Origin of the sequence: Niveispirillum fermenti (assembly GCF_048066175.1) — a bacterium.
Taxonomy (GTDB): Bacteria; Pseudomonadota; Alphaproteobacteria; order Azospirillales; family Azospirillaceae; genus Niveispirillum; species Niveispirillum fermenti.
In genome coordinates, this window is the sequence record NZ_JBLTXA010000028.1 from 1 (window position 1) to 57671 (window position 57671).

Below are 57671 nucleotides of genomic sequence, written 5' to 3' on the forward strand. Positions count from 1 at the left end.
TGGCTACGCGCCACGTGGCGCGCGGCGGCGATTGCCACCGTTCCCCCCCTTGTCCTTCTTGCCTATCGGGTGGTAACGGTCATGCCGCGTGCGGCAGCACCACCTGGCGGATGACGCGGCCGGCGGCCAGTTCGTCCATCAGCCGGTTGATTTCCGACAATGGTGCCGTGCCCGACAGCAGGCGATGCACCGGCAGCCGGCCGGCACGCCACAGGGCGATATAGCGCGGCACGTCGCGCGCGGGGATGGAGGAGCCCATATAGCTGCCGATCAGCGCCTTGCCCTCCGCCACCAGCGACACGGCCGGGAAGCTCAGCATCTCCGCCGGGTTGGGCAGGCCGACCGTGACCGTGCGCCCGCCGCGCCGGGTGGATTTGTAGGCCGCGGCCAGCACGGCGGCCTTGCCCGCCGTCTCGATGGCCACGTCCGCGCCCCCACCGGTCAGATCGGCGATGGCCTGGGCGGCATCGGCCGGCGCCACGGCGGCGGCGGCACCCAGTTCCAGCGCCAGTCTGCGCTTCTCCTCGATCGGATCGACGGCGATCACGGGCTGGGCACCCGCTGCCACGGCCCCCAGCAGTGACGAAAGGCCGACGCCGCCCAGGCCGTACACGACCACGCTTTCACCCGGCCGCACGGCGGCCGTATTCATCACGGCACCCACACCCGTCAGCACGGCGCAGCCGAACAGGGCGGCGATTTCCGGGGCGATGTCGGACGGGATCTTCACGGCCGACCGCTGATCCACCACCGCATGGGTGGCGAAGGCCGACACCCCCAGGTGATGGTGGACATCCCGTCCCCCGTCGCGCAACCGGCGGCCGCCGCGCAGCAGCCGGCCCTCGCCATTGGCCGTGGCGCCCGGCTGGCACAGATAGCCCTCGCCCGATCCGCAGCAGGCGCATTGCCCGCAGGCGGGAAGGAAGGCCAGCACGATGCGGTCACCGGGCTTGAAATCGGACGCTGCAGGGTCCCCCACCTCCATCACGGTGGCCGATGCCTCGTGCCCCAGGGCCATGGGCATGGGGCGCGGGCGGTCGCCATTGATCACGGACAGGTCGGAATGGCACAGGCCTGCGGCGTCGATGCGCACCAGCAGTTCACCCGGCCGAGGCGGGGCCAGATCCACTTCCGCCAGCCGCAGCGGCCGGCTGTCGGCATAGGGGCCGGGCTGACCGATCTGGTCCAGGATGGCGGCGGTGATGCGCATGACGCTTCCTCTTGGTTGGGTTCTGCTTCCCGTTGGGTGGCGGCCGTGCGATCATGCCCCAGATTGCCGCGCCGGGGTAAGTCAACTCTGGAATGACGCCATGGCCGCACGGGCGGCCGCCATGCCGGCCAGCCGGCCCAGCGTGAAGGCGGTGCAAATGCCCATGGCTGGAAGGTATCCCCAGCAGGACGGGCCGGAAACCGACCGTGCGGCCCCACCGCAGGCGAAAAGATTGGGCAGCTTGCTGCCATCCTCCCGCAGTACGGCGCCATCGCCATTGATCCGCAGGCCGCCCTGGGTGTGGTAAAGCGCGCCGCGCAGCCGAAGGGCCCGCAGGGCGCCGGCCGGCGGCGGTGCTTCGGTCCAGGTGCGACCCTGCGCATCGGGCCGGCTCGCGCGGTGCGCGGCCCAGGCCTCCGTCAATGTCGCCTCCAGCCGGGCGGGATCGGCGCCGATGGCGGTGGCCAGGGCGGCGATGCTGTCGGCGGCGCGTGCGGCGTTCAATTCGCGCAACTGCGCGCTTTCATGGATATGGGCGCAGGCCTGTTCGATCCGCTCGTCAAAAATGGCCCAGGCCCGGCCACCGGGCTGGGCCAGCACGGGATGCACGATGGCGGAGATGTCGGCCGTCTCGTTGGCGAAACGGTCGCCGTCGGCATTGACCAGCAGGCCACCTTCCAGGATGAAGCCCGGCGGCAGCGTGATCCCCTGCGGATCGGTGAGCATGCCATAACCCTGATAGGCGCCCATGTCGGCCAGGGCGGCGCCCAGCCCGACCCCCAGCCGGATGCCCAGCCCGTCGCTGCCTTCATGGCCATGGTAATGGGCATCCGCGGCGTCGGGAATGTGCGTGCGCACCATCGCGTGATTGCCGGCGAAGCCGCCGGTCGCCAGCACCAGGCTGTCGCAGCCGAAGGATTCCCGGCTTCCGTCCGGCCGCTGGATGACCACGCCCGCCACGCGGCCGTCATCGCCATGCACCAGTTCGACCAGTCGGGCCTGGGGCAGGACGTCCACGCCTGTATCCGCCAGGCGCCGGTGCAGGAATTGCAGCATGTCGCCGCCGCTGTGGCCGGGCCAGCCATGCACGCGCAGCCGGCTGTGCCCGAAGGCGGGCTTGAAGCGGGTATCCAGGGTGTAGGGCAGCCCGTGGGCCGTCACCAGCCAGTCCAGCGCCGGGCCGGAACCATGGGCCAGGGCGCGGGCCAGCACCGGATCGGTCCGGCCGCCGGTCTTCGCCATGATGTCAGCGAACAGGGTCTCGCCGTCATCCTGCACCCCGTGCTGCTTCTGCGCCGCCGTGCCGGCCGCACAGAGCAGTCCCTGCGACATGGAGGTTGTGCCGAAGGGTGCGGCATCCTGTTCCAGAAGCAGGACATCGGCACCCGCATCACGGGCGGCCAGGGCGGCCACCGCCCCCGCCGCCCCGCCACCGGCGATCACGACCGGGATGGAATAATCGAACGCCACGGTACGCTCCTGCCTGTTGCGTGGATCGCGGAGGCGCCCCCGCGCCGGTGATCGACGGAACCGGAAACCGCCCTGGCCATCGGTGACCAGGGCGGACGGCAATCAATTGTTCGGGGCGCTGGTGTCGGTGAAGTTCCGCCAGTCCGGCGTTGCGAACTTCTCATCAATCAGCGTGCGCTGGAAGCAGCGGCCGGCCTTGTACCAATGCCAGGTGCGCGACCGGAACTTGCCGCAGTCGGAAAGCTGGATCATCTCATAGAGATAAAGATCCGGCTCGCCCTTGCGGGTCCAGTTCAGGCAGGTGGAGCGGTTGAAATCATCGGGCTTCATGGCGGCGGCCCAGCCCGTGATCAGGTCATTGTCCCACCAGATGCGGCCATCGGCATAGCTGGCGGGGAAGTCCCGCACTTCCACACGGCCATCTTCCCAGAAATAATGGTTGGTCTGGTGGTACGGGAACTCGCCATCCTCCTTCAGACGGCAGATCAGGCGGGACCGGTGCTGGTCGATCAGCTTGCCCGTCTCGGCGCTGTAATAGCGGTACCAGCCTTCCCAGACGCCCTCGTTGCGGGCCAGAAGGGGCATGTCACGGCGCAGATCGGCGACATTGTTGCTCATTTCCGGATATCCTCTTTCCCTTGGGTGTTATGACCGCAGATCGACGACGACCTTGCCCATCGACCGACCGGACAGGAGATGTTCGACGGCGTCCGGCACCTGGCCCAGGCCGGTGAAGGTGCCCTGGTCGAACGTGACCGTGATCTTGCCGTCGGCATGCAGGCCGAACAGCCTTTCGCGCGCCGCTGGCCACAGGTCGGTCAGCAGACCGTTCATGAAGCCGCGGACCGAAGCGCCCTTGTAATAGAGCTTGTGGGCGATGCGCGGGCCGGTGACGACTTCCGGCCGTCCGTCCAGGTCCTGGGCCGCGCCGGCCACCACGACGCGGCCCAGCGGGGCGACATTGTCCAGGAAGGCATCGAAAATGCCGCCGCTGACCGTATCGATGGCCAGGCTCAGCTTGTTGCGGTAATCGGCCGCCAGCACGGCGGCCACATCCTCCCGCTTGTAATCGATGATGCGGTCGGCGCCCAGGGCGCGCACGAAGGCCGCCTTGCTTTCCCCGCCGCAGACGGCAACGACATGCGCGCCGTGCAGCTTGGCAATCTGGACCAGCAGATGACCCAGCCCGCCCGCCGCGGCGGATATGGCCACCGTCTCACCCTGGCGGATGCCGCCGACATGCTCGATGGCCAGCAGGGCGGACACGCCGGTGGACGCCAGGGCCAGGCTGTCGCGGCTGGCATCGGGCACCCGGATGAACTGCCCGGCCGGACCGATATTGGCCTCCCGGTAACCACCCGTGAAGCGGATGGTGGCCGCCGCATCGCCGATCTTGAACGCCGTCACGCCCTCGCCCACGGCCTCAACGACGCCCACCGCCTCCACACCCGTATAGGTGGGCACAGGGATGCGGATGTAATCGACGGCATTGCGGGCGATCTGGGTGTCGAAGATGCCGTTCACGCCGGCCCAATGGTTGCGCACCCGGATTTCACCCGGACCGGGATCGCGCAGCGGTTCCGTCATGATGTCGGCAGCGGCGCGGAAGGTCTCGGCGAAACGGTTCAGGCGGATGGCGCGGTAGGTGGCGGTCATTCCCTGTTCTTTCCCTGGAAATCGAAGCCCAGGACGCCGGGGTTCAGCGCGCGGGCCGGATCGACAATGTCCTTGATGGCGTCCAGAAGTCTCCGGCTCGCCTCATCTCGGCTGTCACGATACGGATATGTCCGGCCAATTTGCAAGTGTCCGCATCCAAACTTCTTGAATGTTACAATCAAAAGTTTACGGACTTCCATGACAAGCGCCGTCGCTTCAGGATTGGGGGGGTGTGACGGCAACCGTTCCATGTGGCTGGGCTCAAGCGCTTCGTAATGTGCGGGCAGCCGTTCGGCTGGCCAATAGATCACGGGCTCCAGAATCAGGCCGTTGGTCGACATGGAGGTGAAGAGGTAGCCCGTGCGCAGGCCCAGCCGCTCCATCTCCGGTGCCAGCCCGGCGAAGACGGCCTGCAGCGCTTCGAACAGGGCGGGGGCCTGTGACAGGGATGTCAGGCCGTGGATCGGCAGCCACCGCTCTCCCCCCGGACCCATCGCGCTGTTCAGGGGCGGGAAGGGCAGGGCGCGGATCACCTTGGCGATGGTGTTCTCGATTTCGCGACCGCCGATCTCTGCGGCGATGCGCCGCGCCGTGGCCATGTCGTGGGCCACGCCCTCCTTTGACCGGCCCTCGGCAATGATATGCAGGGGATAGCTGTCCAGATCGACGAAATCACGCCCCGCCGCCGCCACGCGGAACCCTTCCCACAGGCCGCGCAGCAGCGATTTCTGGCGGGCCACCACGGCGCCCAGCGCCTTGACGTCACCTGTCAGGGAAGCGCGCTGCATGCGGACCTTCGTCAGGCCGGGGTCGAAGGCGCACATCTCGGCGGCGATGCCGGCACGCGCCATGGCCGCCATGGCGCGCAACAGGTCACCCCCCGTGGCAAAGGCGAAGGAGGCGTAATCCTCGTGCTGCGGGGCCTGGATCAGGCGCAGCGTGATCTGCGCCTTTACCCCCAGCGTGCCGCAATCGCCGCAGAACAAGCCCGTCAGGTCCGGACCGAAATGGCGGTAGAAGGGCGTGTCGCCGTCCGCGCCGCGCGCGCCGGTGCGCAGCACGCTGCCATCGGCCAGCACCATGGTCAGCGCGACCACGCTTTCGCTGGACGTGCCGTGATGGCCGGCCCCCAGCATGGCGTTCAATTGCGACAATCCGCCGCCGATGGTCGATGTAAGGCCCGACATGGGGCCCCAGAAGGGGGTGCGCAGCCCGTGTGGTGCCAGTGCCTGGTTCAGCGCCGCCCAGGTGCAGCCGGCTTCCACCGTCACCACCATGTCGTCGGGCCGCACCTCGACCACCCGGTCCATGCGCCGCATGTCCAGGGCAACGGTGCCGGCGACGACGGGGACGAAGCCGCTGGTATAGCTCATGCCGGCCCCGCGCGGCGCCACGGCCACGCCTGCCTTGTGCAGCAATGCCATGACCGCGGAAAGCTGCTCCACGCCGGCAGGTGCGACCACCAGGGCCACGGGCTCCCTGCTTTCGCTCCAGATGTCGCTGCTATGCAGTCGCCGGGCGGCCTCGTCGTCCTTCACGCCGTCGGGCCCGACGATGCTGGCCAGGGCTGCCTTCAGCCCGTCGTCCGTTGCTGTCCATTCGATATTGCCGTCCGGCATGGCTGCCCCCTTCGCTTGCGGTCTGGACCGGGGGCGGATGCTAGTCGGATTATGCCGGGCCGTTGCGCAAAGGGGCCGGGCTTGTCCGCAAGGCGGTCAGGGCGGCCGGGTTCCGCTTGGCAGGGCACCCGGCCCATGGTCTTTTGGCCCGCGACGGTGGCATTCTGCGGATACGGATTAGGGCGATGGCAGCAACCCTCTACGACAAGCTGTGGCACAGCCATGTGGTCGCCGATGAGGGCAAGGGCGTCAGCCTGCTCTATATCGATCGCCAGATGCTGCATGAGGTTTCCAGCCCCCAGGCCTTCGCCGGCCTGCGGGAAAAGGGGTTGCGGGTGCGCAACCCCCGTGCGCATCTGGCGGTGGCCGACCATTCGGTGCCCACCCGCGACCGCGACCGGCCTATCGCCGACCCGCAGGCCCGTGCGCAGGTGGAACTGCTGGCGGCCAATGCCCGGCAATTCGGGATCGACATGATCGGCCTGGATGATCCGCGTCAGGGTATCGTGCATGTGACGGGGCCGGAACAGGGATTTACCCTGCCGGGCCTGACGCTGGTCTGCGGCGACAGCCACACGGCCACGCACGGCGCCTTTGGGGCCCTGGCCTTCGGCATCGGGTCTGGCGAATGCGAAAGCGTGCTGGCGACGCAGACATTGCGCATGGCCAAGGCCAGGACGCTGCGCGTGAATGTGGTGGGCGACCTGCCCCCCGGCACGGGAGCCAAGGACATCATCCTGGCCGTGGTCGGCCGGCTGGGCAGCAATGGTGCCGTCGGCCATGCCATCGAGTATGCAGGGCCCGCCGTGCGCGCCCTGTCCATGGAAGGGCGCATGACCCTTTGCAACATGAGCATCGAGGCCGGATCGCGCACCGGCCTCGTCGCCCCGGACGACACGACCTTCGCCTGGCTGCGGGGCCGGCCGCTGGCCCCGCAGGGTGCCGATTGGGATGCCGCCCTGGACCATTGGCGCACGCTCGTGTCGGATGCGGATGCTGTCTTCGACAAGGAGATCACCATCGATGCGGCCCGGCTGGTGCCGCAGGTGAGCTGGGGCACCAGTCCCGACCAGGTGGCCGACATTACCGGCCGGGTGCCCGATCCGGCCGGGGCACCCGACGCCGGAACGGCGGCGAAGATCGAAAAGGCGCTGGCCTATATGGGCCTGTCGGGGGGCATGGCGCTGCGTGACATCATCATCGGCCATGTGTTCATCGGTTCCTGCACCAATGGCCGGATCGAGGATCTGCGCATCGCAGCCCGCGTGCTGAAAGGCCGGCGCGTGGCGGATGGGGTGTCGGCGCTGGTCGTCCCCGGCTCCCACGCGGTGAAGCGCCAGGCGGAGGCGGAGGGGCTGGACGCCATCTTCCGCCAGGCCGGCTTCGAATGGCGGGAGCCGGGCTGTTCGCTGTGCGTGGCGATGAATGACGACCGGCTTCCCCCCGGTGCGCGCTGTGCCAGCACGTCGAACCGCAATTTCGAGGGCCGGCAGGGCCAGGGTGCCCGCACCCACCTGATGGGGCCGGCCATGGCGGCGGCCTCGGCCGTGGCCGGTCATATCGCCGACCCGCGCGACTATCTGGGAGAGGCGTGAGACATGCAGCCCTTCATCCGCCTGCGCGCCGTCGCGGCCCCGTTGAACGAGGCCGACATCGACACCGACATCATCTATCCCGCCCGTTTTCTGACCATCACGGAAAAGAAGGGTCTTGGCCGCTATGCCTTCCACGACCGGCGTGTCGACGGACAGGGACGGGAGGTGCCCGGTTTCGTGCTGAACCGTGACCCCTGGCGGGGGGCCGGCATCCTGGTTGCCGGTGCCAATTTCGGGTGCGGCTCCTCGCGCGAGCAGGCGCCCTGGGCGCTGCTGGACCTGGGCATCCGCTGCATCATTGCCCCCAGCTTCGGGGAGATCTTCCGCGGCAACTGCTACCGCAACGGCATGCTGCCCGTGACGGTGGATGATGGCGCGCATGCCGCCCTGCTGGCCGATGCGCAGGCCGGGGCCGTTCTGGATATCGACCTGGAGGCCTGCGCCATCACCCGGCCCTGCGGCGCGCAGGTCGCCATCGCCATCGACCCTCAGAAGCGGGAGGCGCTGCTGAACGGCTGGGACGAGGTGATGGCCATCCTGAAGGCGCGCGGCGAGGCCATCGACCGGTACGAGGTGGAGCGTCGCCGCCGCCATCCCTGGCTTCCGCTTTAACCTGTTTCCCCAACCCCTATCCTTATACCATCAGGCAGAATTCCATGGCCAATCCCATCCTGCGCCAGAAGCTGGCGGCCCGTCAGTTCATCACCGCGCCCGGCATCCAGGACATGATCACCGCCGTCATCGCCAACAAGGTCGGCTTCGACATCGTCTATGGCAGCGGTTATTGGACCGTGGCGTCGGCCCACGGGCTGCCGGATGCGGGCATCGCTTCCGTCACCCAGATGATCGACCGTATGGCCACGCTGGTCCGGACCAGCAATGCCGCTGTCGTGGCCGATGCCGACACGGGTTTCGGCGGGCTTCTGAACGTGCATCACACGGTGCAGGCCTATGAGCAGGCCGGCATCACCGCCATCCAGATCGAAGATCAGGAATTTCCCAAGAAGTGCGGCCACACCCCCGGCAAGCGCGTGATCCCGGCTGCCGACATGGCCGACAAGATCCGCGTGGCTGTGGAGGCACGCCGGGATGAGAATTTCGTGATCATCGCCCGCACCGATGCACGCCAGAGCGAAGGGCTGGAAGGCGTGCTGCACCGCATGAAGCTCTATGCGGAGGCCGGAGCCGATATCCTGTTCCCCGAGGCGCTGGCCTCTGATGAGGAGGCGCGCATCGTCTGCCAGGCGGTGGACAAGCCCATGATGGCCAACATGGCCGATGGCGGCCTGACCCCCATCCGCGACGCCGCCACCCTGCAGGGGCTGGGTTATGCCATGGCCATCTTCCCGGCCATGACCAGCCTGGCCGCCGCTGCCGCCATGGAACAGGCCCTGCTTAACCTGAAGCGGACTGGGACCAGCCTGTCCCCCGACGTGCCCCTGTTCGACTTCAAGGAATTCTGTTCCCTGATCGGGTTCGAACAGGTCTGGGCCTTCGAGAAGAAGTGGGCCAAGTCGTAAAGCAGGCGTTCAGGCCGCGGCGGCCGGTGTCTGGCGGCCGCGGGCGAACCAGACCACCTGTTGGGCCAGGATGGCCAGGTTGGCGGCGGCACCGGCATCATTGCAGGTGCCGTCCGCCTCGAACCGCGTACCCATGGAATTGACGGCCACGCCCAGCGGTGTGGGCCAGCCCCGCAGCGCATGCGCGATGGAGCGCAGCGCTGCCAGGGTCGATCCCGTCGCCTGCCAGCCATAGGCGCAGGCGATGCATCCCACGGCGCGCCCGTCCAGATAGGGGACGGCATCGCGGGCCGTATCCTCCACATAATCCAGGGCGTTCTTCATCAGGCCCGAGATGGACCCGTGATAGCCGGGGGATGACAGGATTACCCCGTCGCACCGGCGCAGCAACGCCACCAGCCGGGCCGCGTCCGGCGTGCGGTCGGGGTTTTCCGGGGCATAAAGGGGCAGCACCAGTTCCGGTCCTGACAGAAGGACGGTTTCTGCCCCCAGCCTTTCGGCTTCCGCCAGCGCCATGCGCAGCGCCATCTCGGACGAGGAGAAGGCCCGGGTGGTGCCACCCAGGCCGAGGATGAGCGGACGCTGCGACATATCGACCTCATGTTCTGAAATGTGGGATATATTCCATATTACGCACAGGGGCGGTGTTGGCAACCTTATTCGCAGGCCATGGCGGTGCGGGCCACGGACAGGAAATTTCCGACCAGCGCACGGTCATCGCCAGCCCGCCGGCTGAGTGTGATGGACGACCGGGCCGGGCTGTCGACGGGGCGGAAAACCACACCGGGCAAGGTCAGGCTGGCCGTGCAGGCCGGCAGGATCGTGATGCCCACGCCGGCACCGACCAGGCTGATGGCCGTCTGCCATCCCGGTGCCTCCTGCACGCTGCGCGGCGCGAAACCCGCCTGCAGGCACAGTTCGCGCAGCCGGTCATGGTAACGCGAGACGCGGTTGCGCGGGAAAAGGATGAACCGTTCCCCTGCCAGCGCCGCCAGGGGCACGGGCCCGTGCCCCGCCGCCAGGGCATGGCCCGCCGGCAGCACGACGATGTAGGTTTCATGCAGCAGGTCGATCACGTCCACGCCCGGTTCCGGCAGCATGTCGCGCGACAGGGCGAAGTCGATACGGCCGCTGCGCAGGCTGTCCCAGAGCGGCTCTGGCAGAATCTCCACCAGTCGAAGATCCACGTCCGGATAATGCTGGCGGTTGGCCTGCACGATTGCCGGCAGGACATGCAGCGCCGTGGTGGAGGTGAAACCCACGGTCAGCACCCCCGCCTCCCCCCTTCCGACCCGTTGCACGCGGTCGATCCCCTCGGCCATGTCCAGCAGCAGGCGGTTGGCGAAGGCCTGCATGGCCCGGCCGGCATCGGTCAGTTGTACCTTGCGGGTGTCGCGCTCGAACAGCCGATGGCCGATGAAGGCTTCCAGCCGCTGGATCTGTTGGCTGAGCGGGGGCTGCGCGATGCCCAGCCGCGCGGCGGCACGGCCGAAATGCAGTTCCTCCGCCACCAGTGTGAAGGCGTGCAATTGCGACAGGCTGATTTCGCCGCGGAACATTGATATCCTCAATTGATATTTTGAAAGGTATTTATATCACCCAATATTATATTGGACGCTTCATAATTGCACGGCTTAACCTTCCCCTCGCAACCGGCCGGTGGACAGGTGCCGGACCCCAGGGACAAGGAAACCCAGAATGCAGCAGGAAACGGACCATGGCGTCCGAAGGGACGCGCATGCCATCGCCACGGGCGTCCAGGTGGACGCCCGCGCCATCATCACCGATGCCGAGGTGGCGGATTTCAGGACCAACGGCTTCGTCATTCCCAAGGTCGGCCTGCCCGCGGATGATGCGGCCTGGATGCGGGGCGTGATCGAGAAGGTGTTCCGCGACAATCCCGACTGGCACGGCATCGTGCGCATGCCGCACATCCCCTTGCGCGAGGGGCAGCAGGAAGGGGTGAAGGGCGGTGAGGAACTGTTCAAGATCGCCATCCATCCGACCCTGATCATGGCGGCCAGCCGGCTGGTCGGCCCCAACCTGATCATGTGGGGCGGGGAGATTTTCGCCAAGCCGGCCGGGACAGGCAAACGCACACCCTGGCACCAGGACTGCTACAACCCCGCCGTGAAGGCCGGGCCGGGCCGCCGTCTGCCGCAGAGCGCGCAGATATGGATCGCCGTCGATGATGTCGACCCGGACAATGGCAGCCTGAGCTTCATCGCCGGCAGTGGTCGTGAAGGACCCATCCGTCATGAACAGCACCAGGAACTGCGCGACCTGCTGAATTTCGAGGTCGACCGGTCGGGCCTGCAGGATGCGCGCATCGTCAACAGCGTCCTGCCCTCGGGCCATTTCTCCATCCACGACCTGTTCGTCGTGCATGGGGCCAACGCCAACACGTCCGGCCGGCGCCGGGCCGGCCTGACCTTTCACTACATGGCGGCGGAGGATGTTTACGATCGCAGCTTCGGCGCGGCCATCGGCACGGGCCGGGACCGCCCCGCCCCGCTGGCCCAGCGGCCCATATGGCTGGTGCTGGGGGAGAACAAGGTGCCGCAGAATGATTTCGTGACGGGGCATCAGAACCTGTCGGACCTGGACGCCATGGCCGAGGCGCGGCGGCGGGAACTGACCCCGCAAGCGGCGGCCTGAGTGCCGGCCAGCCGCCCCCGTCACCCTTAATCCGGCATATCTACCCGGACCGGCCGCTGCTGCCCGCGGCGGCCCCGGTCTATGCTGTCCGGGGTCCACAATGGCGGCGGGTGCGGCATGGAATGGAACGATCCGGGTGATATGGCGCTGATCACGCGCATTTTCCGGGCATGGGCGGAGGCCGTCCTTGCCAAGGATGGGGATCGGGTGGAGAGCTTTCACGACGAAGGCTTCAAGGTGCGCATCGGGGAGCGTCTCTTCGACAAGCGGGCACATATCGCCATCGAACTGGCCGTCGACAGCCGGGAGATGCGGCTGGTCGCCATCGATGCGGTGCGCCGTGTGGGCGACCTGCTGCTGGTCTGGTCCTCCCATTTCATCCGGGCGGAGAATGTGCCCGCGATCCCGGCGTTGGGCCTGCCGGATGGTTGGGCCGATGGCGATCTGGCGCGCGCCGGCTTCACACAGACGGAATTCACTGTGTGGCGGGTGGACGGTGATCACGCCCGCTGCCTGGCCTTCGATATTTCCGGCGCACAGCCGGGGCTTGCCGGCGGCGGGCCATAACGACCGGAGGGGCGACGCCTATTCCCCCTGCCAGCGGGGGCTGCGCTTTTCGATGAAGGCGCGCAACCCCTCGGCCCGGTCGCGGGCTGTCAGGGCCGGGGTGGCCAGCCGCCGCTGTTCCTGCCAGGCATCGTCGTCCATCCCCCCGCCGGCCCGGCGCAGGATGGCCAGTGTGGCGGCCAGGGCCGTCGGCCCGTTGGCCAGCATGTCGCCCGCCAGCACCCGCGCCGCCGCCAGCGCCCCGCCCGGCCCGGACAGCCGGTTGACCAGCCCGTGCCGGTGCAGGGGTGCCGCCGCCACCATGCCGCCCGTCAGCGCCATTTCAGCGGCCAGCGCATAAGGCAGGCGGCGGGGCAGGCGCAGCAGGCCGCCGCCCAGTGCCACCAGGTTGCGCCCGACCTCGGGCAGGGCGAACCGGGCATCCTCGGCGGCGACGATCAGGTCGCAGGCCAGCGCCATCTCGAACCCTCCACCCACGGCGTGCCCCTCCACGGCCGCGATCAGCGGCTTAAGGGGCGGGCGCCGGCACAGGCCGAAGGGCCCGCGGTCCGTCACCGCCCCGCTTTGCCCGTCGCGCGCCGCCGCCTTCAGGTCGGCCCCGGCGCAGAAGGTGCCGCCGGCCCCCGTCAGGATTGCGGCGAAGATGGACCGGTCCCCGTCGATCCGGTCCATGGCGGCGTGCAGGGCGGCGGCCGTCGGGCCGTCGACGGCGTTGCGGACCCGTGGCCGGTCGATCGTGACGATCAGCAGATGGCCGTGCAGATCACACCGCACGCCTTCATCCCCGGCCATGGTCAGCCGCCATTGGCCAACTGGCCGCCATCGGCCAGGATGGTCTGTCCCACCACCCAGCGCGCTGCATCGGAAGCCAGGAACATCACCACGCCGGCAATATCCTCCGGCGTGCCCATGCGTCCCGTGGGCTGGCTGGCCAGCGCGGCCTGATAGGCCGGGTCGCCCGACAGGCGCCTCTTCTCCCAGAAATGGCCCGGCGCCTCGGTGGAACCCGGCGCCACGCCGTTGACCCTTATGCCGCGCGGCAGCAGGGCCAGGGCCTGACTGCCCGTATAGTTCATCAGGGCGGCCTTCATCGCGGCATAGGCGGGGGCGCTGCGCGATCCGCGATAGGCGGTGATGGAGTTGATATGGACGATGGCCCCACCCCCATCGGCCCGTTCCAGCCAGGGCAATGCCGCACCGGACAGGCGCACGGCGCCCAGCAGATCCGTCTGTACGCCGGCCAGCCAGCTTTCCTCCCCGTCGCCGCGTGCGATGGCCGACACGTTGCTGACCAGCACGTCGATGCCGCCCAGTGTCGCCGCCGCTTCCTGCACATAGGCGGTTATCTGGGCGCCATCGGCCATGTCGCAGCGGGCGGCATGCACCGTGCCGCCCAGCGCGGCCAGGTCCGCCCGCGCGTCCTCCAGCCGGTCGGGCCGGCGGGCACAGATGGACAGGGCGGCACCGGCCCGGGCGAAGGCCTGCGCGATGCCCCGGCCGATCCCCCGGCTGGCGCCTGTGACCAGCACGCGCCGGCCTGTGAAGTCGAATGCCGTCCGTGTCATGCCGCCGCTCCTTCCCGCCGGACGCCGGCAACGGCGTCGACCAGGTCCCCGATGCGGGTGAAGACCCGGGCGCCGGCCGCCGTCAGGGCGCGGGTTTTGCTGGCCACCGTGCCCGTTTCCCCGTGGATCAGCGCGCCGGCATGACCCATGGTCACGCCCTCGCGCGAAGACTGGCCGGCGATCAGGGCGTAGACGGGCTTGGCCAGCCCCTGCGCCATGATGGCGGCGGCCAGTTCCTCCTCCTCGTCCCCGCCGATCTCCCCGATGACCACCAGGGCGCGCGTGCCGGGATCGGCCGCAAAGACCGGCAGCAGGTCGGCGAAGCGGGTACCCTTCACGGGATCGCCGCCCACGCCCACCCACAGGCTCTGTCCCATCCCCCGGACCACCAGCCGGTGGCAGACTTCATAGGACAGGGTGCCGCTTTTCGACATGACGCCCAGATCCCCCGGCGCCAGCGACACGTCGGGCAGGAAGCCCATCTTCAGCCGGCCGGGAATGGCAAGGCCGGGGGTGGACGCACCGATCCAGCGCGCGCCCGCCGACCGCACCGCGGCCTTTGCCTTCACGGCATCATGGATGGGCATGCCCTCCGTCAGGGTGACGATGGTGCGGATGCCGGCGTTCACCGCTTCCAGGATGGCGGGCAGCACGGACAGCGGCGGCACGATGGCAACGCTGGCCGCGGCCCCCGTCGCCGCCACGGCGGATGCGCAGTCGCGGAACAGCGGCACGCCCTCCACATCCTCCTCACGCGGGGAGACGCCGCCCACGATGCGGGTGCCATAGGCCAGCATGTGCCGTGTGTGGGTGCGCCCGGCGCGGCCCGTGATGCCCTGCACGATGACGGGTGTGCCGGCGGTGATGAAGGCGTCATGCATGGGCTGTCTCCGCGGCGTTGATGGCCAGCGCGATGGCGCGCTCCAGGTCCGTTTCGATCCGTACCGGCTCGCCGGCTTCCCGGATGATGGCGCGGGCCCGGTCCAGCCCGTTGCCGATCATCCGCGCTGTGACGGGCGCTTTCAGATGCGGCACGGCCTTCAGCGCGATGACCAGCAGCCGCGCGATTTCCCCCAGGTCCGTATGACCGGCGAAGAAGTTGATCAGCACCGCACGGATCGACGGCCCGGCCGCGATGCGCTCCAGCACTTCGATCAGCCGCGCCGGGTCGCCCCTGAACTGGCCCGTGCGTATGTCGCAGAAATTGAAGGGTCGCCGCCCGCGTGCCACCAGCTCGTCGACCAGTTGCATCGACAGGCCCGCTCCCGTGGTCACCAGCCCGATATCGCCGTCGGGATCCAGCAGGACATAATCGTATCCCTGTTCCAGCTTCAGGGCGGCCTCGGGATAAAGGTCGGGATTGTCGCGCACGATGGCGGCCAGTTCCGGCTGGCGGACAAAGGCGTTCTCGTCCACCGCCAGCTTGGCGTCGCCCGCCACCCATGACCCGTCGGCCCGGATGAACAGCGGGTTGATCTCCACCAGCAGCGCCTCCAGCCGGAAGAACAGCGGCACCAGGGCTCGCGCCGCCGCCATCAGCGGCGCGCGGGCGGCATCGGGCAGATGCGGTGCCAGGGTGTCGATGCCGGCCATCAGGCTGTCCGGGTCGGCAGGGACGGCGGCGGACAGCAGGTGCGGGCGCATGGACGGGTCTTCCACATCCATCCCGCCCCGGGCCGACATCAGCAGCCGCACATTGCCCGGCCCCGCATCCAGCGTGAAGGACAGATACGCCTCGCCCGTGAAATCCACGGCCTGTTCCAGGCGGCAGGCGCGAACCTTATGCCCCCGTATCTCCAGCCCCCCCACGGCGTGCAGGGTGTGGGCCAGGGCGTCGGCGTCGCGCACCATGCGGATGCCCCCGGCCTTGCCGCGCCCCCCGACGGGCACCTGTGCCTTGACGACCAGCGGCAGGGGAAGGGCCGGGGGCACGGACGCCAGTCCGGCAATGTCGGTGCTGCGGACCAGCCGGCCGGACGGTACAGGCAGGCCGGCATCCGCCAGCAGGCGCTTGGCATCATGTTCAAGCAGCATCATGGAAGGAAAACCTCTTGCGGGTTCCGGCCCGGCGGCATCACAGCCACCAGCGGCCGCCATTGACGATGATGGTCTGGCCCGTGACATAGCGGCCTTCATCGCTGGCCAGCAGGGCCACCATTCCGGCGATATCCTCGGGCTCGCCCAGGAAACCGACGGGAATGGCGGCAACGGCCTTGCGCGCCTCTTCCCCCGCACTGCGATCCAGCGCGCGGGTGCGGACGGGCCCCGGGCAGACGGCGTTGACGGTCACGCCATGGGGCGCCAGTTCACGGGCCACGGCGCGGGTGAAGCCGATGATGCCGGCCTTGGCGGCGGCATAATCATGGCTGCCGACGGGGCCGATCACGGCCGATTCCGACGACATGTTGATGATGCGTCCCCGTCCGCGCGCCACCATGCCCGGTGCGGCCAGATGCGAGAAACGCATGGTGGTGAAAAGATTGACCTCCATCACGAAGCGCCAGACCTCCTCCTGCGACTGGAGGAAGCTGGTCTTGCGCTCCCGCGCGCCCTGGCCGACATTGTTGACCAGGATGTCGGCTGGCCCCAGGGCGGCGTCCGCCGCCGCCATGAAATCGGCGGCCTGCGCCCGGTCGGTGCAGTCCGCAGCGCGGGTGAAGACCCGTGCTCCGGCGGTTCCCAGTTCCGTCTGCAAGGCCGTCAGCGGCCCTTGCTCCAGGTCGATGACGGCCAGCGCCGCCCCTTCCGCCGCCAGCCGCAGGGCGCAGCCCCGGCCGATGCCGTTGGCGCCCCCCGTGATGATGGCGACGCGGCCTTCCAGGCGTTTCATGGCGTCCGCTCCCTTGGTCCTTTTCGCTGTTCCAGCAGTGCCGCCGGGCGATCCGGCGCGCAAACGAGTTTTATGCATCGTCATGAGGGGTGGTCATGGGCCGGCCGGCGCGGCTGGGGGTGATCGCGCATGATCCCCCCTCATGCCGCGGGCCGATAATTCGGGCCGGCCCCTGGCGCCAGCGGGTGCTAGGCTGGTGGAAAGCAGGGAAAGCGTGGGAAGGGGGAGGACGCATGCATAATGGAAGGGCGGGTGGCGTTCCTGCCGGCACGCGGACCATGGCCGAACAGGATGCCTGGCTGTCGCAGATGCGGGAGGAGGTGATCGAGCCGGACCTGCCCATCATCGACGCCCACCACCACATGTGGGACCGGCCGCCGGAAAGCTACCAGTTGCCCGAACTGCTGGCCGACACCGGGTCGGGCCACGATATCCGGGCCACGATCTTCGTACAGTGCAACGCCATGTACCGCGCGGACGGCCCGGAGGTGATGCGGCCCGTGGGGGAGACCGAATATGTGAACGGCGTCGCGGCGGCCAGCGCCAGCGGCACCTATGGCGCACGGCGTCTGTGCGCCGGCATCGTCGGCTTCGCCGACCTGCGGCTGGGGGCAGGCGTGGGGCCGGTGCTGGATGCCCATATCGCAGCAGGTGGGGGACGGTTCCGCGGTATCCGGCAACAGGCCCAGCACGATCCCGTCCTGGGTTCCCTCAGCCGTCTGTCTCCGCCGCCCGGCCTGCTGGCCGACGCCGCCTTTCGGCGTGGCTTCGCGGCGCTGTCCCCGCGTGGCCTGTCCTTCGATGCCTGGCTCTATTTCACGCAATTGCACGAACTGGCCGATTTGGCGGCCTGCTTCCCCGATACGCTCATCATCCTGAACCATGTCGGCGCGCCGCTGGGCATCGGGCCCTACGCGGGGCGCCGGCATGCGGTGTTCCAGGAATGGGCGCAGGGCATGCGGGTGCTGTCGCGCCTTCCCAACCTCTGCGTGAAGCTGGGCGGGCTCGGCATGCCCTCCTACGGGTTCGGCTTCCATGAACGGACCGTGCCGGCCAGGTCACCCGAACTGGCGGCGGCCTGGCGTCCCTATGTAGAAACATGCATCGACCTGTTCGGGGTCGAACGCTGCCTGTTTGAAAGCAATTTTCCCGTGGACCGGCAATCCTGTGCCTACCGCACCCTGTGGAACGCCTTCAAGCGTATCGCCGCGGGCTGCACATCTGCGGAAAAGGCGCTGCTGTTCGCCGGCAGCGCTGCGCGGATCTATCGCCTGCCGCCGGTCTGAAGATCCCGGCCCAAAGGGGAGGCGAAGCCCTTTCCAATGACGATGAGCAATGCTCATCCCCTGCCGCACAAAACTCGATTCCGGTCACGCCCCTGCCGCCATACCTTTCAATGGCGCCGAAATGGGAATGCCATTGTATTCAACAGGCAGGCACGGCGCATTTTCCCAAAAAACAAGACGCCGCAAGCGAAGAACATCAGGGAGGAAAAGTGCCCATGCGCACCATCTGTCACTGCGCGCGCAGCGCGTTCCGGCGCTCCACCGCCATCGCCCTTCCCGTCATGCTGGGGTGGCTGGCCGTGCCTGCCGCGGCCCAGGCGCCGGTTGCCGGCGCCGCCACCGGCCTGCTGGAGGAAATCATCGTCACAGCGCAGAAGCGCAGCCAGAACCTGCAGGACGTGCCCATCGCTGTCACGGCCGTCACGGCCAACATGCTGGATGTGGCCGGCACCTATAATGTTCTGGACCTGGAAAAGATATCGCCGGGCCTGCAGGTCTATCAGACGGGTGCATCGGTTCTGCCCTTCATCCGCGGCATCGGGTCCAACCAGTCCAATCCCGGCTTTGAAAGCCCCGTGGCCGTCTATCTGGACGGCATCTATCAGGCCAACAAGGGCGGCAACAGCTTCGATCTGGCCAATATCGAGCGGATCGAGGTGCTGAAGGGCCCGCAGGGCACCCTGTTCGGGCGCAATGCCACGGGCGGCGCCATCAACATCATCACCAAGGATCCCGGTTCCCGCCCTCGGATCGAGGCGGAATTCGGCTATGGCCGCTTCAACGAGAAGCGGGCCCGCGCCTATGCCGACGGGCAGGTGACGGACACGCTGTCGGCCTCCCTGGCCTTCACGGGCCGCTGGGACGACGGCTATATCGACAATATCTATCTCGACAAGAAGGCCAACCCCTCCGAAAACATGGTGGGGATGGCCAAGCTGGTCCTGAAACCGAACGACAATTTCACGGCCCGGCTTTCCGGCTCCTATTATTACCATGACAGCGCAACCTTCCTGTCGCCGCATGTCCTGGCGGGCACGCTCCCGACGGCGGCCGGTGCCGGCTATGCGCCTGTCTACGGCAAGTACGAAACGGCGACCGCGCATGATACCGGGGTGACCAACAAGGGTTACCGCGGCACGTTGAACATGGATTATGATTTCCAGGACATGCGCCTAGTCTCCTACACCGGCTATGTCAAGGGATCGTCGCGGACCCTGTCCAGCAGCGACATATCGGAGGCGACGATCGGCTATTCCGGCAGCCGCAACCAGCCGGGCGAGCAGTTTTCCCAGGAGCTTCAATTCCAGTCGACGGGCAGCGACCGGTTCAACTGGATCGGCGGGCTTTACTACATGTGGTTCAGGGAAGGGTTCGACAACCTGATTTCCACGTCCAACGTGCCCTCGCCGATCCGGCCCATCGACCTGACCCGGCCGGGTGCCAGTGTCACGGCCTTCAACTCCTACATCACCACCAACGCCTATGCCGCCTTCGCGGAGGCCAACGCGCAACTGACAGACGATCTGCGCGTGACGGCGGGCCTGCGTTACAGCAGCGAGAAGAAGGCCGCCGACGGGGAGATGTTCCGTTTTGCCGCCGTGCCCTACACGGGCAGCCCCGGTGAGGATTTCTATAATACCGTGTTGGAGCCGGCCGGTGACAATCTGGCCTTCGGCAAGACGCCGCTGGCCGCCATGGACCTTGCCAAGACCTTCGACAAGCTGACCTGGCGCCTGGCGCTGGATTACAAGATCGATGACGATGTCATGGCCTATGCCAGCTATAATCGCGGCTTCAAGAGCGGCACCTATAATCCCAGCGTGGTCAGCCCCGCGCAGGTGCCCGTCAGCCCGGAAATCCTGGATGCCTATGAAATCGGTGTGAAGACGGAATTGCTCGACCGGCGCCTGCGCCTGAACACGGCCGCCTTCTACTACGACTATTCCAACATCCAGGTCGGCCTGATCTCGGCGGCCGGTGTCACGACGGTACAGAATGCGGCCTCGGCCCGTGTCTATGGCCTGGATGTCGACCTGACGGCCATGTTGTCGGATCGGCTGACCATGCGCGGCGCCGTCAACCTGCTGGACAGCAAATACAAGAACTACGCCAGCGCGCAGATATTCCTGCCGCGCACCGGTGCGGCCTGTTCGGCACCGCCGCCCGCCATTTCCTATGATCAGGCCAAGACGCTGGCGGCCGCCCCCAAGCAGCCGGGAAGCTGTTCCTATGCGTTGAACGCGACCGGGCTGGACCTGATCTTCGCACCGAAGATCAGCGCGAACATCGCGCTGGATTATGAGGTGCCGCTGGACCAGGCGCGGCTGGTGCTGACCGGGGCGCTTTACTACAATGGCGGCTATGACATCGTGCCGGGCGGCCTGTTCGGCCGTATCCCGTCCTATGAGGCGCTCAGCCTGTCGGCCACCTATCATGCGCCGGGCGACCGTTATTTCGTCCGGCTGTGGGGCGACAACCTGACCGACAGCGATCACCCGATCTACATTTCCCCGCAGGCGCTGGGCATCCAGGAGGTCAATGCCCGACCGCTGTCATTTGGCGTGACCGTGGGGTTCAAGTTCGGCGATTGACGGACGGCGCGCCCCGTTTTGCCTGAAAACAAGGCCGCGGCCCCGGTGTACGGGTTGCCGCCCGCCGGGGCCGTCATGTGCCTCCCGGACCCCGGCTGTGCCGGTGATCCCCCGGGAAGGACATGACGGCCCGGCGATGAGCCCGCCTCATGCGGGCGTCCCAAAAGTGGTTTGCCGGGCCTTGCCCCGCATCGGCACTTTCCGGGCGACCTTTTGAAACCAAACGAGATATCTGGAGTTGGACCATGGCCGCAGCACAGGTCGGTAAATCGGTGGAGGAGATGATCCTCGTCCGGCTGGAGGAACGGGCCGAAGGGGGCCGCGTGGCCTATGTGACGGTCGACAATGTCGAAAAGCACAATGCCCTGCCCGTGGAAGGGCGGGCGGCCCTGGCGCGGACCATGCGCGGGCTTGCCGTCGATCCGGAGCTGCGCTGTGTCGTGCTGACGGGTGCGGGCACCAAATCCTTCATCGGCGGGGCCAATATCTCCGAGATGTCGGAATTTCCCGACCATAACATTGCCGAGAACGGCAGTGCGACGACCCATGCCGCCTGTGACAGCGTGCGGCGCATGCCGGTCCCCGTCATCGCCCGTATCGCCGGCTATTGCCTGGGTGCCGGGATGGAGATCGCCACGGCCTGCGACATGCGGGTTGCGGCGGACAATGCGAAATTCGGCATGCCGGAGGTCCGCTACGGCGTGCCGTCGGGTATGGAGGCCTGCCTGATCCCCACCCTGGTCGGCTGGGGCAAGGCGCGGGAGCTGGTCTATACCGGCGATATCATCGATGCGCAGGAAGCGTACCATTTCGGCTATATGGAAAAGCTCGTCCCGCTGGAAAAGCTGGATGAGCAGGTGGAGAAATGGGTTCGGTCCATCTGCATTTCCGGCCCCCGCGCCATCCGCCTGCAAAAGGAACTGATCCGCGACTGGGAGCAGATGTCGGTGGCCGACGCGGTCCAGGCCGGCATCCGGTCCGTCGGCCGCGCCCACACGACCGACGAGCCGCGCCGTCTGATGACCGCGTGGCGTGAGCAGCAGCGGCTGAAGAAGCTGGCGCGGCAGCAGCGGGGGGAATGAGGGATGGCCCCCCCCGACCTGTCGGCCCTCTCCCTGCCGCCGGCCCGGCTGCTGGCTGATTGCCGTGCGGCCCTGCTGGCGGCCGGCCAGTATCTGGCCATGGCGCGCCATCGCCTGGGTCGCCGTGTGGCGCCGGAGGGACAGGTCGATGCCGGTCTGCTGACCGTCCATCAGCATGCCGCCCATGGCCTAGCCTGGATCGCCACCTATGTCGCCAGCTTGCGCGCCCTGCTGGACTGGGCGGTGGCGCTGGAGGCGCAGGGGGCGCTGACCCCGCCGGAACGGCTGATCCTGTCGGCCGGCTTTGCCGAATATCTTGCCCAGATGGCAGGCGGCATTCCCATGGGCCAGGGAGAGTTCGCCCGGCCTGCCGACCTGGATCTGGGGACCGAGGCCGCCATGCTGTGCGCCAACCCGGCCTGTGCCCGGCTGATGGCCGACGGCAACGGCCCGGCCGTGCGTACCGCGCTGGCCGCCCTGCTGGCCGATGGCCGGTTCGGCGATCCCCGGCATGATGACGAAGTGCTGGGCATGATGGCGGCGCAATTGCGCCGCTTCGTGGCCGACCGGGTGGCCCCGTTTGCCCATGGCTGGCACCGCGACAATGCCTATATCCCGCTGGACATCATTGCGGAAATGGCGGACCTGGGCGTCTTCGGCTTGACCGTGCCGGAGGAATGGGGTGGGTCCGGCCTGGGCAAGCTGGCCATGTGCGTCGCGTCGGAGGAATTGTCGCGCGGCTATATCGGGGTCGGTTCCCTGGGCACGCGGGCGGAAATCGCGGCCGAACTGATCCGGCTGGGCGGTACCCCGGCGCAGAAGGAATGCTATCTGCCGCCCATCGCCCGTGGGGCGTTGCTGCCTACCGCCGTCTTCACCGAGCCGGATACCGGTTCCGATCTTGCCAGCCTGCGCACGCGGGCCGAACGGGTGGAAAAGCCGGATGGCAGCCGCGTCTGGCAGGTGACGGGCAACAAGACCTGGATCACCCACGCCGCCCGCGCCGACATCATGACCCTGCTGGTCCGGACCGACCCGGCGCAGACGGGCTATAGGGGCCTGTCCATGCTGCTGGCGGAAAAGCCGCGCGGTGACGATGCCAACCCGTTTCCGGCCACGGGAATGAGCGGTGGTGAGATCGAGGTGCTGGGTTATCGCGGCATGAAGGAGTTCGAGATCCGGTTCGACCGGTTCGAGGTGCCGGAGGCGAACCTGCTGGGTGGTACGCCGGGCCAGGGCTTCAAGCAATTGATGGAAACCTTTGAAAGCGCGCGCATCCAGACGGCGGCCCGCGCCGTGGGCGTGGCACAGGATGCGCTGGAGGCGGGGCTGGGCTATGCCCTGGACCGTCGCCAGTTCGGCCAGCCCCTCATCCATTTCCCCCGCGTCTCGGGCAAGCTGGCCTGGATGGCGGTGGAAACCATGATGGCGCGCCAGCTTTCCTATGCCGCCGCACGGGCCAAGGATGGCGGCCGGCGCTGCGACATGGAAGCAGGGATGGCCAAGCTGCTGGCTGCCCGCGTCGCCTGGAGCAATGCCGACAATGCCTTGCAGATCCATGGCGGCAACGGTTTCGCCCTGGAATACCGGGTCAGCCGCCTCCTCTGCGACGCGCGCATCCTGTCGATCTTTGAAGGGGCGGCGGAAATCCAGGCGCAGGTGATCGCGCGCGGCCTGCTGGGGCGGGACGCGGCCTGACCGGGGGCGTTCCGTTCTCCGCTCGGCCAGATTGAAGGGGTGAAGCATCAATGACCGATGAAACGCCGGCGCCCGTCCGCATCGACCATGACGGCCCCGTCGCCACCGTCATGCTGGACAGGCCCGACCGGATGAATGCGCTCGACCTTGCCATGCGCCGGGCGCTGGCGGCGGCCTTTGCCGGGCTGGCCGCGGACCCGGCCGTCCGCGTCATCATCGTGACGGGCGGGGACAGGGTTTTCGCGGCGGGGGCCGATCTGCGGCTGCTGGCGGACAAGGGACCGGCGGCCGTGCGCGACCTTGGCCTGCCCGACCTTTGGCGGCCGCTGGCCGATTGTCCCAAGCCCGTTGTGGCTGCCGTCGCGGGCCCGGCGCTGGGTGCCGGGTGCGAACTGGCACTGATGTGCGACATGATCGTGGCCGACCGCACGGCCCGCTTCGGCCAGCCCGAGGCGCGGGTCGGCATCATGCCCGGGGCCGGCGGCACGCAACGGCTGGTCCGTGTGCTGGGCAAGCATGTGGCCAGCCATCTGCTGATGACGGGCGGGGTTCTGGACGGCGAGCGGGCCTGCACGCTGGGCCTTGTCTGCGAACTGGCCGATGATGGCGCCGTCCTGGTCGTGGCGCGCCGGCTGGCGGACAGGGTGGCTGCCATGCCGCCGCTGGCACTGGCCGCCATCAAGCGCACCCTGGCCACGGGCGCCGACCTGCCGCTGCCGGCGGCGATGGCGCTGGAGAACAGGGAATTCCTGCTGCTTTTCGATACGGGTGACCAGAAGGAGGGCATGGCCGCCTTCCTGGAAAAGCGGCCGCCCGATTTCAAGGGAAGGTGAGGAACCATGACCAGCGAGATCATCGGTGTCGTCGGCGCCGGTGTCATGGGCCGGGGCATCGCCCAGCTTTTCGTCAGGGCCGGCCATCAGGTTTGCCTGCATGACAGCCGGGAGGGTGCCGCCACGGTCGCGCGCGCGCATGTGCTTTCCATGCTGGACAGGCTGGCCGCCAAGGGGGCGATGACGCAGGCGGATGTGCGTGCCGCGGCCGGACGCCTGCTGCCGGTGCCGGACCTGTCCGGACTGGCCGGCTGCACCCTGGTGGTGGAAGCCATTGTGGAGGATCTGGAGGCCAAGCGTTCCTTGTTCGCGGCCCTGGAAGGGATTGTCGGCGAGGGGTGCCTGCTGGCCAGCAACACCTCATCGCTGACCGTCTCGGCCATCGCTGCCGGCTGCCGCCATCCGGCGCGGGTGGCGGGGCTGCATTTCTTCAACCCCGTGCCGCTGATGCGGATCGCCGAGGTGATCCCCGGCCTGCTGACCGACCCGGCCGTTGCGGACAGGCTGGCGGCGCTGGTGGCGGGGACCGGCCATCGTGCCGTCCTTGCCGCCGACCAGCCCGGTTTCCTGATCAACCATGCCGGCCGCGCGCTTTATACCGAGGGGTTGCGCCTGCTGGAGGAGGGGGTTGCCGGGGTGGCCGATATCGACCGCATCCTGCGGGACACGCTGGGCTTGCGCATGGGACCGTTCGAACTGCTGGACCTGACGGGCCTGGACGTGTCGGGCAAGGTCATGCAGTCCATCTATGAGCAGTTCCAGCATGATCCGCGCTATCGCCCGTCCTCGCTGGTGCCGCCGCGCCTGGCCGCCGGGCTGCATGGTCGCAAGACGGGACGGGGCTTCTACGCCTATGATGACGGGATGAAGCAGGAGCCACCGGAAATGCCGGTCCCGGCCGCCATTTCCGGCACGGCCTGGGTGCAGGATGGCGATGGTGCCGCGACGTTGCGCGCCCTGCTGGCCGCCGGGGGGGCCGCCCTGGCCGATGATCCGGCGGCGGCCGATATCCTGTTCACCCTGCCCTGGGGGATGGATGTGACGGGGGTGGCGGCCGCTGCCGGCCTGGAGGCCGCGCGGCTGGTCGGTGTCGATCCGCTGGGCGGGCTGTCGGGCCGGCTGGTGCTGATGGCGTCACCCGCGACGGACCCGGCCTTGCCGGTCCGGGCCCGGGGCTGGCTGGCTGCCGCGGGGCGGCAGGCAAGCCTGATCGCCGACAGCCCCGGCTTCGTCGCCCAGCGTGTGCTGGCCATGATCGTCAATACCGGTTGCGACATCGCACAAAGATCCATCGCCGCCCCGGCCGATATCGATGCCGCCGTGCGCCTGGGGCTGGGTTATCCCCTGGGGCCGCTGGAATGGGGCGACCGGGTTGGCGCGGCGCGGGTCCTGTCGATCCTGCAAGGGCTTCTGGCCGTCACGGGCGATCCCCGCTACCGGCCCAGCCCGTGGCTGCGCCGCCGCGCCCTGCTGGGCCTGCCGCTGACGGAGGCGTGATCCATGGAGACATTGTTGATCGACATGCCGCTCCCCGGTGTCCGTCGCCTGCGCATCGACCGGCCGGCGGCGCGCAATGCCATCGATGCCACCACGCGGGCGGCCCTGCGCGGGGCCGTGGCGGCTGCGGCGGGCGATCCTGCCGTGCGGGCGCTGGTCATCGCGGGCAATGGCGGCCTTTTCTGCGCGGGCGGCGACCTGGCCAGCCTGTCGGGGCTGGACTATGATGCCGCCCTGGCCCGCATGCGCGACGGGCATGGGCTGGTGGAACGGCTGTGGCATTTCCCCAAGCCGGTTGTGGCGGCCGTGGAACGCTATGCCATTGGTGCCGGCGCGGGGCTGGCGCTGCTGGCCGACCGGATCGTGATGGGAAGCGATGCCGTGCTGGGCCTTCCCTTCCTGAAGCTGGGCCTGGTGCCCGACTGGGGATTGATGGCGACCCTGCCGCGCCGTGCCGGCTGGCCCCTGGCCTGCCGGCTTCTCCAGGATGCGGGCAGCCTGTCGGCCGAAGCCGCCCTGGCGGCCGGTGCCGCCGACGCCGTGGCCGCCCCCGATGCCGTCATGCACGATGCATTGGCAGCGGCGGAACGGCTGGCGGCCCTGCCATCGGCGGCCTTTGCGCTGCTGAAGGCTCGGATGCGGGCAGGCGGGCTGGACCTGCCGGCGGAGGCGCAGGCGCAGGCCCTGTGTCTGGCCGGGCCGGAATTCGCGGAGGGTTACGCCGCCCTGCGTGAACGGCGCCCGCCCCGTTTCCATCCCGGCTGACGGATATCCGCCGTGCCGTACCATATCCCGGTGAGTGCAACTCACTGGGATCCGGTATCAATCCTCCGGCGCGATGGTGACGCGCATGCCGTCCAGCGCCGGGGTCAGCGACACCTGGCAGGACAGGCGGGAATTGTCCCGACGATGGTCGCTGCTGTCCAGCAGGTCGTTCTCGTCCGGTCCGACGGGCGGCAGCACCGGGGTGAAGGCCGGATCGACATAGACATGGCAGGTCGCGCAGGAACAGCAACCACCGCACAGGGCCAGCAGGTCGTCAAAGCCATTGTCGCGCAATATCTCCATGACCGACAGGCCCGCATCCCCTTCCACGGTCCTTTCTTCGCCCTGTCGGGTCGTGACGATCAACCTTGGCATCCTGTTCCCCTTCTTGTCGGCCGCTATCATGACCGGTTGTCAGCAGATCGTTACCAGCACGGCCCCATTGCTGGCAACAATATGCTGCGGTCCTGCGCCGGTCAGGCCGCAGGGGCGGGAAGGGCGGCGATGGTCCCGGCATGGCGGCTCACCGCCGCCCAGCCTTCCGGCGCATCGGCCAGCAAGGCATCGACCAGACCCGCGGCCTGATCATGATCACCCTGGATCAGGGCCTGTTCGATCCGTCCCGCCAGATGCTGCATCCGGCGCAGCCCCATGTTGCCGGCCAGGGAGATCATGCTGTGCGCTTCCCGCCGCAAATGGTCCCAGTTGCCTTCCCGGCGGAGGGTGTCCATCCGGGCGGTACGGTCTTGTGCGGCTTCCAGAAACTGTTCCAGCATCCGGGTCAGTTGAGGCGCGCTGGTGAAATCCAGCAACCTGTCCAGCACGCCGGTTTCCATTATGGATGGCAGGCCGGTATCGTCCCTGCTCTCCTCCTCGCCGCCTGCCCCTGGTTTGCCAGGTTGCGCCGTTGCGCGCGGATGCTGGCCGGCCCAGCGCGACACCGCCTGGCGCAGCGTCGCAGGGGCATAGGGCTTGGAGATATAATCGTCCATGCCGGCCTGCAGGTAGGATTCGCGCATGCCGACCATGGCGTTGGCGGTGACGGCGATGATGGGGGTCCGGTCCATGCCGGTCTGGCTTTCCTGGGTGCGGATCAGGCGGGTGGCTTCGATGCCGTCCATTCCCGGCATCTGGACATCCATCAGGATCAGGTCGTAGCGGCAGGCACCGGCAGCGACCGTCGCTTCCATGCCATCACCCACCAGATCGACGCTATAGCCGTCACGCTCAAGGATCAGGCGGGCCACGTTCTGGTTCACCGGATTGTCGTCGACCACCAGCACGCGCTGACGGCGGTCGGTGGGCGTTGACGGTGCGGCGGCAGGCGTCGGGATGGGTTCGCCGAACAGGCGGCCCAGTGTTTCGCGCAAGGACTGGATGCGGACGGGCTTGGGAATGACGGCGTCGAAGGCGTCGGCAGCGGGGTCGCCCGTATCCAGCCGCCCGGAGGAGGTGACCAGCACCAGCTTGATGCCCGCGAAACTGGGATGGTTGCGCAGCCAGCGGCCCAGCGTGTCCCCGCCCATGCCCGGCATCATATGATCGATCAGGATCACCTTGGGGCAGGTGCCTTCCCGCAGACCCCGTTCCAGTTCCGACATTGCCGTCGGGGCGCCATTCGCCGTCACGGGGAGCATACCCAACTGTTCAAGCTGCCGGCCCAGGATGCGGCGGTTGGTTTCCACATCATCGATCACCAGTGCGCGGTGTCCCTTCAACTGTTTCGGCAGTTCCTTGGTGTCGGGCGGTGCCGCGGCCGCTGGCGGCAGGGCCAGTGTGAAGCTGAAGCGGCTGCCTTCGCCCGCCTGGCTCTCGACCTGGATGTCCCCGCCCATCAGGTCCAGCAATTGCCTGCAGATTGTCAGGCCCAGGCCTGTGCCGCCATAACGGCGGGTGATGGAATTGTCGGCCTGACTGAATTTCTGGAAAAGCTGCTCCATCTGCCCGACCGTCATGCCGATGCCCGTATCGGTCACGGTGAAGCGCAAGGCCGTATGCCCCGCTGCGGTGCCGACTGCACTCTCATCGGTGCGCACATCGATGGTGACACTGCCGCTTTCCGTAAATTTCACGGCATTGCCGGCCAGGTTCAGCAGGATCTGGCGCAGCCGGGTCGGATCGCCGCGATAGGCCCTGTTGACGTCTGGCGCGATATCGGCATTCAGCGAGATGCCCTTCTGCCGCGAACGCGGCGCCAGCAGGGCCACGACCCCGTCCACCATGTCTGCCAGCAGGAAATCGATCGTCTCCAGTTGCAGCTTGCCCGCCTCCAGCTTGGAGACGTCCAGAATGTCGTTGATGATGTAGAGCAGCGCGTCGGCGCTGTCGCGAATCGTCTCCGCGTATCCCTGCTGCTCGGGTGTCAGCGCCGTATCCATCAGCAGGCCCGCCATGCCGATGATGCCGTTCATCGGCGTGCGCACCTCATGGCTCATATTGGCCAGGAACTCCGATTTGGCCTGATTGGCGCGTACTGCCTCGCCACGTGCAGTCTCGGCGGATGCCGCGGATGCCTCTGCCACGCGGCGGGCCCGGTCCAGGTCGGCGGCCAGGGCCTGCAGGTTCCGGGCCTGGTCGCCCAGCCGGTCGCGCGCCGCGCGCAGTTCCTGCTCCTGCGCCACGCGCTGCCCGACTTCACGGGTGGCCGACACGATGCGCTGTCCGGCCCGCGCATCGGCGGCCAGGGCGAATGCCGTTTCCACCCAAATCCAATGCCCGTCGCCATGGCGCATGCGATAGGTCACCGGCGGGCAGGGCATGCCGGCCAGCAGGATTGACAGGCCACGTTCCAGCGTTTGCAGATCATCTTCATGCACCCGGTCCTGCGGCGCGCTGCCCACCAGTTGCTCGGGTGGATGACCCATCATCCAGGTGGCGGTCGGCGACACGTAGAGATAGGTGCCGTCCAGGGCGTGCAGGGCCACCACGTCGCTGCTCTGTTCAGACAGCAGCCGGTATTGCGCATCGCGGGTTGCCAGTTCGGATGCCTGACGCTGCAGGTTGCCGGCCATTTCGTTCACGGCGTCGGCCAGGCGGCCGATCTCCCCGGGACCGGACGGCGCGCGCAGACCCAGTTCGCCTTCGCCCAGCCGCTGCACCGTGCGTGCAAGCTGGCGCAGCGGGTCCAGCACGGTGCGCGACAGACCCAGGTAAAGGGTCAGGATGGCCAGCACGGCCAGCAACAGAACCATGCCCATATGGCGCCGGAATTCCGTCGTGGCATTGGCCAATACCTGCGCGCGGGGATAAGAAATGATGATGTGCATGGCGCCGTTATCCACGGACGCGAACCCCATCAGCCGGTCCACCTCGTCCAGCCCCGGCCCGGTCCAGACACCGCTTTCATGGGTCATTGCCTCCCGGACGAAGGGCAGGTGATCCAGCCGGGTGCCGTCGAGCCCGCGCACCACGGGATAGCGCATCAACAGGGCCCCATCGGCATCCAGCGCCATCAAGGTGGCGCCGGGCGCGCTGGCCAGCGTCCGGGTGGCCAGATCCTCCAGCCCGTCCGTCAGGGCGCCGATGACGGCGACGCCCACCACATGCCGGTCCTGGTCCAGGATAGGCTGTGCATGCACCATGATAGGGCGCCCGCTGACGCGGGAGCGGAGATAGCCGCTGGTGACGGGCACGCCCGTTGCCAGAACCTTCTGGAAATAATCGCGGTCACCCAGATTGACCTTGCTGTCATCCTCCGCCGTGGAACAGACGATCGAACCGTCGGGACGGGCAATGAAGATATGTGACAGCCACGGCTGTATGCTGCGCAGGGTCAGCAGGCTGTGCTGGCAATCCTGGCGCGGCAGGCCGGCGATGCGGGTGGCGACGACATTCACCATCCTCTGCAATCCCAGGATCAGTTCCGTATGTTCACTGGCAGCAAAACGGGCCAGATCCAGGGCGTGGACCATCATCTGCCGTTCCGCGTCGTTGCGCCGTGACTGGTTCTCCACGATCAGAATGGCGGCAAGGGCGGCAATCACCGTTGCCACCAGCAATATCAGGCGCCCGCGCAAGGTGAGGAAATGTACCGCCATAGTGGGTTTGATCCAGGGGGAAGTCGGTCCGCCTGTAACGGCCGACTAACCGCATCATACGCCGATGCACTGACAAACAGAACGTCCCGCCGCGATCGCGGGTCGGTCCATTGGGATAGGCGCAAGAGGTGTGCCTATACGGAATGGGCGCTTGCTTCTGTAGCGTTCGGGGTTAACCTTTAGGCAGGATAATGATGTTAAGCGTCAGGTTGTGTCTGCTGATGTCTGCGTGTGTATGTGCGCCGGGGGCTCGTCTTGGAATTCAACATACTGGGTCTGTGCTTCACCGGTGCCGATGATGGACTGACGATCAGCCATGACCCATGGCTGGTCGCGCTTTCCTATGTGACGGCGGCTTTCGCGTCCTATGTCGCCCTGGACATGGCCGAACGACTGCGTCACGCCGAGGGGCGCTGGCGGGCGGCTTGGCACACCGCGGCCGCTGTGGCGCTGGGCGGTGGCATTTGGGTCATGCATTTCCTGGGCATGCTGGCCCTGCGCGTGGCTTTTCCATTCGGCTTCCACGAGGGGCTGACCCTGCTGTCACTGGCCGTGCCCATCGGTGTCGTGGCCCTGGGCCTGTGGCTGGTGGGGCAGGGAACGGGTCTGCTGCGCCTGTTGCTGGCCGGGGTCATTGTCGGCATGGGTGTCGTGGTCATGCATTACACCGGCATGGCGGCGATGCTGGTGCCTGGCACCATCGCCTATACGCCGGGTCTGTTCTCCCTGTCGGTGATGATCGCGGTGGCGGCGGCCATCGTGGCGCTTTGGCTGGCCCTGACCCCGCAACGCATGGGGTTGCGGGTGGTGGCGGCACTGGTGATGGGCATGGCCATATGCGGCATGCATTATACCGGCATGGAAGCGCTGGTGATCAATATCGACCCCACCCTTCCGGTCGACATGGATGGTCTGCCCCGGCCCCTGCTCGCGGCATTGATCGCTGTCATGGCGTATGGCCTGCTGATCCTGGCCCTGGTGGCCGGCATTGCCGACCGCCGCATCTCCGCCGCGTCCGCGCGTGAGGCCGAGCAGTTGCGCCGCGCCAACCACATCCTGGAAGAGGAGATGCGCGAGCGCCGGCGCGTGGAGGCGGAGCTGGAGCAGGCCCGTCAGGCGCTGGAATGCCGCGTCGCCGAGCGCACCCGCGATCTGGAGGAGGCGCGCCAGCGGGCCGAGGCGGCCAGCCAGGCCAAGTCGGACTTCCTGGCCTCCATGAGCCATGAGCTGCGGACCCCGCTGAATTCCGTCATGGGCTTTTCCCAGCTTTTGCTGTTCAACCGTGCGCGGGAACCGCTGACGCCCAAGCAGGAGCGCGCGGCCACCCAGATCGAAAAGGCGGGTGCCCATCTGCTGCGGCTGATTGATGAGGTGCTGGACCTGGCCAAGGTGGAGGCCGGGCACATGACCTTGTCGCTGGAGCCGGTGGATGCCGCCGCCGTGGCGCGTGACATGGTCACGACGCTGCAGCCCGCGGCGGATGGCGCCAATGTCGGCCTGTCGCTGGAACTGCCGGATGGCCCCGTCAGTGTGGTGGCGGATCAGACACGCCTGACCCAGGTGCTGACGAACCTGACCAGCAATGCCATCAAATACAATGTCCCGGCGGGTCGTGTCGTCCTGTCGCTATCGGAAGGGCCGGAGGGGCGCATCACCCTGGCGGTCAGTGATACGGGCATGGGCATTCCTGCCGACCGCCTGTCTGACCTGTTCCAGCCGTTCAACCGTCTGGGCCGGGAACATGGGGCGGTGGAAGGGACGGGCATTGGCCTGACCATCTGCCAGCGGCTGGTCGAGGCGATGGGGGGCGCCATCGAGGTGGAAAGCCAGGAAGGGAAGGGCAGCCGGTTCTCCTTCCACCTGCCGGCGGCCCGTCTGGCCAGCCTGGCATCTGTGGGACCTGTGGAGCGGGTACAGGCCGGTCCGGCACCGGGTGTGCAGACCATGCTCTATGTGGAAGACAATCCCGCCAACATCCAGCTCATGCGGGACCTGATCGACAGTCTTGGCGGCTTCCGCCTGCTGATCGCCGCCGATCCGGGATCGGGGCTGCATCTGGCCACCACCTACCGGCCCGACATCATGATCCTGGATATCAACCTGCCCGGGATGGACGGGTTCGAACTGTTATCCCGGCTGCGGGCGGACCCCGCCACGGCCGATATCCCGGCGCTCGCCCTGTCGGCCAATGCCCTTCCGCGTGAAGTGGAACGGGGGATTGCTGCCGGCTTCCGCAGCTACCTGACGAAGCCCCTGCGCGTCCCGGAGTTCATGGCCGCGGTGGAGGAGGCTTTGGCGGAGGCACGCAGATGACCCAATTCATCCTCCCGCCTTCGTCCGACATGGAGGATGCGCTTCTGTCGGCGCGCCTGCTCGTCGTTGACGACCTGCCGGCCAATGTCGAACTGCTGCTTGGCATGCTGGAAATGGCGGGCTTCACCGACGTGCAGTCCACCACCGATCCGTTCGAGGGGCTGGCCCTGGCCCAGCACGGGCAGCCCGACCTGGTCCTGCTGGATTACCGGATGCCGGGCCTGGACGGCCCGACCTTCATTTCCCGCCTGAAGGCGGGTTTGGGCACGGAAGCCCCACCTGTCCTGGTCGTGACAGCCCAGAATGACGAGGGCAGCCGGCGCAAGGCACTGGAAGCCGGCGCCCGGGACTATGTGACCAAGCCCTATGCCTTCTGGGAACTGATCGCGCGGTCACGCAATCTTCTGGAACTGCATCTGCTGCACCGGGCCCAGCGCCAGCATTCCGTGCGGCTGGAACAGCAGGTGCTGGAACGCACGGCCGAGCTGGAACGCACGCGGGCGGAAATCATCCGTCGCCTCTGTACAGCCGGGGAGTTCCGGGACGAGGACACGGGCCAGCATGTCACCCGCATCGGCCGGCTGTCGGCCGAACTGGCGGGGCTGGCGGGGCTGGACACCATCTATGTCAACAAGATCGGCAGTGCGGCCCCCCTGCACGATATCGGCAAGATCGGCATCCCCGACAATGTGCTGTTGAAGCCCGGCCGCCTGGACGAGGCCGAATGGGTCATCATGCGCACCCATGCGGAGATCGGTGCCCAGATCCTGGGCGGCAGCGGGTTGAAGCTGCTGGACCTGGCGTCGGAGATCGCCCTGTCCCATCACGAGAAATGGGACGGCAGCGGCTATCCGCGCGGGCTGGCGGGGGAGCACATTCCCCTATCCGGCCGCATCGTGGCCATCTGCGATGTGTTCGACGCCCTGCTGTCGCGCCGGCCCTACAAGGAACCCTGGCCGGTTGAGCGGGTCATCGACCATCTGGCGGCCAGTGCCGGCGCCCATCTCGATCCCGGACTGACACGGCTGTTCCTGGATAATATTGACCGGATGCTGGCCATCCGCGCCGAATTGGCGGACTGATCGCCCGTCACTCGGTCTGCCAGGCAAGGCCCTTGGCCGGCCCTGCCGGGTGGCGGGGCATACCCTGCCACGTGCCCAGATGCAGCAATGCCGTCTCGTAGGAGGTCGTGGCATTGTCCAGGGTGAAATCCTGTACCCGCCGGCGCAGGGCATCTGCGGACACCGGATGGCTCAGGGCGGCATCCATGGCATCGGCCAGCGCCGCCGTGTCGTCAACGGGCACCAGCGGTCCCAGCGCCCCCTGGCGCAGCAATTCGCGCGGGCCGCCAGGGCAATCGGTGGACACCACGGGGCAGCCCAGAGCCATCGCCTCCACCAGCACCCCGGGCATTCCTTCCCAGCGCGAGGACAGAACGAACAGGTCGGCCCCGGCGAACCGGTCGAACGGGTTGCTGACCAGACCGGGAAACTCGACAAGACCGGCGATGCCCAGACTGTCGGCCAGGACATGCAAGGCCGATCGGTCCGGCCCGTCGCCGGCCAGCACCAGCCGTGCCTTGCGCCGGGCCGACAGCAGGGCGAAGGCGTGCAGCAATGTGTCGAATCCCTTCTGCCGCACGAAGCGCCCCATGGCCAGGATGCGGACCGTCCCGTCGCCTGCCGGCAAGGGCCGCCGCGCGGCATGCAGCCGGTCGGGCAGAATGGGGCTGGCCACCGTCAGCACGCGGCCGGCAGGCAGACCGGTCACGCTGACCACGTCGCGCGCGACATCCCCGGATACGGCCAGCACCGCATCCGCCCGGCGCCAAAGCCAGGCTTCCGCTGCGCGGCGGGGGTTGATGGTCGCGTCGTGCCGCCGGGACAGATGATTGCTGGCCCGCAGCACCAGGCGGATGGCGGGCCGGCCGGCCAGCGTATGGGCAAGGACGGACGGAATCACGGCATGATTGGCCATGCCGACCAGCATGTCGGGGCGGTTATGGCGCAGGTAGCGGGAGAGCGGGCGGATGGCAGCGGCAAGATCGCCCGTGCGCACGCCGCCCGATGCAACATCGGGGGCAGGGGAAGGGGCCAGCGGCAGGCGCATCACCCTGGGGCCGACAAGACCGGTTTCCGGGCCGCCATCGACGGCTGTGACCAGATCGATGCGGTGGCCGCGTGCGGCCAGCCCATTCGCCAGCATGATGGTGCGCCGTTGGGCGCCGCCCGTGGAAAGCGAATGCACAAAGAAGGCGAGATGCATGGATAAGGGGCCCCCTCAGACCCTTCAGGCGGTTGTGCCTGCCGCCCGTCTCCATTCCTGTGGGGCGGTCGATATGGCGCCGCAGCATACCGCGTGTGCCTGACAATTTTCTGACGGGGCCATGACCGGACCGTGACGCGGATCGCGGAACAGCATTACAAAAAGTTTATGATCTTTTTGGCGCAGGGCTTTGCCGGGCCGGGCGTATAAGGTGTTGTGAAACCTTGCCCACCTGCCCAAAGACAGGATACGCAACCCGTGAGCACCCATCCGCCCAAGGCCACCCAAAGCCGGACTGGCCGCCGTAAGTCCCTTTCTTTTTTCCGACGCCGATCATTCATGGCCATAGTGGGTGTCGGGCTTGCCGCGGGTGCGGCCTGGTGGTTCCTCGGGCGTGACGACGGGGGCGGGGAGACCGCCCAGTTTCTGACCGCGCGGGTTGAGCGGGGCAATATCGAGGACAGCGTGACGGCGCTGGGCAATCTCCAGCCCCGTGATTATGTCGATGTCGGCACCCAGGTATCCGGCCAGTTGCGCATCGTCCATGTGGAGGTCGGGCAGGATGTGAAGCAGGGCGACCTGCTGGCGGAGATCGACCCCACGGTTTACGAGGCACGGGTGGAGGCCGACCGTGCGCAACTGGACAATCTGGCGGCACAGCTTATCCAGCGGGAAGCCGAGCTGGATCTGGCCCGCCTGCAATTCACGCGGCAGAAGAATCTGCTGGCTGAAAACGCGACCAGCCAGGACAGCTTCCAGAGCGCGGAGAAGACCCTGCGCGCTGCGGAGGGTGCCGTGAAGGCCGTGCAGGCCCAGATCCGTCAGACCAACTCCACCCTGCGCGGGGACGAGGCCAATCTGGGCTATACCAAGATCTATGCCCCCATGTCGGGCACGGTCGTTTCACAGAATTCCAAGCAGGGCCAGACCCTGAATGCCAACCAGTCGGCCCCCATCGTGGTCCGCATCGCCGATCTGTCGGTGATGACCGTGACGACGCAGGTTTCCGAAGCCGACGTGTCGCGACTGCGCATCGGCATGCCCGCCTATTTCACGACGCTGGGCCGGCCGGATCGCCGCTGGACGGGCACGCTCGCCAAGATCAACCCGACCCCCGAAATCGTGAACAATGTCATCCTCTACAACGCGCTGTTCGATGTGGAGAATCGGGGCGGCGATCTGATGACGCAGATGACGGCGCAGACCTTCTTCATCGCCGCCGCCGCCCAGGATGTGCTGCGCGTGCCTGTGGCCGCCTTGCAGCAGCGTGGCTCCGGCCCCGCCGGGGGTGCCGCCGACGGGGAGCGCCGCCGCCAGCGTCCGGCCGCCCCGGCCGGGGAGACTGCCCCCACCGGCGCCGCACCGCCCGAGGCCGCCCCCGCCGATGGCCAGCCGCGTGGCCGCCCGCGCATGGCGCAGGTGCTGAAGGCCGATGGCACGGTGGAGGAACGGCGCATCATGATCGGCGTCAGCGACCGCGTGAATGCGGAGGTGCTGTCCGGCCTGCAGGAAGGGGAGACCATCGTGGTCGGCCGCCGCCCGTCCGCCGGACAGTTGCAGGCGCAGCGTAACCAGCAGCAGCAGAACATGCAGCGCATGCGGCCGCCGGGGATGCTATGAGCACGCCACACGCCAACGGTGGGGTCACACCGCTGATCGAACTGGTGGACATCACCAAGACCTATTCCAACGGCGATCTTGCGGTGCAGGTGCTGAAAGGCGTCTCGCTGAAGATCCATCCGGGGGAATTCGTGGCCATCATGGGCGCGTCGGGTTCCGGCAAGTCGACCCTGATGAATATCCTGGGCTGTCTGGACCGGCCGACCACGGGGCAGTATCTGTTCGACGGGCGGGACGTATCCACCTTCGACCGCGACATGCTGGCCCTGCTGCGGCGCGAGGCGTTCGGCTTCGTGTTCCAGAGCTATAACCTGATCCCCATGGCCACGGCGGCGGAGAATGTCGAGGTCCCCGCCGTCTATGCCGGCATGGGGCGTCAGGCGCGACAGGAGCGGGCGGGCGAATTGCTGTCCGCCCTGGGGTTGGCCGACCGCATGGACCACAGGCCCAGCCAGCTTTCCGGCGGCCAGCAGCAGCGCGTGTCCATCGCGCGCGCGCTGGTCAATGGCGGTCAGGTGATCCTGGCCGACGAACCGACGGGCGCCCTGGACAGCCGCAGCGGCGAAGAGGTGATGCGCCTGTTGAGCGATCTGGCGTCGCGCGGCCACACCGTCATCCTGATCACCCACGACCGTGACGTGGCCGGCAATGCCCGCCGGCTGGTGGAGATAAAGGACGGGCAGATCGTGGCCGACGGCCCGACCCCGCATGCGCTGGAGGCCGCGGCCCCGCCGCCCGTGCCCGTGCATCCCGTGACCGTTCCGGAACCGGGACAGGATAGCGGCTGGACCGTGTGGGAACTGGCGGAGGCCTTCCGCATGGCCCGCCGCGCCCTGTCGGCCAATCTCTACCGCACGGTGCTGACGCTGCTGGGCATCGTCATCGGCGTGGCATCGGTGGTGACCATGCTGGCCGTGGGCAACGGGTCGGAAAGGGCCATGGTGGAGCGGATCAGCGCCATGGGCACGAACCTGCTGGTCATCCGCCCCGGCGCGCCGGGACAGCGCAATGCCAATGGCGTGGCCACCCTGGTGCCGGAGGATGCCGACGCCATCCACGGCATCCCCAACGTCATCGTGGCCGTGCCGGAATATAGCGGCAACATGACGGCCCGCGCCGGCAACATGGACTATCAGACCCAGGTGACGGCCACCAGTCCCGGCATGCAGCAGGCCCGGGCCTGGGAAATGGCGGCCGGCACCTTCTTCGACGATGCCGCGGAGGACAGCTATGCCCCCGTCGCCGTCATCGGTCAGACCGTGGCCAACAACCTGTTCGCCGGCGCCGATCCCGTGGGTCAGTACATCCTGCTGCGCAATGTGCCGTTCCAGGTGATCGGCGTCCTGGCACCGAAGGGTGCCAGTCCGGTCGGCCAGGATCAGGATGATGTCGTGTTCGTGCCGCTGACCACGGGCAGCTATCGCGTGTTCGGCCAGCGCAACCTGCGCTCCATCACGGTGCTGGTCGATGATCTCTCGATCATCGGGGAGACGGAGGCCCTGATCACCAGCCTTCTGACCGCCCGCCACCAGGCAGAGGATTTCCAGGTCCGCAACACGGCCTCCTTCATCGACACGCTGTCGGCCATGCGCCAGACCATGACCATCCTGCTGGGCTCCATCGCGGCGATCTCGCTGCTGGTGGGCGGCATCGGGGTCATGAACATCATGCTGGTGAACGTGACGGAACGGACACGGGAAATCGGTATCCGTATGGCCACCGGCGCCCGTGCCCGGCATGTCATGCAGCAATTCCTGCTTGAAGCGCTGCTGGTATCGGCGCTGGGCGGGGTGATCGGCGTGGCGCTGGGCATTTCCGTGTCGCTGCTGTTGACCTTCTTCGGGGTCGACATCCAGCTGACCCTGCCCCCCATGATGCTGGCCTTCGGCTGTGCCTTCGCCACGGGCCTGATCTTCGGCTACACGCCCGCCCGCCGGGCCGCCCTGCTGGACCCCGTCGTGGCCCTGGCGGCCGACTGACCCTTTTTCCGGATCATCTGCATGACCGCTCGCCCTTCCCGTCTTTTCCTTCCCCTGCTGCTGGCCGGAACGGCGTTGCTGACCGGCTGCGCACATGGCGATTACGGCACCACCACGTCCCCTGTCACGCCGCAGGCCGCCTGGCAGCGGGCCGATGCGTCCGTGGCGTCCACCCCCTGGCCGGCGGCTGACTGGTGGGGCGGCTTCGGGTCGGCGGAGTTGCTGACCCTGCTGGGGGATGCCCGCGCCGCCAATCCGGACCTGGCCGCCGCCGCGGCGCGGCTGGCGCAGGCCGATGCCCGGGCGCGGGCCGCGGGTGCCGCCCTGCTGCCCACCCTGGGGGCCAGTGCCGGCCTCAGCCGTCAGGAAAGCGATGCCTCGGGTCCCGGCGGGCGCAGTGGCCGGACCAGTTCCAGCCTGGGGCTTTCCGCCGCCTATGAGCTGGATTTCTGGGGGGCGAACCGCGCTGCGGCCGACAGTGCGGCGGCCGGCGTGGTCATCAGCCGGCTGGACCAGGAAACGGTGGCCCTGACCGTGACGGCGGGGGTCGCCAACGGCTATTTCCAGGTCCTGTCCCTGCGCGACCGTGTTCGCAGCGCAGAGGAAAGCCTGGCGCTGGCCGAGCGGGTGATGGCGGTGGTCGATGCCCGCTATCGCAACGGCGCCGCCACGGCGCTGGAGGTGGCCCAGCAGCGCAATGCCCTTGTCAGCCAGCAGGCTGCCCTGCCGGCCCTGCGCCAGCAGGAGGTGGCGGCGCTGAACAGTCTGGCCGTGCTGCTGGGGCGTGCCCCGGCCGACCTGTCGGTGTCGGGCACGGGCCTGGGCGGCTTGGGCCTGCCCGCCACGGGCGTCGGCGTGCCGGCCGATCTGCTGGAACGCCGGCCCGACCTGAAGGCTGCTGCCGTGCAACTGGAGGCGGCGGGTGCGGACATCGTGGCCGCCCGCGCCGCCCTGTACCCCGCCGCCACGCTGAACCTGTCCGGCACCCTGACCGGTGCCGGCCTGTCCAGTCTGGTCGATGCGCCCGGTGCGGTGGCCAGCCTGGGCCTTTCCCTGGCCCAGAGCCTTTTCGACGGCGGCCGCCGCCGTGCCCAGGTGGAGGTGGCCCAGGCCCGCCGCGTGGAACTGGTGGAAACCTATCGCAAGGCCATCCTGACCGGCTTCTCCGATGTGGAGACGGCGCTGGCCCAGGCCCGCAACACCGAAAGCCAGCGGCGTTTTCAGGAAGAGGCCGTGCGGCTGTCGCGGGAGCTTTTCCGGCTGGCTGAAACCCGTTACCGGGAAGGGGCCGTGGACCTGTTGACCCTACTGGACGCCCAGCGTTCGCTGTTGTCCGCCCAGGACCAGTTGACACAGGTGCGTCTGGCCGAAATGCAGACCGCCATCGCCCTTTTCCGCGCCCTGGGCGGCGGCTGGTCCGCGGCCTGAGGGCGGTGGGGCGCTTTCCGGCGCCCTTTGGATGTGTCCGGTATCCGCTGCTGCCGAGGCCGGGTGGGGGCTCGTCGGGTGATAACCGCCCGCAACGGGCAAAGATGAATATTTTGAGCAATGTTCATTTTTGTGACGCCCGTCACACCGGGCCTCTGCCTGCTTTGTCACAGTGCCGGCGCGGTGATGGCTGGGGCGAAGGGCCGGGGCCGCTTCCAAAGGATCGGAGAGAAATCGATGAACACCCGTTCGATCGGGCGGTTGCGCATGGCTGTCGCCATGTCCGCCCTGCTTTCATCCATCTCTGCCACCGCCGTCCATGCGCAGGCGGACCGGCCGGATGATGGCTGGTATGTGCGGCTGGGCGTGCTGGGGGGCGTCATGCCCGACTATGAAGGATCCGACAGCTATAGAATCCGTCCCCTGCCGGATGTCGAGATCACCTACGACAACCGCTTCTTCCTTTCCCGCCAGGGGCTTGGTGCCAATCTTGTCAGCAACGACAATCTGACCCTGGGCGCGGCCATCGCGTTTGACAGCGGGCGCTCGTCAAAGCGCGATGCGGCGCTGGCCGGTTACCGCAATGTCGGCGATACGGCCCTTGGCCGCATCTTTGCCGAGTATACGATCGACCGGCTGATGCTGTCGGTGGATGTCGCGACCGACCTGCTGGGTGATGGCCATAAGGGGACGGAAGCGACCCTCTCCGCCACCTGGATGTTCAATCCCGCCGGTCGCACCATGCTGCTGGTCGGCCCGTCGCTGACCTGGGCCAGTGATGATTACATGCATTCCTATTTCAGCACCACGGCCGACCGGCTGCGGCCGGCGGGCGGTTCGGCCGCGGTCCCGCCGGGATCGCGCACGGGATACAGGGCCGGGGCGGGGCTGAAGAATGCCGGCCTTACGGCCATCATGATCCATCCGCTGGGCGAGAACTGGTCGATCACGGGCTTCGCGGGCTATTCCCGCCTGCTGGGCGATGCTGCCGACAGCCCGTTCGTGAAGGATAATGGCAGCCGTGACCAGGTGATGGGCGCGCTGGGCCTGTCCTACACGTTCTGACGCCGCTTCAGGCGCTGCCCGTCGAACGCCAGAAGGGGGGGCGGAATTTTCCGCCCCCCCTTCTTTCCCATGTTCGTCGCTCCGCAGGGTCAGGCCGTGCGCTTGGCGCTGATCATCTCCATGATCTCCGCCGCGGCCTTCGGGATGTTGGTTCCCGGGCCATAGATGGCGGCCGCACCGGCCTTCAGCAGGAACTCGTAATCCTGGGGCGGGATGACGCCGCCGCAGACGATGAGGATGTCGCCCGCACCCTGTTCCTTCAGGGCGGCGGCCAGTTGCGGGACCAGTGTCTTGTGGCCGGCGGCGAGGCTGGAGACGCCGACGACATGGACGTCGTTTTCGATGGCCTGACGGGCGGCTTCTTCGGGCGTCTGGAACAGGGCACCGACATCGACGTCGAAGCCGATATCGGCGAAGGCGGTGGCGATGACCTTGGCGCCACGGTCATGGCCGTCCTGGCCCATCTTCACCACCAGCATGCGGGGGCGGCGGCCTTCCTGCTCGGCGAAGGCGGCCACGTCCTTCTGGATCTGCTGGAAGCCGGCATCCCCCTCATAGGCCGCGCCATAGACGCCGGAGACGGAGCGGATGGTGGCGCGGTGGCGCGTGAATACCTCTTCCATGGCGTCGGAAATCTCCCCGACCGTGGCGCGGGCACGGGCGGCATCCACCGCGAGCGCCAGCAGGTTACCGGATTTCTCGGCCGCCGCCTTGGTCAGGGCGGCCAGGGTCTCGCGCACCTTGGCTTCGTCACGGCTGGCGCGGATGCGCTGCAGCAGGGCCACCTGTGCCTCACGCACGGCGGTATTGTCGATGTCCAGCACGTCCACCTTTTCCGGATTCTGCGGACGGTACTTGTTGACGCCGACGATCACCTCCTCGCCCCGGTCGATGCGGGCCTGACGCCTTGCGGCTGCCTCCTCGATCATCAGCTTGGGCAGGCCGCTTTCCACGGCCTTGGTCATGCCGCCCATCTCCTCCACCTGATCGATCAGCTTTTCGGCGGCTTCGGCCAGCGAGGCCGTCAGATGCTCGACATAGTAGCTGCCGCCCAGCGGATCGACCACATGCGGGATGCGGGTTTCCTCGGCAATGATCAGCTGGGTATTGCGGGCGATGCGGGCGCTGAACGGCGTGGGCAGGCCCAGGGCCTCGTCGAAGCTGTTGGTGTGCAGGCTCTGCGTGCCGCCCATGATGGCGGCCATGGCCTCAATCGTGGTGCGGATGACATTGTTATAGGGGTCCTGCTCCGTCAAGGACACGCCCGAGGTCTGGCAATGGGTGCGCAGGGCCAGCGAGCGGGCATCCTTGGGCTGGAAATGCTTCTCCATCAGCTTGGCCCAGAGCAGGCGGGCGGCGCGCAGCTTCGCCACCTCCATGAAGAAATCCATGCCGATGGCGAAGAAGAAGGACAGGCGCGGGGCGAACTTGTCCACGTTCAGGCCCTTGGCCAGGGCGGCGCGGACATATTCCATGCCGTCGGCCAGCGTGAAGGCCAGTTCCTGCACCGCCGTGGCCCCGGCCTCCTGCATATGGTAGCCGGAAATGGAGATGGAGTTGAACTTGGGCATGAAATTCGCCGTGTATTCGATGATATCGGCGATGATCCGCATGCTGGGTTCGGGCGGATAGATATAGGTGTTGCGGACCATGAATTCCTTCAGAATGTCGTTCTGAATGGTCCCGGACAGCTTGGCCGTGTCGACACCCTGTTCCTCACCGGCCACGATATACATGGCCAGGATGGGCAGAACCGCCCCGTTCATGGTCATGGAGACGGACATCTTGTCGAGCGGGATACCGTCGAACAGGATCTTCATGTCCTCCACGCTGTCGATGGCCACGCCGGCCTTGCCGACATCGCCCACGACGCGGGGATGGTCGCTGTCATAGCCGCGATGGGTGGCCAGATCGAAGGCCACCGACAGGCCCATTTGCCCTGCGGCCAGGTTCGCGCGGTAGAACTTGTTGCTGGCCTCAGCGGTGGAGAAGCCCGCGTACTGGCGGATGGTCCAGGGCTTCACCGCGTACATGCTGGCGCGCGGGCCGCGCGTGAAGGGGGCGAAACCGGGCAGGGTGCCCACGCTTTCCAGCCCTTCCAGGTCCTCGGCGGTATAGAGCGGCTTGACCGCCAACCCCTCCGCCGTCGTGCGGGTCAGGTCTTCAAGCTTCGCGTCCTTGCCCACATCCTTGGCGGCGAGGGCTTCCCAGTCGGCGAGATTCTTGGGCGGGAACTGGGTCATCTCTTGGGGCTCCAGGCTTCTAAAATGTTTATTCGTCATCCTCGCGTATGCGGGGATCCAGCAAGAGCGGCGTCTGTCGCGATACGGTTCATATCGGCGCTGACCACGCCTTACGCTGGATCCCCGCTTTTACGGGGATGACGGTAGAGAGGTGGCAAATGTAGCCCGTTCACTCGAACTCGATGATCTTCTCATCCACCGCGAGCGAAGCGCCCTTGGCGGCATGGACCTTCTTTACCGTACCGTCGGCTTCGGCGCGCAGGATGTTTTCCATTTTCATGGCCTCCACCACGGCCAGTTCCTGGCCGGCCTTCACCGCCTCGCCTTCCTTCACCGACACCGACACCAGCAGGCCCGGCATGGGCGACAGCAGGTACTTGGACATGTCGGGCGGCAGCTTGACGGGCATCAGTTCCGCCAGTTCGGCTGCGCGCGGGGTCAGCACATCCACCTGGAAGGCGAAGCCGCCATGGGTCAGGATGAGCGAGGTGCCCTTGCGGTCCACCTGAACCGTCATGAAGACCCCGCCGACAGTGCCCTGCCACAGTGTCTGACCGATCTCCCAGTCCCCGATGACGGTCAGCGGGCCATTGGCCAGACCGACCGTGGTGGCCCCCCCCGTCACGGCCAGATGGGCCGGATGGTTCTGCCGTTCGGCGCGGGCCACCCAATCCTGGGACACGTGCAGGCCGTGGCCCGCCATCTGGCCGGACACCATGGCGTCACGGCTGGCGATGCGTGCATGCAGGACCGTGGCGAGCGCCAGCAGGCGGTCGCGCACGGCGGGGTCCGGCGTCAGGCCGTGGAACCCGTCGGGATATTCCTCGGCGATGAAATTGGTGGTCAGGCGGCCGTCGCGGAAGCGCTGCTTCTGCATCAGCGAGGTAAGGAAGGAGATGTTGTGTCCCACACCGCGGATCTGGAACCCGTCCAGCGCATCGGCCATGGCGTCCGTCGCCTGCTCGCGCGAAGGTGCCCAGGTGATCAGCTTGGCGATCATCGGATCGTAATACATGCTGATCTCACCCCCCTCATACACGCCGGTATCGACGCGGATGATGGAGCCGTCCTCGCGCTTGCCCTCCACGGGCGGGCGATAGCGGGTGACGCGGCCGGTGGACGGCAGGAAGCCGCGGGTCGGCTCCTCCGCATAGACGCGCGCTTCCAGCGACCAGCCATTGATGCCGATATCGGCCTGGGTGAGGGGCAATTCCTCCCCGGCGGCCACGCGGATCATCAGTTCGACCAGATCCAGGCCGGTGATCATCTCCGTCACGGGATGTTCCACCTGCAGGCGGGTGTTCATCTCCAGGAAGTAGAAATTGCGGTCCTTGTCCACGATGAACTCGACCGTGCCGGCGGAACGATATTGCACGGCCTTGGCCAGCGCCACCGACTGTTCGCCCATGGCCTTGCGCGTGGCCGCGTCCAGGAACGGGCTCGGCGCCTCCTCGATCACCTTCTGGTGACGGCGCTGGATGGAGCATTCACGCTCGTTCAGATAGACGACATTGCCATGCGCATCGGCCAGAAGCTGGATTTCGATGTGACGCGGCTCGGTGATGTATTTCTCCACGAACACGCGGTCATCGGCAAAGCTGGACCGCGCCTCGTTGGTGGCCGACCGGAAGCCCTCGCGCACCTCCGCATCGTTCCAGGCCACGCGCATGCCCTTGCCGCCGCCGCCGGCCGAGGCCTTGATCATGACGGGATAGCCGATGTCGCGGGCGATGCCGACGGCTTCCTCGTCATCCTTGATCACGCCCAGATAGCCCGGAACGGTGGACACGCCGGCCGCCTTGGCCAGCTTCTTGCTCTCGATCTTGTCGCCCATGGCGCCGATGGCATGCACATCGGGGCCGATGAAGACGATGCCGGCCTGCTTCAGCGCCTCGCAGAAGGGGGCTTTCTCCGACAGGAAGCCATAGCCGGGATGCACCGCCTCCGCCCCGGTCTGCTTGCACGCCTCGATGATCTTGTCGGCGATCAGATAGGATTGGGCCGACGGCGCCGGGCCGATATGCACGGCCTCGTCCGCCATTTCCACGTGCAGCGCGCCGGCATCGGCGTCGGAATAGACGGCCACCGTCTTGATGCCCATGCGGCGGGCGGTCTTGATGACGCGGCAGGCGATTTCGCCACGGTTGGCGATGAGGATTTTCTTGAACATGGGGGCCGGTGACCTTCGTGGCTGGTGCTTGCGCGGCGTGTTCGGGGCGTAGGAGAGACCAGAGGTTCCGCTTCATCTACCGCCACCCCCGGCTTGTCGCCGGGGTGACGGTTGAGAGGGGGCGATGGCGGAGCCCTTAAATCCTCCCTTACAGCGGCAGGTTGTCGTGCTTCTTCCAGGGGTTCTGGAGCTGCTTGTTCTTCAGCATCGACAGCGCCTTGCACAGGCGGCGGCGGGTATTGTGGGGCATGATCACGTCGTCGATATAGCCACGGCCCGCCGCCACGAAGGGATTGGCGAATTTCTGCCGGTATTCCTCTGTCCGCGCCTCGATCTTGGCAGCGTCGCCGATATCGCCACGGAAGATGATCTCCACAGCACCCTTCGGCCCCATCACGGCGATCTCCGCGCTGGGCCAGGCATAATTGACGTCGCCGCGCAGATGCTTGGACGCCATCACGTCATAGGCGCCGCCATAGGCCTTGCGGGTGATCAGCGTCACCTTGGGCACCGTGGCTTCCGCATAGGCGAACAGCAGCTTGGCGCCATGCTTGATGATGCCGTTATATTCCTGGCTGGTGCCGGGCAGGAAGCCCGGCACGTCGACCAGCGTCACGATGGGGATGTTGAAGGCATCGCAGAACCGCACGAACCGCGCGGCCTTGATGGCGCTGTCGATGTCGAGACACCCGGCCAGCACCATCGGCTGGTTCGCCACGAAACCGACCGTGGAACCCTGCATGCGGCCAAAGCCGGTGATGATGTTCTTGGCGTATTCCGGCTGGATTTCGAAGAAGTCGCCCTCGTCCACGATCTTCAGGATCAGTTCCTTCATGTCGTAGGGCTTGTTGGGATTGGCGGGGATCAGGGTGTCCAGGCTCATTTCCGGCCGGTCGGCCGTGTCCGGCGTGGGGCGCGACGGCGGCTTCTCGCGGTTGGACAGCGGCAGGAAATCCACCAGGCGGCGGGTTTCCAGCAGGGCCTGCACATCATTCTCGAACGCCAGGTCGGCGACGCCGGACTTGGAGGTGTGGGTCACGGCCCCGCCCAGTTCCTCCGCCGTCACCACCTCATGCGTCACCGTCTTCACCACGTCGGGGCCGGTGACGAACATGTATGATGAATCCTTCACCATGAAGATGAAGTCGGTCATGGCCGGCGAATAGACGGCGCCACCGGCGCACGGTCCCATGATCAGGCTGATCTGCGGGACGACGCCCGACGCCAGCACGTTGCGCTGGAACACTTCGGCATAGCCGCCCAGGCTGGCCACGCCCTCCTGGATGCGCGCACCGCCGCTGTCATTCAGACCGATGACGGGGGCGCCCACCTTCATCGCCTGGTCCATGATCTTGCAGATCTTCTCCGCATGCGCTTCCGACAGGGACCCGCCGAAGACGGTGAAATCCTGGCTGAACACGAAGACCAGACGGCCATTGATGGTGCCATGGCCGGTGACGACGCCGTCGCCCGGCACCTTCTGCGTCTGCATGCCGAAATCGGCGCAGCGATGTTCGACGAACATGTCCCATTCTTCGAACGAGCCCTCGTCGAGCAGGATCTCGATCCGCTCCCGCGCCGTCAGCTTGCCCTTGGCATGCTGGCCCGCGATGCGCTTCTCACCGCCGCCCTGACGGGCACCGGCCCGCATCTCCTCCAACCGCACCAGCACATCCTGCATGGGAAATCCGCCCCTTGGGAAAGGTTCATGGGAATTTAGGCGGAGTTTGCAAATTCCAGGGCGTCGTGAAAAGGCGTGGATGGGTGTGGAATTGCGAAGGCGGTGATGGTGAATTGCAAATTTTGCGAATTTGCAATTCACCATCAAATCCGCGTTGCCGGCCCAGATGGGGCGACGGGCAGGGGCGGGGTGCCCCTTAGCGGTGCGTCCTGCCGAACAGCCTGTCGACCAGTCCCTGGACCCGTGCGAAGGCCGCGCGGGCGCCGTCGGCCGCGTGGGCGTCCTGCGTGCTGGACAGGGGGATGGCATCCAGGGCTGACGTGAAGGTCCGCCAGTGCAGGCCGCGTCCCGCCGCTGCCCCTGCCAGATGGCGGGCGCCGAAGCGTTCCGACAGGCCTAGCTTCGCGGCTTCCTTCAAAAGGTATGCGGCGCCCAGGTTGGACCCTTCCGCGACGTACAGCCAGCCCAGCGCCGTGGGCAGGTCCATCGGCGCACCGGGTGCAAAGACCGGTTCGGTGTCCGGTATGGCGAAGTCGGCCGGCCCGTGCCCCAGGTCCTGCTGATCCTGTGTGATCAGGTCCAGCCGGCGACCCGCCGCCAGACCCGGCAGAAGGGTATTCAGCGCCGGGCTGACGTAAAGCGCATCGACATCGCGATGAAAGGCATGCTGCACGGCCAGGAACAGGGCATAGCGCTCGCGGCTGGCAAACGGGTCCCGCCGCATGATGGCCTGGTCCAGCCGGGTATGCGCGGGGCCGGTTGCGGCCTTCAGATGCTGCGCGCGGCCGGCATCCGCCGGTGCCGGCCGGCCATGTTCCGTCGTGCGGAAGGTGTTTTCTGCGGATCGAGGTTGCACGATGTGTCAGGCGTAGTGGCGTTTCGCGGGGGAGTTTTCCGGGGCGGGGAAGTCCGGGCCGGCGGCACCGCCGGGTCCCGACAGCATCTCGCGCACCCGGGTCACCAGAATGCGGGTTTCAAATGGCTTCTGCAGAACCTGGCATCCCGGTTCCAGAATACCCGTGCCCAGCGTGACATCGAAGGCATAGCCTGTCATGAACAGGACCCCCAGGCCGGGACGCCGCTCGCGCGCCGCCTCGGCAAGCTGGCGCCCGTTCATGCCGGGCAGGCCCACGTCGGAGACCAGCAGGTCCAAACGCAGCCCGTCATCCAGCAGGGCCAGGGCCTGCGCGCCGTCAGATGCCTCCACCACCTGCAGGCCGGCATCCTGCAGGGCCTGCACGGCGACCATGCGGACCAGCACTTCGTCCTCCACGATCAGCACGGTGCCGCTGGTCGCGTTGCGGGCCTCGATGGTGGCGGCCACCACCGGTTCCCCGGCCTGTTCCAGCCGGCCCTTCTCGCTGCGCGGCAGAAACAGATGCACGGTCGTGCCCCGGCCGGGTAGGCTTTCGATGCGCACCACCCCGTTGGACTGGCTGACGAAGCCATAGACCTGGCTCAGCCCCAGTCCGGTGCCCTGCCCGATGGGTTTGGTGGTGAAGAAAGGGTCGAAGGCCCGGGCGATGATGTCCGGGGCCATGCCGGAGCCCGTGTCGCTGACCGACAGGCGCACATAATCGCCGGGCTGGCCCCCGTGCGTCAATTCCGCCTCCGTCAACCGGGCATTGGCGGCGGTGATGGTGATGCGGCCGCCATCCGGCATGGCGTCGCGCGCGTTGACCACCAGGTTCAGCAACGCGATCTCCAACTGGTTGGCATCGCACCAGGCGGGCCAGATGCCGGGCGGGGCCTCGGTCCGGATGCTGACCTGCTCGCCCACCGTGCGGCCCAGCAATTCCTCCATGCCCCGGATCAGCGTGCCGGGCTCGGTCTCGTCGGGGCGCAGGGGCTGGCGCCGTGCAAAGGCCAGCAGCCGCTGGGTCAGCGCCGCCGCGCGTGCTGCGGCGGCCTTGGCATTGGTCGTATGCGCACGAAGCCCGTCGCGGTCATCACCGTCGATGCGGGCATTCAGCAGTTCCAGGTTGCCCGTGATGGCGGTCAACAGATTGTTGAAATCATGGGCGATTCCGCCGGTGAGCTGGCCCAGCGCATCCATCTTCTGGGCATGGCGCAGCGCTTCTTCCGCCCGTTCCCGCTCCGCTTCGGCGCGCAGGCGGGCGGTGACATCGACGATGGCGTCCATGGTGCGCAGGAAGCGGCCCTGTTCGTCCCGGTCGATACGGGCCGATACCAGGATGTCGGCCACTTCCCCCGACCGTTTGATGATCTGATAGGGCAGGTCGCGGACCACGCCTTCACGCATCAGTTCCGGCCAGCGGCTTTGCAGGTGCAGCCGGGCATAGTCGGGGGGCATGAATTCCGTGATGTGGCGGCCGATCACCTGGGACCGGTCATCGTAACCCATGAATTCCAGCCAGCGGTCGCTGACACTCAAAAGCCGCCCCTCGCTGTCCAGCGAATGCAGCGGCACGGGCGTCTTGGCATAAAGGGCGCTGAGGTCGGCCTGGGCGCGCTTGCGCTCGGCCACCTCCGCCCGCAGCTTGGCATTGGCGGAGATCAGCTCCCCGGTGCGCGCATCCACCAGCCGCTCCAGTTCCTCCCGGCTTTCCGACAGGGCCGTGCGGAACTTGATGGCGTCATCGATGTCGGTGCAGGTACCGAACCAGCGGATGATCTGGCCATCCTTGTCATAAAGCGGCAGGGCGCGGCCCAGGAACCAGCGGAAAACGCCGTCATGGCGCCGCAGCCGGTACTCGATCTCATATTCCTCGCCAGTGGCCACGGCGGTGCTCCAGCGATCCTGCGTGCGCCGCCGGTCGTCGGGATGCAGCACCGCCAGCCAGCCGTCACCGATATTCTCGCCGTTTTCCGCCCCGGTATAGTCGTGCCAGTTGCCGTTCAGATAATCGACCGCGCCCTGGGGCTGTGCCGACCAGACAAGTTGCGGCATGCTTTCCGCCAGGGCGCGGAACTTTGCTTCCGCCTGCTGGCGTTCGACCAGGATGCGCGCCTCGTCGATGGCACGGTTGACGGCCGCGGCCAGGCGGACAAGCCGTTCCTTCAGCACATAATCGCGCGCGCCGTGGCGCAGCGCCTCGACGGCCAGTTCCTCCCCCATCTTGCCGGACAGGAAGATGAAGGGTGTGTCGGGCGCCCTGTCCTGGGCGATCTGCAAGGCGGACAATCCGTCGAAGCCGGGCAGCACGAAATCGGCCAGGACCAGATCGAACCGTGTCGTTCCCAGTGCGTCGGTGAAGGCCTCGCGGGTTTCAACACGGGTGATTTCGCATTCCAGTCCGGCTTTGCGCAGGTGCGCCCCGACCAGTTCGCAATCAAGCGGGCTGTCTTCCAGATGCAGAATATGGATGGCGTCGGGCATTTGGTCAGGCGCCCTTGCCCGTTTCGCTTTCCATCGGCGCGCCTGCCGGCTGTGGCCGGCGGGCGCAGCCCACGGGGGGCTCGTTCACGATGGCCCAGAAGACACCCAGGTCGCGGATGGCCTGGAAGAAATCCTTGAAATTCACCGGTTTCACGACAAAGGCGTTGACCCCGTGGCGGTAGGAGCGCAGCAGGTCGGTCTCCTCGCGCGATGCGGTCAGCATCACGATGGGCACGTGGCGGGTGTCCGGGTCGCTCTTGACCCTTTCCAGCACTTCCAGCCCGTCCACCTTCGGCAATTTCAGGTCCAGCAGCACGACGGCAGGCAGCCAGGCCGGCTGGCCGCTCTCCGGGTCGCGGCGGGTCAGCAGCGCCAGCGCCTCCTCCCCGTCACGGGCTACGACCACGTCATTGGCAAGCTGGCACTTGTCCAGCGCCGCCAGGGTCAGTTCAAGGTCCCGCGGGTTGTCCTCCACCAGCAGGATGGGTTTCAGGTCACGCATTCATTTCCCTTTTGTCCGGTGCCGCCGCCTCGGCCTTTGGCAGCGTGAAGTAGAAGGTGGCACCGTCATTGATGCGCCCCTCGGCCCAGGTCCGACCACCATGCCGGTCGATGGCACGCCTTACATTGGCAAGACCGATCCCGATCCCCTCGAACTCCTCGTTCCGGTGAAGCCGCTGGAACACCCCGAACAATTTCTTGTCATATGCCTGATTGAACCCAACGCCGTTGTCCCGCACCCAGAAAACCGTTTCGTCCGCCTTATATTCATAACCCACGGCGATGCGCGCGGGTTCCCGGCCTCTTGTATACTTGATGGCGTTGGACAGCAGGTTTTGCAAGACAAGCCGGATCATGGTGGGATCGCCCCGCACCACGGGCAGCCGGGCCAGATCCCATTCAATGGCCCGTCCGGCGGCCTCCGGCGCCAGCACCTCCCGAACATCGCGGACCAGATTGTCCATGTCGATGGCGACCGATGTCAGGGCGCTGCGGCCCATCTGCGAAAAATGCAGCAGGTTGTCGACCAGGGACCCGGCGGTATTGGCCGCATCCACGATCGTGTCCAGATAGCGCCGCCCGGTTTCGCTGAAGCGTTCCGCCTCCAGTTCCTGCAAAAGCTCGGCGAACCCGACGATATGCCGGAACGGCGCCCGCAGGTCGTGAGAGATCGAGTAGGAAAAGGACTCCAGTTCCTTGTTGGACCGGGTCAGTTCCCGCGACAGGGCGGCGAGTTCCTCGGCCTTGCGCAGCACGATGCCGATGATGGCGTGGCGCAGGTCGGCCGCGGTCTCCCGCTCCGCCTCGCTCCAGGGCAGCGAGCGGTGGCGCACGATCTCCTTCCATTCCTCGAAGGACCGGCGGGGGTCCAGTCGGGTCGGGTTGCCGGTGGAAGCCGCCGGCTTGCGCGGATCGCCGCCCCAGCGGACGGTGCGCACCACTTCCGGCCGAAACCACAGGATATAGCTGGCATGCAGCTTGGACACCGCGATGGCCAGCAGGCCGGCCGCCTTGCCCCGGAACGCGGCGGCCGGTGGATAAAGATCGGGCAGGGTGTCGGTGGCGAAAATCTCCGGCTCCCCCTGCTCGGACAGCCATCCGACCAGGGATCTGACAGCCGCCGTCCCGGGCGTGTCACCCACCAGCGCACAGGTTTTTTCGAACACGATCGCGGCACCGGTCGCACCGGCGAAGCGCAGCAGTTCATCCGGCACATCCTGCAAGCCGGCAATGAAAGGGTCGGCCTGGGCCATGGCGGCCAGCAGGCGGGCCTGGATGGCCTTCAGGGCGATGCGGCTCTCCGCGTCACGGCGTTCCTCCACGGCGGCGATGCGGACTGACAGGATCTGGGCGATCAGGTCACAGGCCGCCCGCACGGCGTAGGATACGGCCCGCGGCTGCCGGTGGTGGCAGGAGATCAACCCCCACAGCCGCCCGCGCAACAGGATCGATACGGACATGGACGAGGCCGTCTCCATGTTCCGCATATATTCGACATGCACGGGGGATACGCTGCGCAACACGGAAAAGCTGAGATCGAGAGGCTCTCCCGTCGCGGGGTTCAACGCGGGCAGGACGGGGACGGGCACATAGCCGGCATCGGGGATCTGCCGCTGCCGGTTCAACCGGTAAAGATCGCGGGCCTGTGCCGGAATGTCGGAAGCGGGGAAGCGCAGGTCCATGTAGGAGGGAAGGCGGCCATTGCCATCTTCCCCCACCACGGTGCCATGCCAGTCCGCATCGAAGCGGTAGATCAGGACGCGGTCGAACCCTGACAGCCCCCTGACCTCCTGCGCGGCGCAGGCCAGTATTTCCGCCGGGGTCTCCAGCGCCTCCATCCGTTCCAGCGCGTCGCGCATCCGTGGATAGACGCGGTCGATCAGGCCATTGCCGTCGGACAGCCATTCCAGTTCCACGATGGCGGCCCCGTCCGGGCCGCCATGGGCCAGAACCTGGACCGTGCCGGAACCGGGCAGATCGACGATGGCCAGGGGCGTGGAGCGGTTGGACAGGCGCGGCTCGGTCAGGAAGTCGGCCACGGGACCCGACAGCAGGGGATGCAGTGCCTCCACCGGTGTCAGGCCCAAGGCCCTGTCGATGCCCGTCACAAGGGCGGGGGCGGCATTGGTGCTGGCCTGCGTCAGCCGCCAGGCACCCTCTCCACCCGGGGGGCCTTCCCGCGTGAAGGCCAGCAACATGCCGTGGGGCTGGATGCTGCCGGGAATGTGGATCGGTTCCCGGCTGCACAGGTCTAAATCGATATCAGCGTTCGTCATCGCATCCCGCAATATCTGTTCCTGTCCGGTTCAAGCCATCTCCATTGCCAACCCGGCCTGCGGTGCCACCGGTCGGGTCGCGTCATATATTCGGGCCGCACCGGCGGCGGCCGGGGGGAACCCAGCCTAGCCGGTTTCAGCCCGGCCTTAAAGAGACGATGGTATGTCGCACCCACGAACGGGACCATGGTCACAGCCTCGCCTGTCCGTTCAACGGGTGCGGGCATGATCGGTCTCCGCCTGTTCGGCCATGCATGCCGGCCCGACTTCGGCGGGCCAGTCGCCGTCCGCCAGCGGTTCTATGCGCTCGAAGGCGGCACGCGGCATCAGCAGGCACAGCCCGTCGGCATCGAAACGGACCTGTTCGCGCGCGACGGCCCGCAGGCATTCGTCGACGCCCCCGACACCCCCGCTGGCCACCACCACATAGCTGATTTCGCCAGACGCGCATTCGACCAGCGCTTCCACGCTCTTGCCCAGCGTGCTGCCCCCGTTGTCCCGTACCGGCATGCCGGAAAATGCCGTGGCCGTGAACAGGGTCGGGGCGGCCGACCGGCGGCTGGCAAGGGCGGCGGCGCGGCCCCCATCCTCATAGGCGCGCTGGCGGCCCAGCCAGCGCCAGATACCCACCATGTTGACGCCGGTCAGGAACAGGTTCGTGGCCAGCAGCCCCGATTGGTCGGTGGCCCACCCGACGACGGACCAGCTTATCGAGCCCAGCGTGAAGACGACGAAGCCCCAGCCGGTCACGCGCGCACCCAGGTTGGATGCGGTCATCATGGCGGCGATCATGGTGGCGGCCGGTGCGACCCAGCCGGCGATGGTATCAGGTTCCATGGGCTTCCTTCCCGTTGCGGGGCTGGTTTCAGGGGGGCAATGCGAGGGCGGCAGCCACGGCCGGTGCGCAACTGCTGATCCCCAGCACGGGAAACAGCGTCAACAGGGTGGCACCCAGCCCCGTCCAGGCGCCGATCCGGACGATCTCCGCTGCCCGGCCGTTCCCCTGCTTCCGGCCCAGCCACAGGGCAAGCGCCAGCCCGCCTGCCAGGAAAAGCACCCAGAGCAGGATCAGGATCACATGGTGCAGGCTGCCGAGGGGGGTGGCAACGGCCGGCCAGCCCCAGGCACAACCGGCCCCGTGTACAGCATAGAGCAGGGAAAACCCGACGGCCCACAGCAGCGGGCCCAGCAGCGCACGCAGGGGCCAGGTCATGAGAGCACCTCCTGACCGGCGATCACCAGGACAAGAATGGCGGTGGTTGCACCCGTATAATCCTGCCAAAGGCGCCAGAGCGGGCCGGCCCCGACCCGGCCGGGAGCGATACGACCGTCGCGGCGCTGTACCTGACAGAGCAGGGCCAGCATCAGGCCCACCACGACATGGAACAGGCCATGGGCCAGGGCGGCGGCGCGCAGGGCATCACGGGCATGCCGGGTCGGATCGTCCAGCAGCGGTGCCAGCAGGCCCAGTGCCGCCAGGGCCAGCAGCAGCGCCGCCATCGCCGGCACCGCCCCCGCCGCCTGTTCCCGCCGGGACCAGACCGACGCGGCACCCAGTGCCGCCAGGGCGACCGCCGCCAGTCCGGCTGCCAGGGTGCCGGTGGGGCCGCCCGCCAGCCCGCTGGGCGGCGGGGGCCAGTTCGGTGCGACCACCGACAGAAAGCCGATGGCGAACAGGAAGCAGGCGAACAGCGTGCCGTTGGCGATCAGCGTACAGACCATGCCCGTCCTTGCCAGCCCGTCCGGCACATGCCAGTGCAGCGGCAGGGCCAGGCCCGGCGCCACCGGCACGGGTGGATGATCATGAACCGCGCCGGTACCGCGATGCCATTGCCAGACGGTGACGGCGATGGCCAGCAGCCCCAGCGGGGCCAGCCCGTAAAGGCCGAACAGCAGCATGAGCACGAAAAGCCCGATCACGGCCGCTGTGGTGATGGGCAGCAATGTGTTGCCGGGCAGGACCGCGACATGGCGCGGCTGTCCATCGGTAACGGATACCACCAGCGTCTCGCGCCGGCCGCGCGGCGCGCCGGGCAGCAATCCCTCGCCCCGGGCCAGCGACAGTGCCGACCCGCCATCGGCGGACCGCGGCAGGGAGGCGATATTGTAGCTGGGGGCCGGCATCGGCATCTGCCATTCCATGGTCCCGGCCCCCCAGGGGTCGCGGCGGGCCCGCCGCCCCAGCAGGCATTGCAGCAGGATATCCAGTGCGAACAGCGCGAACCCCGCCCCCATGACGAAGCTGAAGATGGAACTGACCAGGTTGGGCACGATCCATTCCGGATTGCCGGCATAGACATCGATGCGCCGCGGCATGCCCAGCAGGCCGGTCAGATGCATGATCAGGAAGGTGCCGTGAAAGCCGATCAGCACCATCCAGAAGGCAGGATGGCCCAGCCCCCTTATATGGAGCCGCCCCGTGATCAGGGGCAGCCAGTAGGTCACGGCCGCCATCATGGGAAAGACGAAGCCGCCGATCAGCACGTAATGCAGGTGTGCGGTGACGAAGGCGGTGTCATGGGCCTGCCAGTTGAAGGGCACGATGGCCAGCATCACGCCCGTCAGCCCGCCCATGACGAAGGTGGCGAAGAAGCCCATCAGGTAAAGCATGGGCAGGCGCATCTCCGGCCGGCCCTTCCATAGGGTGCCGATCCAGGCGAAGACCTGCACGGCCGTCGGTACCGCCACCAGGGCCGACGCGGCGGAGAAGAAGGCCAGCGCCATGTGTGGGATGCCCACGGTGAACATGTGGTGGACCCAGAGCCCGAAGCTGAGGAACACCAGACCCAGGATGGCCCCCACGATGGCGCCATAGCCGACGATGGTGGTCCGTGACATCACCGGCAGGATGGTGGAGATGGCACCGGCCGCCGGCAGGAAGATGATATAGACCTCGGGATGGCCGAACAGCCAGAACAGGTGCTGCCAAAGCAGCGGATCGCCGCCGCGCTCCACGTCGAAGAAGGGCCAGCCAATGGCCCGTTCCACCTCCAGCAGCACCGACCCCAGGATCAGCGGGGGGAAACCCACCAGCATCATCACCGACGTGCCCAGCAGGTACCAGGCCATCAGCGGCATGTCGGTCAGCCGCATGCCCGGTGCGCGCATGCGCAGGATGGTGACGGTGATCTCCACCGCTGCCGACACGGCGGAGATTTCCACGAACGTGACACCCAGCAGCCAGACATCGGCATTGATGCCGGGGCTGTATTCCTTGCCAGACAGGGGCGTGTACATGAACCAGCCGCCATCCGGCGCCACCCCCGCCAGCAGGGCCAGCAGCAGGATCGTGCCGCCGAACAGGTAACACCACCAGCCCAGTGCCGACAGCCGGGGAAAGGCCAGGTCGCGTGCGCCCAGGATCTTGGGCAGCAGATACATGCCCAGCCCTTCCAGCATGGGAATGGCGAACAGGAACATCATGATGCTGCCATGCATCGTGAAGATCTGGCTGTAATGCGATGGCCCCAGGAACGCGCCTTCCGGCGTGGCAAGCTGCGCCCGGATCAGCATGGACAACAGCCCGGCCACGGCGAAGAAGAAGAAGGACGTGACCATGAACCGCAGGCCGATCTCGCTGTGGTTCACCGAGGATAACAGCCCGCGCAGCCCGGCGGGCCGGCCCCACACCGCCGACAATTCACGATGCAGCGGCAGGGCGCGGCGGGGGGTGTTGGGGGGGATCGGCGTCATGGTCCGTCCTCCGCGGCCAGGGGTGAGAAGACGGGCGGTGCCGCGGGCGGATAGGCCAGCACCTCGAACTGCATGCCGGCATAGCCCGGTCCGGAGAATTCCGCCGACCGGCCCCGGTAGATGCCGGGCTGGTTGGCCTCCAGCCGCAGCAGGTTGGGGCGGCCGGGGATGGCATCCATCTTCCCGGCCAGTTTCGGCACCCAGAAGCTGTGGATCACATCCTGCGTGGTGATCACGACATCCACGGGCCGGCCGGCCGGGATATGCAGGCGGTCCCGCGTTTCCACCATGCGTCCCTCTGCGTCGGGCTGGCGGAACCGCCATTCCCATTGCCGGGCAATGGCCTCCACGCGCATCACTGGCGGGCCCTGACCGGGCGTCACGGGGTGGGGTTGCTGGCGTTCACCGGCCCACAGCCCGGCCCCGACCAGCGCCACCAGCACCGTCAGGGTGAAGCCCACGCCCAGCCCGTGCGTCCAGAAGCGGCCGCCGGGCTGACGTGCGACGGGGCGGCGGAAGCCGATGGCCACCATTGCCATGACCATTATGGTCAGCATCGTGGCGCCCGCCAGCATGACCCACCACAGGATGGCGACCCGTTCCGCGGCGGGCCCCTGC

General features: G+C 67.4%; 44 protein-coding genes (1 of these 44 running past the window's edge). 18 read left to right on the forward strand and 26 right to left on the reverse strand.

From position 1 onward, the window contains the following. Window positions 1–79 precede the first annotated feature (79 nt). The 5 genes from ACM9LZ_RS20100 to ACM9LZ_RS20120 all read right to left on the reverse strand — a co-directional run bounded on the left by ACM9LZ_RS20100 (window position 80) and on the right by ACM9LZ_RS20120 (window position 5955). Window positions 80–1210, reverse strand: a complete 1131-nt coding sequence (locus tag ACM9LZ_RS20100; protein ID WP_416621304.1) for a zinc-binding dehydrogenase — start codon at window positions 1208–1210, stop codon at window positions 80–82. Between the two features lie 81 nt (window positions 1211–1291). Continuing rightward, window positions 1292–2680, reverse strand: a complete 1389-nt coding sequence (locus tag ACM9LZ_RS20105; protein ID WP_416621305.1) for an FAD-dependent oxidoreductase — start codon at window positions 2678–2680, stop codon at window positions 1292–1294. Window positions 2681–2782: 102 nt separating this feature from the next. Then, entirely contained in the window at window positions 2783–3298 is a 516-nt protein-coding gene (locus tag ACM9LZ_RS20110; RefSeq protein ID WP_416621306.1) for a hypothetical protein, read from the reverse strand. Window positions 3299–3325: 27 nt separating this feature from the next. Beyond that, entirely contained in the window at window positions 3326–4336 is a 1011-nt protein-coding gene (locus ACM9LZ_RS20115; RefSeq protein ID WP_416621307.1) for a zinc-binding dehydrogenase, read from the reverse strand. Next, on the reverse strand, window positions 4333–5955 hold the full coding sequence (locus tag ACM9LZ_RS20120; RefSeq protein WP_416621308.1) for an FAD-binding oxidoreductase: 1623 nt from the start codon (window positions 5953–5955) through the stop codon (window positions 4333–4335). The genes ACM9LZ_RS20115 and ACM9LZ_RS20120 overlap by 4 nt, the downstream gene beginning before the upstream one ends. Window positions 5956–6140: 185 nt before the next feature. Here ACM9LZ_RS20120 and leuC point away from each other — a divergent pair, with 185 nt between their 5' ends. Genes leuC through ACM9LZ_RS20135 form a run of 3 tightly spaced genes read left to right on the forward strand, consistent with a single transcriptional unit; the run spans window position 6141 to window position 9070 of the window. Further along, a complete protein-coding gene (leuC, locus tag ACM9LZ_RS20125; RefSeq protein ID WP_416621309.1) occupies window positions 6141–7550 on the forward strand; it encodes a 3-isopropylmalate dehydratase large subunit in 1410 nt (469 codons plus the stop codon). Window positions 7551–7553: 3 nt separating this feature from the next. Continuing rightward, complete coding sequence (leuD, locus tag ACM9LZ_RS20130) at window positions 7554–8162, forward strand: 3-isopropylmalate dehydratase small subunit (RefSeq protein ID WP_416621310.1); 609 nt, start codon at window positions 7554–7556, stop codon at window positions 8160–8162. A 44-nt stretch (window positions 8163–8206) separates the two neighbouring features. After that, window positions 8207–9070, forward strand: a complete 864-nt coding sequence (locus tag ACM9LZ_RS20135; RefSeq protein WP_416621311.1) for an isocitrate lyase/PEP mutase family protein — start codon at window positions 8207–8209, stop codon at window positions 9068–9070. Window positions 9071–9079: 9 nt separating this feature from the next. On the opposite strand, the gene ACM9LZ_RS20140 is transcribed toward ACM9LZ_RS20135, so the two are convergent. After that, window positions 9080–9661, reverse strand: coding sequence for an NADPH-dependent FMN reductase (locus tag ACM9LZ_RS20140; RefSeq protein ID WP_416621312.1), 582 nt, complete (start codon window positions 9659–9661; stop codon window positions 9080–9082). Window positions 9662–9726: 65 nt separating this feature from the next. After that, on the reverse strand, window positions 9727–10629 hold the full coding sequence (locus ACM9LZ_RS20145; RefSeq protein ID WP_416621313.1) for a LysR substrate-binding domain-containing protein: 903 nt from the start codon (window positions 10627–10629) through the stop codon (window positions 9727–9729). Window positions 10630–10768: 139 nt separating this feature from the next. On the opposite strand from ACM9LZ_RS20145, the gene ACM9LZ_RS20150 reads away from it, so the two are divergent. Beyond that, complete coding sequence (locus ACM9LZ_RS20150; RefSeq protein ID WP_416621314.1) at window positions 10769–11728, forward strand: phytanoyl-CoA dioxygenase family protein; 960 nt, start codon at window positions 10769–10771, stop codon at window positions 11726–11728. An 81-nt stretch (window positions 11729–11809) separates the two neighbouring features. Then, window positions 11810–12295 (forward strand): hypothetical protein, encoded by a 486-nt coding sequence (locus tag ACM9LZ_RS20155; protein ID WP_416621315.1) that lies wholly within the window; start codon window positions 11810–11812, stop codon window positions 12293–12295. 18 nt (window positions 12296–12313) lie between these two features. Here the strand turns inward: ACM9LZ_RS20155 and ACM9LZ_RS20160 are convergent, their stop codons facing one another. Genes ACM9LZ_RS20160 through ACM9LZ_RS20180 form a run of 5 tightly spaced genes read right to left on the reverse strand, consistent with a single transcriptional unit; the run spans window position 12314 to window position 16690 of the window. Continuing rightward, window positions 12314–13087 carry a crotonase/enoyl-CoA hydratase family protein gene (locus tag ACM9LZ_RS20160; protein ID WP_416621316.1) on the reverse strand — a complete coding sequence of 258 codons (774 nt, stop codon included), beginning with the start codon at window positions 13085–13087 and terminating at the stop codon, window positions 12314–12316. 2 nt (window positions 13088–13089) lie between these two features. Then, window positions 13090–13860: an SDR family NAD(P)-dependent oxidoreductase gene (locus ACM9LZ_RS20165; protein WP_416621317.1), complete on the reverse strand. Its 771-nt coding sequence runs from the start codon at window positions 13858–13860 to the stop codon at window positions 13090–13092. Beyond that, window positions 13857–14741: a succinate--CoA ligase subunit alpha gene (locus ACM9LZ_RS20170; protein WP_416621318.1), complete on the reverse strand. Its 885-nt coding sequence runs from the start codon at window positions 14739–14741 to the stop codon at window positions 13857–13859. The genes ACM9LZ_RS20165 and ACM9LZ_RS20170 overlap by 4 nt, the downstream gene beginning before the upstream one ends. Continuing rightward, complete coding sequence (locus ACM9LZ_RS20175) at window positions 14734–15897, reverse strand: ATP-grasp domain-containing protein (RefSeq protein ID WP_416621319.1); 1164 nt, start codon at window positions 15895–15897, stop codon at window positions 14734–14736. Before ACM9LZ_RS20175 ends, ACM9LZ_RS20170 begins: the two co-directional genes overlap by 8 nt. Before the next feature lie 37 nt (window positions 15898–15934). Further along, window positions 15935–16690 carry an SDR family NAD(P)-dependent oxidoreductase gene (locus tag ACM9LZ_RS20180; RefSeq protein WP_416621320.1) on the reverse strand — a complete coding sequence of 252 codons (756 nt, stop codon included), beginning with the start codon at window positions 16688–16690 and terminating at the stop codon, window positions 15935–15937. A gap of 233 nt (window positions 16691–16923) precedes the next feature. On the opposite strand from ACM9LZ_RS20180, the gene ACM9LZ_RS20185 reads away from it, so the two are divergent. The 7 genes from ACM9LZ_RS20185 (at window position 16924) to ACM9LZ_RS20215 (ending at window position 26442) form a co-directional block, all read left to right on the forward strand. After that, window positions 16924–17976, forward strand: coding sequence for an amidohydrolase family protein (locus ACM9LZ_RS20185; protein WP_416621321.1), 1053 nt, complete (start codon window positions 16924–16926; stop codon window positions 17974–17976). A 215-nt stretch (window positions 17977–18191) separates the two neighbouring features. After that, window positions 18192–20567 carry a TonB-dependent receptor gene (locus tag ACM9LZ_RS20190; RefSeq protein ID WP_416621322.1) on the forward strand — a complete coding sequence of 792 codons (2376 nt, stop codon included), beginning with the start codon at window positions 18192–18194 and terminating at the stop codon, window positions 20565–20567. Window positions 20568–20812: 245 nt separating this feature from the next. Continuing rightward, window positions 20813–21649: an enoyl-CoA hydratase-related protein gene (locus ACM9LZ_RS20195; RefSeq protein WP_416621323.1), complete on the forward strand. Its 837-nt coding sequence runs from the start codon at window positions 20813–20815 to the stop codon at window positions 21647–21649. Between the two features lie 3 nt (window positions 21650–21652). Continuing rightward, window positions 21653–23347 carry an acyl-CoA dehydrogenase family protein gene (locus ACM9LZ_RS20200; RefSeq protein ID WP_416621324.1) on the forward strand — a complete coding sequence of 565 codons (1695 nt, stop codon included), beginning with the start codon at window positions 21653–21655 and terminating at the stop codon, window positions 23345–23347. 50 nt (window positions 23348–23397) lie between these two features. Then, window positions 23398–24180: an enoyl-CoA hydratase-related protein gene (locus ACM9LZ_RS20205; RefSeq protein WP_416621325.1), complete on the forward strand. Its 783-nt coding sequence runs from the start codon at window positions 23398–23400 to the stop codon at window positions 24178–24180. A gap of 6 nt (window positions 24181–24186) precedes the next feature. Beyond that, entirely contained in the window at window positions 24187–25677 is a 1491-nt protein-coding gene (locus ACM9LZ_RS20210) for a 3-hydroxyacyl-CoA dehydrogenase (RefSeq protein ID WP_416621326.1), read from the forward strand. A gap of 3 nt (window positions 25678–25680) precedes the next feature. Continuing rightward, a complete protein-coding gene (locus ACM9LZ_RS20215; protein WP_416621327.1) occupies window positions 25681–26442 on the forward strand; it encodes an enoyl-CoA hydratase/isomerase family protein in 762 nt (253 codons plus the stop codon). 57 nt (window positions 26443–26499) lie between these two features. Here ACM9LZ_RS20215 and ACM9LZ_RS20220 read toward each other — a convergent pair whose 3' ends face one another. Together ACM9LZ_RS20220 and ACM9LZ_RS20225 are read right to left on the reverse strand one after the other, a co-directional pair. Continuing rightward, complete coding sequence (locus ACM9LZ_RS20220; protein ID WP_416621328.1) at window positions 26500–26808, reverse strand: 2Fe-2S iron-sulfur cluster-binding protein; 309 nt, start codon at window positions 26806–26808, stop codon at window positions 26500–26502. A 110-nt stretch (window positions 26809–26918) separates the two neighbouring features. Next, complete coding sequence (locus ACM9LZ_RS20225; protein ID WP_416621329.1) at window positions 26919–30479, reverse strand: response regulator; 3561 nt, start codon at window positions 30477–30479, stop codon at window positions 26919–26921. Window positions 30480–30734: 255 nt separating this feature from the next. On the opposite strand from ACM9LZ_RS20225, the gene ACM9LZ_RS20230 reads away from it, so the two are divergent. Both ACM9LZ_RS20230 and ACM9LZ_RS20235 read left to right on the forward strand, forming a co-directional pair. Beyond that, window positions 30735–32792 carry an MHYT domain-containing protein gene (locus ACM9LZ_RS20230; RefSeq protein ID WP_416621330.1) on the forward strand — a complete coding sequence of 686 codons (2058 nt, stop codon included), beginning with the start codon at window positions 30735–30737 and terminating at the stop codon, window positions 32790–32792. Further along, window positions 32789–33874 carry an HD domain-containing phosphohydrolase gene (locus ACM9LZ_RS20235; RefSeq protein ID WP_416621331.1) on the forward strand — a complete coding sequence of 362 codons (1086 nt, stop codon included), beginning with the start codon at window positions 32789–32791 and terminating at the stop codon, window positions 33872–33874. Before ACM9LZ_RS20230 ends, ACM9LZ_RS20235 begins: the two co-directional genes overlap by 4 nt. Window positions 33875–33881: 7 nt before the next feature. Here the strand turns inward: ACM9LZ_RS20235 and ACM9LZ_RS20240 are convergent, their stop codons facing one another. Next, window positions 33882–35057 (reverse strand): glycosyltransferase, encoded by a 1176-nt coding sequence (locus ACM9LZ_RS20240; RefSeq protein ID WP_416621332.1) that lies wholly within the window; start codon window positions 35055–35057, stop codon window positions 33882–33884. Window positions 35058–35396: 339 nt separating this feature from the next. On the opposite strand from ACM9LZ_RS20240, the gene ACM9LZ_RS20245 reads away from it, so the two are divergent. The 4 genes from ACM9LZ_RS20245 to ACM9LZ_RS20260 all read left to right on the forward strand — a co-directional run bounded on the left by ACM9LZ_RS20245 (window position 35397) and on the right by ACM9LZ_RS20260 (window position 41149). Then, entirely contained in the window at window positions 35397–36677 is a 1281-nt protein-coding gene (locus ACM9LZ_RS20245; protein ID WP_416621333.1) for an efflux RND transporter periplasmic adaptor subunit, read from the forward strand. Next, window positions 36674–38656: a MacB family efflux pump subunit gene (locus tag ACM9LZ_RS20250; protein WP_416621334.1), complete on the forward strand. Its 1983-nt coding sequence runs from the start codon at window positions 36674–36676 to the stop codon at window positions 38654–38656. Before ACM9LZ_RS20245 ends, ACM9LZ_RS20250 begins: the two co-directional genes overlap by 4 nt. Window positions 38657–38677: 21 nt before the next feature. After that, complete coding sequence (locus ACM9LZ_RS20255; RefSeq protein ID WP_416621335.1) at window positions 38678–40084, forward strand: efflux transporter outer membrane subunit; 1407 nt, start codon at window positions 38678–38680, stop codon at window positions 40082–40084. A gap of 237 nt (window positions 40085–40321) precedes the next feature. After that, window positions 40322–41149 (forward strand): MipA/OmpV family protein, encoded by an 828-nt coding sequence (locus ACM9LZ_RS20260; RefSeq protein WP_416621336.1) that lies wholly within the window; start codon window positions 40322–40324, stop codon window positions 41147–41149. Between the two features lie 89 nt (window positions 41150–41238). On the opposite strand, the gene scpA is transcribed toward ACM9LZ_RS20260, so the two are convergent. From scpA to ACM9LZ_RS20315, 11 genes are all read right to left on the reverse strand, one after another. Beyond that, a complete protein-coding gene (gene scpA / locus ACM9LZ_RS20265) occupies window positions 41239–43392 on the reverse strand; it encodes a methylmalonyl-CoA mutase (RefSeq protein ID WP_416621337.1) in 2154 nt (717 codons plus the stop codon). A gap of 169 nt (window positions 43393–43561) precedes the next feature. Beyond that, a complete protein-coding gene (locus tag ACM9LZ_RS20270) occupies window positions 43562–45562 on the reverse strand; it encodes an acetyl-CoA carboxylase biotin carboxylase subunit (protein WP_416621338.1) in 2001 nt (666 codons plus the stop codon). Between the two features lie 148 nt (window positions 45563–45710). Then, complete coding sequence (locus ACM9LZ_RS20275) at window positions 45711–47243, reverse strand: acyl-CoA carboxylase subunit beta (protein WP_416621339.1); 1533 nt, start codon at window positions 47241–47243, stop codon at window positions 45711–45713. 196 nt (window positions 47244–47439) lie between these two features. Further along, complete coding sequence (locus ACM9LZ_RS20280; protein WP_416621340.1) at window positions 47440–48099, reverse strand: biliverdin-producing heme oxygenase; 660 nt, start codon at window positions 48097–48099, stop codon at window positions 47440–47442. Window positions 48100–48105: 6 nt separating this feature from the next. Beyond that, complete coding sequence (locus ACM9LZ_RS20285) at window positions 48106–50583, reverse strand: response regulator (RefSeq protein WP_416621341.1); 2478 nt, start codon at window positions 50581–50583, stop codon at window positions 48106–48108. Between the two features lie 4 nt (window positions 50584–50587). Continuing rightward, window positions 50588–51085, reverse strand: coding sequence for a response regulator (locus ACM9LZ_RS20290; protein ID WP_416621342.1), 498 nt, complete (start codon window positions 51083–51085; stop codon window positions 50588–50590). Next, entirely contained in the window at window positions 51078–53360 is a 2283-nt protein-coding gene (locus ACM9LZ_RS20295; RefSeq protein WP_416621343.1) for an ATP-binding protein, read from the reverse strand. Before ACM9LZ_RS20295 ends, ACM9LZ_RS20290 begins: the two co-directional genes overlap by 8 nt. A 210-nt stretch (window positions 53361–53570) precedes the next feature. Continuing rightward, window positions 53571–54197, reverse strand: a complete 627-nt coding sequence (locus tag ACM9LZ_RS20300) for a PRC-barrel domain containing protein (RefSeq protein WP_416621344.1) — start codon at window positions 54195–54197, stop codon at window positions 53571–53573. 28 nt (window positions 54198–54225) lie between these two features. Further along, complete coding sequence (locus tag ACM9LZ_RS20305) at window positions 54226–54573, reverse strand: hypothetical protein (RefSeq protein ID WP_416621345.1); 348 nt, start codon at window positions 54571–54573, stop codon at window positions 54226–54228. Next, window positions 54570–57053 (reverse strand): cytochrome c oxidase subunit I, encoded by a 2484-nt coding sequence (gene ctaD / locus ACM9LZ_RS20310; RefSeq protein ID WP_416621346.1) that lies wholly within the window; start codon window positions 57051–57053, stop codon window positions 54570–54572. Before ctaD ends, ACM9LZ_RS20305 begins: the two co-directional genes overlap by 4 nt. Then, window positions 57050–57671: the 3' portion of a cytochrome c oxidase subunit II gene (locus ACM9LZ_RS20315; protein WP_416621347.1), read on the reverse strand. Its footprint extends 41 nt past the window's final position; 622 of the gene's 663 nt are visible here — the last part of the coding sequence; its start codon lies off the right edge, out of view — the gene reads right to left on this strand; it ends in the stop codon at window positions 57050–57052. Before ACM9LZ_RS20315 ends, ctaD begins: the two co-directional genes overlap by 4 nt.

Excerpts from the sequence above, each read along its gene's own strand:
- ACM9LZ_RS20100 (WP_416621304.1), bottom strand. The coding sequence starts at position 1,210 with ATGCGCATCACCGCCGCCATCCTGGACCAGATCGGTCAGCCCGGCCCC.
- ACM9LZ_RS20110 (WP_416621306.1), bottom strand. The coding sequence starts at position 3,298 with ATGAGCAACAATGTCGCCGATCTGCGCCGTGACATGCCCCTTCTGGCC.
- ACM9LZ_RS20115 (WP_416621307.1), bottom strand. The coding sequence starts at position 4,336 with ATGACCGCCACCTACCGCGCCATCCGCCTGAACCGTTTCGCCGAGACC.
- ACM9LZ_RS20120 (WP_416621308.1), bottom strand. The coding sequence starts at position 5,955 with ATGCCGGACGGCAATATCGAATGGACAGCAACGGACGACGGGCTGAAG.
- leuC (WP_416621309.1), top strand. The coding sequence starts at position 6,141 with ATGGCAGCAACCCTCTACGACAAGCTGTGGCACAGCCATGTGGTCGCC.
- leuD (WP_416621310.1), top strand. The coding sequence starts at position 7,554 with ATGCAGCCCTTCATCCGCCTGCGCGCCGTCGCGGCCCCGTTGAACGAG.
- ACM9LZ_RS20135 (WP_416621311.1), top strand. The coding sequence starts at position 8,207 with ATGGCCAATCCCATCCTGCGCCAGAAGCTGGCGGCCCGTCAGTTCATC.
- ACM9LZ_RS20140 (WP_416621312.1), bottom strand. The coding sequence starts at position 9,661 with ATGTCGCAGCGTCCGCTCATCCTCGGCCTGGGTGGCACCACCCGGGCC.
- ACM9LZ_RS20145 (WP_416621313.1), bottom strand. The coding sequence starts at position 10,629 with ATGTTCCGCGGCGAAATCAGCCTGTCGCAATTGCACGCCTTCACACTG.
- ACM9LZ_RS20150 (WP_416621314.1), top strand. The coding sequence starts at position 10,769 with ATGCAGCAGGAAACGGACCATGGCGTCCGAAGGGACGCGCATGCCATC.
- ACM9LZ_RS20155 (WP_416621315.1), top strand. The coding sequence starts at position 11,810 with ATGCTGTCCGGGGTCCACAATGGCGGCGGGTGCGGCATGGAATGGAAC.
- ACM9LZ_RS20160 (WP_416621316.1), bottom strand. The coding sequence starts at position 13,087 with ATGGCCGGGGATGAAGGCGTGCGGTGTGATCTGCACGGCCATCTGCTG.
- ACM9LZ_RS20165 (WP_416621317.1), bottom strand. The coding sequence starts at position 13,860 with ATGACACGGACGGCATTCGACTTCACAGGCCGGCGCGTGCTGGTCACA.
- ACM9LZ_RS20170 (WP_416621318.1), bottom strand. The coding sequence starts at position 14,741 with ATGCATGACGCCTTCATCACCGCCGGCACACCCGTCATCGTGCAGGGC.
- ACM9LZ_RS20175 (WP_416621319.1), bottom strand. The coding sequence starts at position 15,897 with ATGATGCTGCTTGAACATGATGCCAAGCGCCTGCTGGCGGATGCCGGC.
- ACM9LZ_RS20180 (WP_416621320.1), bottom strand. The coding sequence starts at position 16,690 with ATGAAACGCCTGGAAGGCCGCGTCGCCATCATCACGGGGGGCGCCAAC.
- ACM9LZ_RS20185 (WP_416621321.1), top strand. The coding sequence starts at position 16,924 with ATGCATAATGGAAGGGCGGGTGGCGTTCCTGCCGGCACGCGGACCATG.
- ACM9LZ_RS20190 (WP_416621322.1), top strand. The coding sequence starts at position 18,192 with ATGCGCACCATCTGTCACTGCGCGCGCAGCGCGTTCCGGCGCTCCACC.
- ACM9LZ_RS20195 (WP_416621323.1), top strand. The coding sequence starts at position 20,813 with ATGGCCGCAGCACAGGTCGGTAAATCGGTGGAGGAGATGATCCTCGTC.
- ACM9LZ_RS20200 (WP_416621324.1), top strand. The coding sequence starts at position 21,653 with ATGGCCCCCCCCGACCTGTCGGCCCTCTCCCTGCCGCCGGCCCGGCTG.
- ACM9LZ_RS20205 (WP_416621325.1), top strand. The coding sequence starts at position 23,398 with ATGACCGATGAAACGCCGGCGCCCGTCCGCATCGACCATGACGGCCCC.
- ACM9LZ_RS20210 (WP_416621326.1), top strand. The coding sequence starts at position 24,187 with ATGACCAGCGAGATCATCGGTGTCGTCGGCGCCGGTGTCATGGGCCGG.
- ACM9LZ_RS20215 (WP_416621327.1), top strand. The coding sequence starts at position 25,681 with ATGGAGACATTGTTGATCGACATGCCGCTCCCCGGTGTCCGTCGCCTG.
- ACM9LZ_RS20225 (WP_416621329.1), bottom strand. The coding sequence starts at position 30,479 with ATGGCGGTACATTTCCTCACCTTGCGCGGGCGCCTGATATTGCTGGTG.
- ACM9LZ_RS20235 (WP_416621331.1), top strand. The coding sequence starts at position 32,789 with ATGACCCAATTCATCCTCCCGCCTTCGTCCGACATGGAGGATGCGCTT.
- ACM9LZ_RS20240 (WP_416621332.1), bottom strand. The coding sequence starts at position 35,057 with ATGCATCTCGCCTTCTTTGTGCATTCGCTTTCCACGGGCGGCGCCCAA.
- ACM9LZ_RS20245 (WP_416621333.1), top strand. The coding sequence starts at position 35,397 with ATGGCCATAGTGGGTGTCGGGCTTGCCGCGGGTGCGGCCTGGTGGTTC.
- ACM9LZ_RS20250 (WP_416621334.1), top strand. The coding sequence starts at position 36,674 with ATGAGCACGCCACACGCCAACGGTGGGGTCACACCGCTGATCGAACTG.
- ACM9LZ_RS20255 (WP_416621335.1), top strand. The coding sequence starts at position 38,678 with ATGACCGCTCGCCCTTCCCGTCTTTTCCTTCCCCTGCTGCTGGCCGGA.
- ACM9LZ_RS20260 (WP_416621336.1), top strand. The coding sequence starts at position 40,322 with ATGAACACCCGTTCGATCGGGCGGTTGCGCATGGCTGTCGCCATGTCC.
- scpA (WP_416621337.1), bottom strand. The coding sequence starts at position 43,392 with ATGACCCAGTTCCCGCCCAAGAATCTCGCCGACTGGGAAGCCCTCGCC.
- ACM9LZ_RS20270 (WP_416621338.1), bottom strand. The coding sequence starts at position 45,562 with ATGTTCAAGAAAATCCTCATCGCCAACCGTGGCGAAATCGCCTGCCGC.
- ACM9LZ_RS20275 (WP_416621339.1), bottom strand. The coding sequence starts at position 47,243 with ATGCAGGATGTGCTGGTGCGGTTGGAGGAGATGCGGGCCGGTGCCCGT.
- ACM9LZ_RS20285 (WP_416621341.1), bottom strand. The coding sequence starts at position 50,583 with ATGCCCGACGCCATCCATATTCTGCATCTGGAAGACAGCCCGCTTGAT.
- ACM9LZ_RS20290 (WP_416621342.1), bottom strand. The coding sequence starts at position 51,085 with ATGCGTGACCTGAAACCCATCCTGCTGGTGGAGGACAACCCGCGGGAC.
- ACM9LZ_RS20295 (WP_416621343.1), bottom strand. The coding sequence starts at position 53,360 with ATGACGAACGCTGATATCGATTTAGACCTGTGCAGCCGGGAACCGATC.
- ACM9LZ_RS20300 (WP_416621344.1), bottom strand. The coding sequence starts at position 54,197 with ATGGAACCTGATACCATCGCCGGCTGGGTCGCACCGGCCGCCACCATG.
- ACM9LZ_RS20305 (WP_416621345.1), bottom strand. The coding sequence starts at position 54,573 with ATGACCTGGCCCCTGCGTGCGCTGCTGGGCCCGCTGCTGTGGGCCGTC.
- ctaD (WP_416621346.1), bottom strand. The coding sequence starts at position 57,053 with ATGACGCCGATCCCCCCCAACACCCCCCGCCGCGCCCTGCCGCTGCAT.